Source organism: Massiliimicrobium timonense (assembly GCF_002160865.1).
Taxonomy (GTDB): domain Bacteria; phylum Bacillota_I; class Bacilli_A; order Erysipelotrichales; family Coprobacillaceae; genus Allocoprobacillus.
The window spans coordinates 1-40,500 of the sequence record NZ_NFLJ01000027.1 but is presented as its reverse complement, the minus strand read 5'-3'; the positions used below and the strand labels follow the sequence as shown (position 1 = coordinate 40,500).

Sequence of the window (40,500 nt, the reverse complement as noted above, 5' to 3'; positions counted from 1 at the left end):
CTTTTTTAAACACTTTAGTGCACATACTAATGGACTCATGAGAAATAAAAAAATTTTTTAATAACTCATTTTTATCAACTGAGCATACTTTATCTTTAGTAAATACATTTTCAAAATACGATGATGTATTTATTCCATCCCACAAATTCATGTTATATAAAATTAAATCTGGTTGTTCTTTTTCAATGATTTTTTTCAATATAGTTATTGTATTTATAGCCAAACTATCGTCCGAATCACAATTTATAATATATTTCCCTTGTGCTTTTTTAAAACCATACCTTCTAGATAAAAACAACCCTTGATTTTTGTTGTGAAAGACACGAAATAAATGTGGATGTTCTTTTTTATAATGGTCACAGATAAGTCCACTTCGATCCGTGGAGCCATCATTGATTAATAGAATTTCTACATCATTAGTATTTTCTTCTAGCTGAGGGAGAATACTTCCTATACACGCATTTAAATAATTTTCTACATTATAAACTGGTATTATTATACTGAATAGCATATTAATTATCCTTTCATTATTGTATTTTTAATTAATTGTTTTAATAGATAGTATCTTAGATATAGAAATCCACTTACACCCTTTAAATCCCATTTCTTTACAGTAGTATATAATACAGGGAATTGGTCTTTATAATCTTTTGCTAAGCTAATCAGATCTAAAACATAATTATAATTAAGTGATTTTCCATCTGACATGTGCCATACATTCAATGGAATGACATAGATTTTGTCTCCATGGTTTAATACTTTTAAACAATACTCAACCGCATACAAATGCCAACTTTCTCTCTCAGTAAACATATTTTTATTAAAATAATCTTTTTTGATAATAAACATACATTCGTCCAACGTTTGAACTTCTTCCGGACTATGTATAGGATTTCCTGCCTTTTCTTTCTTGCTTCCATGAACAATGTTAGTTAAGATTTCTCGCTCTCCATTTTTACCTTTTTTTGCTCCTGCAACACCAACAATTCCAAAATCATCTAAATTATTTACATATTCAATAATATTTGATAACGAATGTTTATCTTGAAAACGAATATCCGGATGCATAAATATTAACAAATCACCTTTTGCATTTTTTGCATATTTATTATAAGCATAACTTGCTGAGTTAAATTCTTGATCATAATTATAAATTGGAATTAATTCAATTTTTTTAAAATCTTGATTATTAAGACTATCTAAAAATCCTTTATAAATAGATTCATTATTAATTATCATAATAATCGATATTGTTTCAATCATCATTTAGTTCTCCCTTTTATAACACTTGGTTATTATAATTTATTTAATAGAACTTTTATTCTAAATGTTAAATTTAGACCTTTATCATAAAAGTCAAACTTTTTTTTATCAAAGAAATACTTTTTATTTTTTTTTGCGTTGATTATTTTATTAATAACTTCTAGATATTCAGGTACGATAAACTTTTCATATCCTGCTAACAATTCAGACATTTGAGTTTTTAAATCATAATCAAAAATATAAGTGTTTGCTCTTTTAATTTTAGAAGATAGCGCATTACTTAATCCTACTGTATTATTACCATGTTGACGATAATTCATATGTGGATTTTTATCTACAAAAACCTCACCGCCAAGTGATAAACAAACTTTTAAAATCCACGTATCATGCATCATCATATAGCTTGGTTTATACGCTATTACTTTCAATAGTAAATCTTTATTGAAAACGGCAGTACATCCTGCAATATCTGAAAAAATAAATTTTGTTTTTAAATTTCTTTTTGTATTCAAATAATGTGTATCTAAATAATTAAGGTTTTCATCTACTAATTTTTGTCCACAATAATATAGAGAAGGTTTTAAATTATCTGCTTCTTGTAAGTGTTGCAAGGCAATATATAGTTTGTCACTATCCCATATATCGTCTTGATCAGAAAATGCAAAGTAGTTATAATTATAGTTCTTAGCATGAACCATTAAATCATAAAATCCAAATTGAACGTTTAAGTGTTCACCAGTATACCATTCTAAATTGTTAGTTTTAGACCAATCTTCCAATATTGATATAGTATTATCAGTAGATCCATCATCTCTTACAAGCACCTTAACTAGTACACCAGTTTGATTAAAAATACTTTTTAATTGATCATTTAAATATTTTTCACCATTGTAGGTAGCCATCAAAACTAATACCGATTTTTTCAAAATAGTTCACCTACCATTATACTTAATTTCTCATTAAATTCTTTATTATGACTTAAACTAGAAGTATTTTTCTTAGCTACAGTGTTATTAAATTTAACAATTATATTTTCTAGATTTTTAATATCATATACACCAATAATATTGTTGAATCTTTCTTCAACTAACTTTACAAACTCTACCTGATGATCATTGACGTGTTCATCAAACTGTGCCTGTCTTGGGACAACGATTGGAATTTTCTTTAATTCCAATGCTTTCATAAAACTTGCTGGCCCACCATGTGTAATAATGATATCTGCTTTTTCATACATTTCATTCATCTCATCATAAGATAGCAATTTTTTCCATTGACAATACTGTGGTTCATAAGTTGAAAAACCTGTTTGTATAAAAACATCGTCTTTGATGATTTCATCACGTTTGAGTTCATCTACTTTTTGTATAAGTCTATTAAACTGCTGTTCATGTGTTCCTACGGTTACAAATATCATGATGCTACCTCCTAGAAAATACTTCCAAAGTTCTTAGCCTTTGGATATACTTTAAGCTGTTCTTCCCATTGCACAATAAACTCATCAACTATTGGGTAAACCAAACGACCTGTCAGTGTAGGTTTATCCACTCTATCAAAGACTTCAATATAAATAAGTTTCTTACCCATTAACTTTCCTAAGTAAAAGAATGGAACAGCAACTGCAGCACCAGCTGAAATAATCAAATCTGGTTTTTCTTTTCTAAGCACTTTCCATGCAACAAAAGTATTTTTGATAAGATTCTTAAGATTTCTATTTGTAGGATAATAACAAGGGTACATTTTTTCGTCTTTTAAAATGCTTCTTGCATCTTCTTTATCAAAGGTCACCCAAAAGCGATCATATTTTTCCCATGTAGGTTTCAACATATATAAATGTGTCAAATGACCACCACTAGAACCAACTAAACATATTTTCATGCTATCTCCCTTTCCTAAATGAATATACTTTACGAAATAGATACACTATAATGCACCCTTTCCATAAATTACACTTTTAATCGTCTTATAAATAATAATCATATCTAGACCTAAAGTCCAGTTTCTATAATAATAATCATCTAATTTACATCTGTCAATAAACCCAACATCACTTCTACCATTGGCTTGCCACATTCCTGTAATACCTGGCTTACATCTAACAATAGACTTATAATAAATATCCATATCATCTTTTTCTCTAGGTAAATAGGGTCTAGGCCCAACCAAACTCATATCACCTTTCAAAACATTGATAAATTGTGGGAATTCATCTAATGATGTTCTTCTTAAAAAGTGACCAACTTCAGTAATACGTGGATCATTAACTAATTTCTTATTTGTAAGGTACTCCTCTTTTATAGCTGGATCCTTTGCCATTAATTCTTCAAGCACTTTTTCAGCATTGGGTACCATAGAACGATATTTATAAATATAAATATCGTTCCCATTTTCACCAATTCTTTTTTGTTTAAAGAATATTGGATCTGTATCTCCACTTTTTTTATTTTTATGTGATACATATATTGTCAATGGAATTAATAATAAACATCCACATATTCCTGCCATAATATCAATAATTCTTTTAAAAAACTTACCAATAACCCCTAATCTTCCTCTTGATGTAGAAATCAACAATTCACCATCAAAATCATCAATCTTAGAATTAAAAGTCATTGTAAAATTCAATTGTGGTAAGACTTTTATATATTGAACTCTATCAAACAACTGCCTTGTGATGACATCAACTTCCTCTTTTGATGCATCAGGTAATGCAATAATAACTTGATCTACATGATTATTTAATAATTCATTCAATTCATAATAATCATAAATAGGATATCTCAAATCATCTTTTAATTCCTCATCAATAAAATCATCAATTTTCACAAACCCTAATACTTCAGTCAAAGCAAAACGATTATTATTAGCTATACGTCCAACACGATATGCTTCGCTCCCAGTCCCAATAATTAATGTTTTCCTTGATAACTGTTTTCTAAACACAATGCGTATCATTCTATTCAAAACAATAGCAAATATAGACATAAAAAAACCTACTCCTAATATTTTCCAATAGAAATATGTTTTTGGATATACAAAAACAAAAGCAATTAATACAAAATATATAAAAGCTTTTAAATCACTTCTAATTTCATCCCATACAAGAGTAGATTGAATTTTATAATGTTTACTTACAAACATAATAATTAGCCATAATACGCCAAGTTGAATATATAAAGATAACGGTAAATTGACAAAATAATAAAGTAAATAAAAGAAAGCTATCTCAATACATATTAAACATACTGCAAAAAGATTTTCTTTCATATATTCCCTCTCCCTTTATATGACTAAGATATAATCAGTATATCATTTTTCCCTTTTGTCATCAACATAATATGTCAATATAACCAAAATGTCAACATTTTTATCAAAGATACCATTTCCAATTTTTATCATCAATTGATTATATATCTTATTTATTTATACCCCCCTCCGACACATTTTGTCAATATATAACAAAAAAAGATATATAACTTTTTTGTTATATACCTTATAAAATTTCCTTTAAATATCTTTTCAATGCATTCTGCCATGCAGGTAATCTATTAAAACCATGTTTATCTAATTCTTTTTTAGACATCCTACTGTTTTTTGGTCTTGTTGCTTTAACTGGGAAAGCTGATGAGTCTACAGGATTGACTTTCACATTCATATTAGCCTGTCTAAAGATTTCACAGGCAAATTCATACCATGAACAGATCCCCTCATTTGTTGCATGATATGTTCCATATTCTTGAGTCTGAATCATATCAACACAAAGTTTGGCTAAATCATATGTATAAGTTGGTGATCCAATCTGATCATCAACAACACTGACTTCCCCTTTTTCTTTTCCTAAGCGAAGCATTGTTTTAATAAAGTTGTTTCCATTGACTCCAAACACCCAAGAAATACGAATAATAAAGTGTTTTGGTAACTTTTCAACAGCTAATTCACCTTCATATTTTGTTTGTCCATAAATATTTAATGGTTTTCTTTCATCATATTCATGCCATGGTTTTTCACCTAAGCCATCAAAAACATAATCCGTAGAAAAATACATTAATGGAATATCTAATTGCTGACAGACTCTTGCAATGTTTTCTGTACCATCCTTATTCACTTTTCTACACATTGCTACTTCATCTTCAGCCTTATCAACAGCCGTCCAAGCCGCACAATGAATCACTGCATCATATTCATCAGTAATGACATTTTCAACCTGTTTTGCATCAGTAATATCCATTTCTTCTACATCTACACCAACTGCTTCAATACATCTTTTTTTGCATTCATTAACAATATCATAGCCTAATTGCCCTTTAACTCCTGTTACCAATACCTTCATTATTCTTCCACTCTACCTTTATCAACATACATTTTCTGGAAATAGTTTTTGTACTCACCAGATAAAATGTTTTGCCACCATTCCTTGTTATCAAGATACCATTGAATAGTTTGTTGAATACCTGTATCAAAGTTATATTTTGGTTTCCATCCTAATTCTGTTTCCAATTTTGTTGGATCAATCGCATATCTTAAATCATGACCTTTTCTATCTTCTACATACTTGATTAATGATTCTGGTTTATCTAATGCTTTTAAGATTGTTTTAACAACCTCAAGATTTGTTCTTTCATTATGTCCACCAACATTATAGACTTCTCCAACTCTTCCATTTCTAATGATTAAATCAATGGCGACACAATGATCATAAACATGTAACCAGTCTCTGACATTTTCTCCTGTTCCATAAACAGGTAATGATTCATCAGCTAATGCTCTTGAAATCATTAATGGAATCAGTTTTTCTGGAAAATGATATGGTCCATAGTTATTAGAACATCTACTGATTGTGACTGGTAAACCATATGTTCTATGATATGCTAGTACAAATAAATCAGCAGCTGCTTTAGATGAACTATATGGACTAGATGTATGTAATGGTGTTTCTTCTGTAAAGAACAAGTCTGGTCTATCTAATGGTAAATCACCATAGACTTCATCAGTTGATACCTGATGATATCTTTTGATTCCATATTGATTACATGCATCTAATAATGTTGTTGTACCCATGACATTGGTTCTGACAAAGCTTTCAGGATCTTCAATACTTCTATCAACATGTGATTCTGCTGCAAAGTTCACAACCACATCAAACTTTTCTTTTTCAAATAAATCAAAGATAAACTTTCTATCAGCAATATCACCTTTGACAAATTTATAATTAGGTTTTCCTTCTACTGGTTTACATGTTTCTAGATTTCCAGCATAAGTTAATAAATCTAAATTGACAATCATATCTTCAGGATATTTATTGACCATATAATGAACAAAGTTTCCACCAATAAATCCTGCTCCACCTGTGACTAATATTTTCATTATTTATTCTCTCCTTCATATACAAACTGATTATTTGATTCTTCTAAAGTTGGTCCTGTCTGATCTTTTTCACTTAAGACAGGTTCAATACCATTGAGTAATGCTCCCCAATCTACATTAGCAGTTGGATCATCATAACGCATACCACCTTCAGATTCTTTATTATAAACATTATCCACTTTATATCTGAATTCTACATCATCTGTTAAAGTTAAGAATCCATGTGCAAATCCCTGTGGAATAAAGAACTGTCTATGATTTTCAGCACTTAATTCAACAGATACCCACTCACCATATGTAGGACTACCTTTTCTAATATCCACAGCAACATCGATCACTTTTCCTCTTGTACAAGATACAAGCTTTGATTGTGCATAAGGAGGATTTTGCCAATGTAATCCTCTTAATGTTCCTTTTTGCGCACTAAATGACATATTATCCTGTACAAAATCTACTGTAATTCCTAATTTTTCATATTTTGGTTTAGAATATGTTTCTGTAAAATAACCTCTATGATCACCAAAAACATCTGTTTCAATAATCAAAACTCCTGGTATTTTTGTTTCAATAGCTTTCATTAATCAATATACTTCCCTTCTAATACATCTTTTAAATATTTACCATACTGATTCTTTTTATAAAGCTCACATGCTTTCTCTAATTCATTTTTAGAAATCCAACCATTCAAATAAGCAATTTCTTCTAGACATGCTATCTTTCTATGTGAATGTGTTTCTACAGTTTTCACAAAGTTTGTTGCATCTACTAACGATTCATGTGTCCCTGTATCTAGCCATGTAAATCCTTGACCTAATAAAGTCACTTCTAAATCTCCTTTTTCTAAATAAATCTTATTTAAATCAGTGATTTCCAGTTCACCTCTATCACTAGGTTTAATCTTTTTAGCATACTCTACAACTTTGTTATCATAGAAATATAAACCAGTCACAGCATAATTAGATTTTGGATGTTCAGGCTTTTCTTCAATAGAAATGGCTTTGCCATTGTTATCAAATTCAACGACACCAAATCTTTCTGGATCATCAACATAATAACCAAAAACAGTTGCACCAGTTGTTTTTGCTGCTGCCTGTTTTAAACGTTTTGTCAGTCCATGACCATGGAAGATATTGTCCCCTAAAATCATAGCACAACTATCTCCATCAATGAATTCTTCACCTAATAAGAAAGCTTGAGCCAATCCATCAGGCGATGGTTGTACCTTATATTGTAATTCAATTCCAAATTGATGTCCATCACCTAATAATTCCTGAAATCTTGGTGTATCATCAGGTGTTGAAATAATGAGAATCTCTTTAATCCCTGCATTCATTAAAATGCTTAATGGATAATAAATCATAGGTTTGTCATAAATAGGTAATAATTGTTTACTTGTCACTTGAGTAAGAGGATATAATCTTGTCCCACTTCCTCCTGCCAAAATAATTCCTTTCATATTCATTTTCCTCCATCTTCTACAACCAAAATATAAACCATGACGTAACGTCACGGTCAATACTTATTTTTGACAAATAAACATACCTGCATCTTTTGTAATATAGAATATTGTATGTGATGAAAGTTTACGATCCAAAAAGTTTTTAAATGCCTGATAATCTTTAGAAATATACTCACTTTGATTGCCATGACACGATAAAATATAATTGGCAATATCATCCATATTATCAACTTCCAAATGATCATCATAGCACTTCTTTTCTACCTTAGAAAAATACTTCTCTAAAATATTGAATCCATTATCCAATCCAAAAACATCATATAATTGTCTATTAGATAAAACAATCTTAGGATTATACTCTTTTACTAAATCTGTAATTTCTTTCATATGACAACTCCCATATGTACTACAATATAAATATCCATTTGGTTTTAAAACTCTTTGGATTTCACTTAATGCCTTAGATAAATCCTTTAAATAGAAAAGAACATGGTTGGCAATCACGACATCAAAAGATTCATCTGGATAAGGAATATGAAGACAATCAAAACATTGATATTGCATACAAGAAACTTGACTAAGATTTTCTCTTGCATCATGAACCATTCCTTGTGAAACATCTGATAAAACAATATGCCCTTTGATACATTCCTGATTATCTTTCCATAATTGTCCATTTCCACAACCAATCTCTAAAATCTGACTATTTTCTTCTATTTTATAAAAAGAAAATAACCAGCGAAACCATGACACAGGATTCATTGAATATTTATCATGAAGCCTCATCCTAATATCAATATTCGTTGCATTACGATATTGTTCAACAAGTTCTTTTTCCATTTCATCCATTTGGATATTTTTCATAAACTCGGACCACTCTATTTTTTCATTATGAATTAAAGTATCTTGAGCTTCTTGTAGAAATGATTGCATAGATTGTAATGTTTCTATTTTTTGTTGAATCAATTTCATCTGTAAGTCTAAGGATTGTTTTAAAGACAAGTAACTATCATTAGCTGTCATAGCAAATATATCATCTAAAGAAAATCCTAAATACTTTAATGATAATATTTTTTGGAGTTTTTCAAAGTCTTTATCTGTATATAAACGATAACCATTGGTATCTATGACTGAAGGTTTTAATAATCCTTTTTGATCATAATAGCGTACTGTTCTTATTGATATACTGGCTTTTTTCGCAAACTCACCTGTTTTATAATAGTTCATCTTCTCACATCCTTATTATCATTATAACAGAACTCCTATTTCCTATGTATAAAATTCATTCAAGTTTCATATTTTATCATATGATTCCAATATCATAAAAAATATCCTTCTTTCACGTTTAAACTTGAAAAAGGATATTTTAGTAAACTTATTTAATAAGCATTTTGAATAAGCCCTTTATGTTTTTGATATTTTGTCATAATAGTATACATAATACAGTAAATAATAAGTGCAGCTATAATACCTAATAATGCCCCACTTGTATCGATTAAACAATCTGTAAAACTGGCTCCTCTACCATCTACAAACATTTGATGAAATTCATCTGTCAATGCATAAAGAAAACAAAATAACGCTGATATAAACATTCTTAATGTCATTTTCATATTAAATGTAAATAAAACAATCATAACGTTTATACTTAATATAAAATAGATACTCATATGAGCCAGTTTTCTAAAAAATAATTCTATTAATGCATAGTGTTCAGGTGTAATAGATATTCTTAAATCTTTACCTGTAAAATGATAAACAGCTTTATTAAAGATCTGTACACAAAAATCACTCAATTCATGCGATGAAACACCAGTATCCATTGAAAATCTAAAGATCACAATCATCCATATTAATGTTGTCAGGATTGCTATAATTCTTAATCTCACTTTGACTTTAGGATTCATCAAATCCCTCCTATCTTGATAGCATTATAAATATCTTTATTATAAATATCAAGATATTTATTCTTAAGAATTTCTTAATAAGAAGACTATAAACTCATTAATCAAGTCAACATTTACTATTTACCTAAAATATATAATCATGGTATTTTACTTATACAAATGGTATAATAAGACAAGAAAAGAAAGCAGGTGAAAAGTATGGGTTTATATCTCAATCCAAGAAATGATAGTTTTCAACAAGCAATCAACAATCCTATATATGTAGATAAATCACTACTAATTAACTATACAAATCAATTAATAGGTACCGGTGATAATAAGTTATGTGTATCAAGACCAAGACGTTTTGGAAAGAGTACAGATGCTAATATGCTTGTTGCCTATTATTCTAAGGGTTGTGATTCTCATCATATTTTTGATTCACTCAAAATCAGCCAAACTGCTCATTATTTAGAACATCTTAATCAGCATCATGTCATTCATATTAATATGCAGGATTTTTTAAGCAAGACTCATGATATTAATAAAATGATCTTACTTCTTGCCAAACTGATTTTCAGAGAAATTAAAAAAGTCTTTCCAAATGTAGATTATATTGATTCATCTAATCTTGTTCAAATCATAGAAGATGTTTATGTTGAAGCAGATGCAAGATTTATTTTTATTATAGATGAATGGGATTGTATCTTTAGAGAATATAAACAGGATAAAGAGGCACAGAAGCAATATTTAGATTTCTTAAGAAATCTATTAAAAGATAAACCATATGTAGAACTTGCTTATATGACAGGGATATTGCCTATTAAAAAATATGGCACACACAGTGCTTTGAATATGTTTGAAGAAATCTCTATGATTGATCCGGGATTATTATCTGAATTTATGGGATTTACTGAAACTGAAGTTCAAAATCTTTGTATTCAATATAACATCAGTTATGATGAAATGAAACAATGGTATGATGGCTATCATATGACAGATCATTTATCAACTCTTTCCCCACGTTCTGTTGTTGCATCACTTATAAGAAAACAATTTGGAAACTATTGGACATCCACAGAAACCTATGAAGCCTTGCAGGTTTATATAGATTTAAATAAGGATGGACTCAAAGATAGTGTTATTGAAATGTTGGCTGGTGAAAGTGTACCAGTACAGACATCCTCATTCCAGAATGATATGACAACATTTGATACTAAGGATGATGTCTTAACACTTTTAATACATCTTGGATATTTAGGATATAACAGTTCAGATCATACATGCTATATTCCTAACAAAGAAGTGATAGATTCATTTGTGAACTCAATTAGAAAATCCAATTGGGAAGAAACGACAAAAGCATTGTTGAGTAGTCGTGAATTATTAGAGGCAACATGGAAGCAGGATGAAGAAGCCGTTGCCAGATATATTGAAGAAGCACATCTCAACACATCAATATTAACCTACAACAATGAAAATGCATTAGCCTATACATTATTATTGGCCTATATATCAGCTAGAGATTATTATACAATGATAAGAGAAATGCCTACTGGTAAAGGGTTTGCAGATGTTGTTTTGATTCCATATCGAGATAAACCAGCCATGATTATAGAGTTGAAATGGAATCAGGATGTTGAAACAGCCTTAACTCAAATCAAAGAGAAAAAATATCCAAAAGGATTAGAGAATTATAAAGATAACTTATTGATTGTCGGAATCAGTTATGATAAGAAAACAAAGAAGCATACATGTCATATAGAAAAACACCAATGAGATCATCTCTCATTGATGTTTTTATTTTCCATTGATGACATAATCAATTCTTTCCTTCACTGCCTGTAATTCTCCATCAGCAGGATAGAAATAATATTGATAATAATTTGTTCTGACTTCATCATAATGCCATCGATATTCACCTTCAATAGAATGATTCTCCATTGTCTGTAATTCAGGTAATAAATCTACAACAAGCTGAAAAGCTTTGAAAAAGTCTTCTTTTGGTAGATTCGTTGTAAAATTACTTTCTAAAGAATCAATGACACTCATCGCATGATTATATGTTGGTTCTTGAGCAAACTTTGTAAAAATAGCTTTTATTAATTCCATTTGCTGATATCCACGTGAACGTTCATTTAATGGAAGCATTTTTCTTGCTCTTGCGAACATTAAAGCTTTTTGACCATCCACGTGATTATATCCTTTTTCAAAGTGATACTCTCCTGCATTATATGTATAATGACTATAAACTTCTACACCACCTAATGCATCCACTAAGTCCATCAAACCATTAAAATTAATCTTAGCATAATAATTAATTTGAATATCTAATTTATCTTCTATACTGGCTATAGAGGATTGAATACCACCCCACCAGCCACTATAAGATAGTTTACTACTAGCATCTTTACAAGGAATATAAACAAATAAATCCCTTGGTATAACCTGCATATTCACTTTCTTTGTATGAGGGTTAACAGTCAATAAAATATTCACATCTCCCCTACCTGTTGAATTAATATTATCCCCTGAAGATAAGTCAGCACCTTGAAGATAGATTGTAAATGGTTCTTTAGAGATGTCTACATCTTGTGATGTTACTTTTTCTAATGGATAATCTTTTGATAAAATGACTTGGATATAATCTTCATAATTTTCATCTATGACTGATAAATCACTTTTTCCAATATTTGTCAAAACTAATAGCTCAACTTTATGATTCTTCAACGCCTTATAAGCGAGTTCCATATTTTGATATGGTTTTTCTGTTTTCACTTTTTTATTATTTTCTTTTAAAATTTCTGTAGAATGTTTGTATGATGAATCATCATCTTGACTATAAGCTAAAGTCAAATCATCAAAAGATTGTTCTTTTGTTATATCAGAATCTTTTAAAGCTACAATTGAAACAGTTTCCACTTCATTTGTTTCTGTAATCTTATCAGTAAATGTTGTGACTTTGTTGACTGCAAATACCCCTACTATTAAACATATACACACAACGATTTCTAAAAACAGAGAAACTTTTGGTATTTTATAATGTGCGAAACCTAATAGTGCAACAACAATTGTAAAAATAATGATTGCTATTATAAAAATCATTGTTGGAAGATAAATAAAGATTTGTGAAAAACAATATATTCCTAACATTAAAATCAATATCCATAACACAAGTGTTATTTTCCCTATAATAGATGTTCTAATATATTCCAAATATTTATTCATGATTGACCTCCATCAACTAATGATTTTCCTGAACCTCTTTAATTTGAGCTACACATTGACTCACACTATCTTCATCAGGAATCATATAATATAATCTATTACCTGGCATATAGGCTCCACCTGTTAACATAGCTCCATGTCCTTGTAATTGAATTTGTTGAATATCCCAGCTAGACATATCACTTAATTGCATTTTAATTAAACTTGTAATTTCATCAGAAGTCATATTGGTTTCAAAACAACCGTCAATATGATCTAATATAGATGAATAATTGGTAATAATGGCAGGTGACATCATTTTATTAAGCATAGCTTCCAAGACTTTTTGTTGATTTTGTACACGATGGTTGTCACCACTCTTATAAGAATATCTTTCTCTAGAGAATGATAAAGCTTTTTTTCCATCCATTTGATTAATACCTTCATGAATACCTAATTTAGGAATATCTTGATCAGAATAAACTTCAATACCACCTAATGCATCAACCATTTGAATCAATGATGTAAAATTCACTCTTGCATAATAATTAATATCAATATTTAAAAAGTTTTCTAAAGTCTTGACTGAATTTTCTACACCAGCTAAACCAGCATGTGTTAATTTATCCTTTTTTCCTTTATTAGCCAGAGTTACATAATAATCTCTAGGAATACTTGTCATTAAAATTTTCTTACTTTGAGGATTAACAGTGACAATCATATTGACATCTGATCTTGATACAGTAGATACTGGTCCTGTTGTATCAATGCCACTAATAAAGATATTAAAAGCATTTTGTGTGACACTAACATCTTTAGAAAAGTCTTCTACCTTTTCAGTGATTTCATATGTATATAAGATTCTTGTCTTTTCATGGAAATCTTCATGAATTTCATCAAACAATGCTGATTGTGCTTCATTCATATAAATACCAGCTGTTTTTTGATCATATAAATCATTAGACATCCGAACATAATCTTCTTGACCTTGAATTGAAAGCTTAACTTTTTTATTCAGTGCATCAATTGCATCAGACATGTGTTCATCATTAATATTTGCTTCAATACTTTGATTTTTTAAGTCATCAAGTTCCTGATATGAACTTTCCTCTAATACATATAATGAAATACGATTAGTTTGTGTATGATCACTTGTTAAACCTTGAATAGCATTATTTCCTTTTGAAACAACCATACATCCAACAATCAATACCATACTTATTACCAAACTTATCAAATGACTTATAATTAACCTTACCTTTTGAGCATTTCTCATTAAAAAGAAAATACCTACACCAAGTAGTATTTCAAGCACTATAATCATAATAATATACATCATAGGTAATACATTCAACTGTATTAATAAAACTGCCAATACAATGGATATCAGTGCCTGTATGACAAGCATGACCTTCCATTGAATCAGTTTATTCATTACATTTTTCAACACAACTATTCCCTCCTAATTTAGTCACAAAAAAGTCACATAGACCGTATTTTTGACTTTATGTGACTTTATCATATAATATTTGGTTTTATATTTCAATAAATAGCATATAAATTGGTGCATAAGTTTATATCAAAAATTATTAATCTATACTTTATATTTGCTAAAAGAAATGAAAAAATATATATTATTATATTATTTCTAATTTTATTAAAAAAATATATATAAACTTATTTCAAGATGATATTATACGAATAGTGGAGGAAGTAAAATGAACAAAGAACAATTATTACAAGACTATACAAAACAAATACAATTCATAAAATCTTTAGATTTTTCTCAAAGAAAAAATCGTAAACAATTCTATGTATTATTATCTAATCTTATGTCTATCAACTGGAATCTCACCAAAGAGAAGATATTTCAGCTTTTAAGAGATAGATTAGCACCTTACAACATTTCAACACGTAAGGATTTAGCTGCATATTTCAATGTCAGTGAAATTACAGTTAAGAAATGGTTTCAAAAAAATAACACACAGATTCCTACATCGAGATTATTTGATTTTGCTTTTCTACTCAATATCCCAATTGAAAATACTCTTTTTCACAATATTGATATTTTTGATTTAAATGAAAAACAAAACATAATCAATGATTTTCAAGAAATCATTAGATATACTTCCTTATATGAGAATAACTTAGATATAGAATACGAAGCAACACTTCTATTCTATGGTTATTATCATCATTTACTGAATTATCAACAAAATGTTGATTGTATTCTTTATGCTTTACCTCTAATAGATGAATATGAATTCTATGATATTTTTTCGAGAATTACACTACAGAATGTTAAATATAATGATAGTCAATATATTTCTGATGTTATCTTTTTTCGTTGTTCTTCACAAACTGACAATAAAGCTGTCAATCAATTTTTTAAAATTATTGATAAATACTATAATGGAAATTTACTAACTATCAATGATGATTCCTATATTGAATATTTTACAAAAGTCAATCGATTCAAAACAAAAGAATATTTTCTTTTTACTATGAAATCTAGTTATTTATCAACTCTATTAAAAAAGAGTAAACCAATTGAACCTGATAAACCACATTCATCAAAACCACATACTTCAAAAAAGAAATCATATCCATATCAAAAATCATATGATATTTTATTTAAAATCAATATACCAAAATCAATACACAATATAAAATATATCTTTGATAATGAGTTAATTGCTTTATCAACAGAGCAAGAACATATTTTAAGACATATACTATCTTCAAAGAAAAATCATCAATTTAATAAAAATGATTTATTCAATATTATTCAGATCATAAATATTCCCTCTTCTCAAATAATTGTCTATAATTTCGAGTGTCCTGAATATAAAGATTTACTCGACAATTTTGAATATCATTTTAAAAATAAAACAAATACCCTTAATTATCAAAGATATATCTCTATACATAAATCTCGTTATACTATTAGTGAAATTCTTGGATTCCTACCACTATTAAGTCAACAAGATTTGTTAGAAGTGATACAGTCTTATAATACCAAAGACGCCTTTTTTGCCAATAGTATTCATATTATTGATACAATAGTATCATTAGCAAAAAAATCACATTACTATCAAGCCAAGAAGTTTTATTTTGAAGTCATTCGATATAACCATGAAGATAAAGTCAATCGCTTTAAAAGTGAAGATCCTATGGCTATCGTATCTCAAAGAAATCCTTCTTTAAAATCGGGTAAAGATGCATATTTAAATTTAGCATATAATTTTCAAACTCTAGCAAATTGTCAATTCCCAAAAGAAATTACTGATAGTATCAAAAAATTTTATATGGAAGTCATGATAAAATAATTGCTGTAAGTAACTTACAAGTATACTTATTATTTTCTCATTATGAAGTTATAATGTTAATAAGTCATGACTTAGAAATTAAAAACAGGAAGGATGAATACCCAATGAAAGACTCAATTAACAATATTACAAATGACAAAGAAAGTGAATTAGACTCTGCGATAAAATTCATGGAAAAAGCGTTTGTACTTCTTAATGTAAATTGGATGAAAACAAAAGAACATATTTTTCATTTGTTTCAAAAGGAAACTTCTAATTATCAACTGACACGTAAAGATCTTTCTCAAATTTTCAATGTTTCTGAAGTTTGGATAAAACAAGTACTTAATACAAATAGCGATTCCCCTATTCCATATAAAGAAATCATTAAATTTTCGTATATTCTTAATGTACCTATACAACAATTACTTATTTTAAAAATAAATGAAATTGATGATCAAACAATTAATGACATAATAAAAATTTTAATGGATGATGTTTCTTCTATTCTGGAAAATCAAAATGAAAAACTCATTATTGTGTTTAAGTGTGTTATACAAATGCTGAAGTCTTATAGACATCTAAAAAATAATTACATTTTAAGTACAGATTGTCTTATTTATACATTTCCTTTATTGAATGAAGAGCAAATGTATGATATTTTTTCTAGAATTGCTGGTCATAACAATAGCAAACATTATGAAAGATATATTGCTCATTTTTTACTTCATAATTATGCATATGGAAAAAGAAAAGAAGCTTTAGATTATTTTGAATATTTAACCAAACGATACTACTGTGTTATAGATACACCTCAATTTATGTATGAACAACAAGAAGCATTTTTCAATAAAATAAAAGAATTTCAAAATTCAAATCATTTTAAAAACTTTATTAAGCATATTTCTTTTTCAAAAAAAGTGTTAAATAATCATGATTTTAAGCCACTTATATCTTATCGTAATATAATACAATATTTTGAAAAAGATGATAAACAAATCAATATGATTCATTCATCTGATTATAGTCTTCTTTTTAAAATTCATTGGAGACAAACAAAGAAAAATATTCGATATTTATTAGAAGAATTCGTTGAAGAAATGTCAGGTGATATCAATGAATCATTATTAAGAAAATATCTACAAGTCATCCAAGAATTGCTTGGCATCAAAACAGATCTTTATAATTGGTTATCTTCTGATCAATCCAATAACAATGAAAAAGTACTGTATCATCTGTTAAAATTATTTCCACATTTTTCATCAGAAATCATTTCATATAATTATGAATGTGAGGAATATCAATTACTTTTAGATAAATATAAAAAAGAAATGGCCAAGACAACCTTCAACACAGAATATGACTTCAATTATCAATACTATAAATCTATGATGAAAAAGGAAAATACATATTCCATTGCTGATATATTTATGCTCTTACCACTTCTTTCAAAAAAAGATTTATTTCATCTTAAAGATCAATTCAAAGAAAATAACTTGGGGTTTCAAACATTAAATGCTCAACCTATTGTTGATTATATTGTTACATGTGCACATAATTCTACACATGTTAAAGCAAGAGACTTCGTTTTTGAATTAATCAAATTCTTCCATAGAAATAAATTTCTTCAATTAACCGAAGGTGATCCTACGATAGAACTTATTAAATATAAGCCAGAACTTGCTGATGGTGCAGATGAATTCTTAGAATTATCTGAGAGATTTCAATATATACCTTAATACTACTTTTCTAGTCTGAATTTTTAAATAACGAATTCAGACTTTTTTCTTTAAAATAAGTAGTCTTTTGAAAGGATAATCCGCTATTATCTTTTAGCGAGGGGAGGATATTATTCAGTGAAACCTTTCGAAAAGAAAGTATGGCTGTCTTCACCAACTATGCATGGTGAGGAAATCGAATATGTAAAGGAAGCCTATGAAACCAATTGGATGTCTACTGTAGGAGAAAATATCAATGAAGTAGAAAAGCTTTCAAGAGAATATGTTGGCTGTAAGCATGCGGTTGCCTTGTCTTCTGGAACAGCTGCATTGCATCTGGCAATGAAACTGGCTGGTGTCAAGCGTGGAGATTATGTCTTCTGTTCAGACATGACCTTTGCAGCGACAGTCAATCCAGTTGTCTATGAAGGAGGTATCCCCGTTTTCATAGATACAGAATATGAAACATGGAATATGGATCCTATAGCTTTGGAAAAAGCTTTTCAGATCTATCCAGATGTCAAGGTTGTCGTTGTTGCCAATCTCTATGGAACACCAGCAAAGCTTGATGAAATCAAAAAGATATGTGATCAGCATCATGCCATATTGATTGAAGATGCTGCTGAATCCTTAGGAGCAACATATAAGGGACAGCAGACAGGAACATTTGGAACTTACAATGTCATTTCATTCAATGGTAACAAGATCATTACCGGTTCTTCTGGAGGAATGCTTTTAACTGACAGTGAAGAAGCAGCTAACAAGGCACGCAAATGGTCAACACAGGCAAGAGAAAATGCTCCATGGTATCAGCATGAAGAGATTGGATATAATTATCGCATGTCTAATGTCATTGCTGGAGTTGTCAGAGGTCAGTATAAATATTTAGATGAACATATCAAGCAAAAGAAAGCCATCTATGAAAGATACAAGGAAGGATTGAAAGATCTTCCTGTCACAATGAATCCTATTCCTGATAATTGTGAACCAAACTACTGGCTTTCATGTTTATTGATTGATGAAGATGCTATGTGCAAGACAAATAGATCAGAGAATGAAGCATTATATATCAAGGAACATGGAAAGTCATGTCCAACGGAGATACTGGAAACACTGGCAAGATATAATGCTGAAGGACGTCCTATATGGAAACCAATGCATATGCAGCCCATCTATAGAATGAATCCTTTCATTACACGTCATGGCAACGGGAGAGCCAATACGAATGCATACATAGCAGGAGCATCTCTTGATATAGGAATGGATATCTTCAATAGAGGATTATGCCTTCCAAGTGACAACAAGATGACACCAGAACAGCAGGATAAAATCATAGAGATGATAAGGAGCTGTTTCGAGTAATGTATGCCAGATATATAAAGAGATGGCTAGACTTTATCTTGTCACTTTTCGCAATCATTATATTAAGTCCTATCCTATTGATTATCGCATTGCTAGTAAGAATCAAGTTAGGATCACCTGTTATATTTAAACAGAAACGACCGGGACTTCATGAAAAGATATTTACATTATATAAGTTTAGGACAATGACAGATGAAAAGGATAAAGATGGTAATCTACTACCTGATGATCAGAGATTAACAAAGTTTGGGAAACTATTAAGATCAACAAGTCTTGATGAACTTCCTGAACTTTTTAATATACTCAAAGGAGATATGTCAATAGTAGGGCCTAGACCTTTATTAGTCAAATATCTTCCATTATATAATGATCATCAAAAACATCGTCATGATGTAAGACCTGGATTTACAGGATGGGCACAATGCAATGGCAGAAATGCGATCAGCTGGGAAGAAAAGTTTGATCTGGATATATATTATGTAAAACATGTCAGTTTTAGATTGGATTTGAGTATTATATTCAAGACTATAAAAATTGTATTCTTAAGAGAAGGTATCTCCAGTGATACATCAGCTACAATGGAAGAATTTAAAGGAAGTGCTTAAATGAGACAGAGAAAACATTTGAATAGTTTTATAAGAAATACGGATGATAGTAGGGATAGTTATACACTTATTGATTTTATTGAGGGTATACCTTTGCCGTTTCAAACTCACAATCAGAAAGTTGTAACAGTTTTGGGAGCTAACGGTACCATGGGAAGAAATGTTTCAGCTATTTTTGCATCCTTTGGAGAATGTATAGTTTTCATGGTATGCCGTGATATGGAAAAAGCAAATGAAGCAAAGGAATTAGCAATTCAATCAATAAGATGTGAATCTATAGGTAAAAATTTATTTCCTGGAACTTATGAAAATTTAGATTCATATATAAAACGTTCAAATATAGTATTTGAATCAGTTAGTGAAGATTTTCAAATAAAGAAAAATGTATATCAGAAAATAAAACCTTTTTTAAAAGATGATGCAATCATAGCGACGGGAACTTCCGGTTTAAGTATTAAAGAATTATCTGAAATATTTGATAAACATAAAAATCGATTTTTTGGTATTCATATGTTTAATCCACCATATAATCTTACATTATGTGAGCTTGTTACTCACAGTGATGAACAAAGAGAAACAGCTATTCAATTAAAGGATTATCTTCAGACTAAATTAAACAGAACAGTTGTAGAAGTTAAAGATGAACCATCATTTCTAGGAAATAGAATTGGTTTCTTTTTTATTGGTGAAGCCATGAAATTAGCTGAAAAATATCAAGATCAAGGGGGCATTGATTATATTGATAGTATTTTAGGATGCTTTACTGGTCGAAATATGTCTCCCCTTGTTACGGCAGATTTTGTTGGTTTGGATGTAACAAAAAGCATAGTTGATTATATCTATGAGAATGTCCTTGATGAATACAGAGATTCATTTGCTGCTCCAGATTACCTGAATCAGCTTGTTATGGAAAACAAACTTGGTCGTAAAGTTAATAAAGGGTTTTATTTTAAAGATAGAGATAGACAATTGAATTTTGTATATGATATCAAACAGAATAACTATCGTCTTATGAATAATTACCAATTTTATTTTGCTAATGAGATGATTAAATTATTTAAAAATGGACAATATGAAAAAGGTATAAATTTACTGATTGATGATGAAAGCCAAGAGGCAACTCTGTGCAAGAAAATGCTTCTTTCATATATAGTATATTCATTGAAAATATCTAGTGAAGTTTCCACAGATATTGCTTCATGTGATGATGCAATGGCAACTGGTTTTTCATGGATTCCACCTATTGCTTTAATTGAATTACTAGGTGGAAAAGAAAAAACAAAATACCTCATCAATAAATATCTGGATGCAAGATATCAGCATATTATTAATGATAAAGATTTTTATAAATGCATTCCAGAACATTCTAAATATGACTTTAGACCATTTTTAAAAGCCAAATATTGAGGAGGACATAAATAATGGAAAAAGTATATATATTAGGTGGAGCTCAAACTGATTTTCAAAGAAACTGGAGTAAAGAAGGAAAAAGTGTCATTGCAATGTTAAGAGAAAATATCTTTGATGCAATGAAAGATATCAACTTAACAAGAGAGGATATTATTCAGCTCAATAAAGATAATAAGATTGCCATATTTGTAGGTAATTTTATTGCAGAAAATTATCTTGATCAGGGTCATCTGGGTGCTTTGCTGACAGAAGTTGATTCATGTTTCTATGGTGTACCATCAGCAAGATACGAAGCTGCCTGTGCTTCTGGATCAGTCGCTATTGATGCAGCCTGCAGTAAGATCAGAGATCATACGTATGATATTGCATTGGTCATCGGATTTGAGATGATGAAAACTGTTAATTCTAAGGTAGGAGGAAGCTTCTTAGGAAAGGCAGCATTTTACGAACTAGAAGCAAAAGATATTGATTTTCCATTTCCAAAACTATTTGCAAGATTGGCAGATGAAACTATAAAAAAATACAATTTGGATGAAGAAAGGTATATGAAAGCATTGTCTAGAATTTCATATATTAATTATTCCAATGCTAAAAGAAATCCTCAAGCACAAACGAGAGGATGGTATATGGATAAGAAGCAGACACTTACAAGAAATACTGGCACAAATCCAATTATTGGTGGACGACTTGCACTCACAGATTGTTCACAAGTAACTGATGGTGCAGCAACAATTGTTTTATGTTCTAAAGATTATAAGGAAAAATATTATCAAAATACAAAAAAGCCTATCATAAAAGGGTTTGGTCATAGAGTGGCTCCTATGATTTTTGGCGAAAAGATGAAAGAATCTAAAGATAATGAATACATATTGCCTTGGACAAGACAAGCCTGCATGGATGCATATCAACGAGCATCCTTGACAGTAGAAGATATAGATGTCTTTGAAACACATGATTGTTTTACGTCAAGTGAATATGCAGCAATATCATGCTTTGGAATAACAGATCCTGGAAAAGAATATGAAGCCATTGAAAATGGTACTATTGCAATTGATGGTAATAAGCCTATTAATCCTAGTGGTGGACTAATAGGTTGCGGACATCCTGTAGGAGCAAGTGGTGTAAGAATGATGTTGGATATATATAAACAGGTTACAGATACTGCTGGCAGATATCAAATCAAGGATGCAAGAAATGCCATGATGTTGAATATAGGTGGCTCTGCAACAACAAATTATGTCTTTATTGTTGGAAAGGAGGAATCATGATGAAAGATATTTATATCATTGGTGCCTCTGATTTTGGTAGAGAGGTTGCATGGTTGTTAGAAGAACTCTCAGAATGGAACATTAAAGGATTTATTGATGATAATGAAACAATTCAAGGGGAAAAAATCAATGGTATTACTGTCATAGGTACTGTTGATTTTTTATTAGGAAGAAAAGAAGAAACAAATGTTGTTATTGCAATTGGAAGTCCTAGCGTTAGATCGATGATTTATGAAAAACTCAAATTTAACAATAACATCCTATTTCCAAATATCATTGCAAAAAATGTACGTATTGATAAAACAATAAAAATGGGAATAGGAAATATAATTTGTAGTCATAGTATATTAACAGTTAACATAGAACTAGGAAATTTCAATCATGTTAATCTTGATTGTACAGTTGGTCATGATGTTATAATGAATGATTTTATAACTGTATATCCATCAGTAAATATTTCTGGAAATGTAGAAATTGGAAATTATTGTGAAATTGGAACAGGAACCCAAATCATACAAGGAAAGTCTATAGTTGATAATGTAATTATTGGAGCTGGTGCAGGGGTTGTAAAAAACATCAAGGAAAGTGGGACTTATGTTGGATGTCCAGTAAGGAGAATCAAGTAATGAAAAAGATGTTAATGGTTGCTACTGTACCGTCAATGATAGGTCAATTTAATATGAATAATATTTCTATACTTTTAGATCTTGGATATGAAGTTCATGTTGCTTGCAACTGGAATGATAGAAGTGTTTGGACTCAAGAAAAAGTAGATAATTTAAAGAATAAATTGAATGATTTGAAAGTTAAGTTTTACCAAATTGATTTTTCTCGCTCAATATTTGATTTAAAAAATCATTTCGAATCATATAAACAAATCTTAGAATTAACAAATAAAAATAAATATAATTTTATACATTGTCATACACCTATTGCAAGTGTTATAACAAGATTAGTTTGTAAAAAAAGCAGGATAAAATGTATATATACTGCACATGGATTTCATTTTTATAAAGGTGCGCCGTTGATAAATTGGATGATATTTTATCCAATAGAAAAATATTTGTCAAAATATACTGATATCCTTATTACAATAAATAAAGAAGACTATAATAGAGCAAAAAATAGTTTTAAAATGAAGGCAATAGAATATATACCTGGTGTTGGAGTAGATATTCAAAAGTTTCAATTGGATGATTTTGATAGAGATAGTTATAGAAAACAATTAGGTTTGAATAAAAATGATTTTATGATTTTATCTGTTGGTGAACTAAATACAAATAAGAATCATCAAGTCATATTAAAAGCAATAGCAAAATTAAATAATCCAAATATAAAATACATGATTGCTGGGAAAGGAAATTTAAAATCTTATCTAATAATGTTAAGTAAAAAATTAAGAATTGAAAATCAAGTTACATTATTAGGATTCCGAAAAGATATTGCAGCATTACTTCAATCAAGTGATTTGTTTGCGTTTCCTTCAAAAAGAGAAGGATTAGGATTAGCAGCGATAGAAGCAATGGCATCCGGATTGCCATTAATTACTTCAAATATACAAGGTATTAAAGACTATTTAATCGAGGGAATTACAGGATATTCTTGTAATAGTAATGATGTTAATGCATTTGCATCAAATATTAAATTGCTTTACGAAAATCAAAAAAAAAGAAAAAATATATCAGAATCAAATAAAAAATTCGTAAAAAAATTTGATAAAAAAATTACTGAGAAAATAATGAAAGATATATATTTTAATGCATTATTGAATTGCGGAGGAAGTAGGAAAAAATGATTGGTATTTTTTGCATAATTGATTTAGATTATATACCATATTTAAAAAAATATTGTAACTTTTTAGAAAAAAAAGGTATAGATTATGAAGTTGTTTATTGGAAAAGATTAAGCAAAAAAAGAACATATCCTTTTAAAACAAATGAGTTTGTTTATGAAGCAAATTTGTCTCTTTCAAGAATAAAAAAAATAAGAGGTTTCATAAAATATAGATCATATGTACGAAAAATAATCAATAGTCAAAAATATGAGAAAATTATAATATTATCTACACTTATGGGAATGATTATTGCAAGAGATTTAATAACATCATATAAAGACAAATTTATTTTTGATATCAGAGATTATACTTATGAAAATAGTTTGATATTCAAACATATTGAAAAAAGAATAGTAAATGCATCAAGAGCCGTTATGATTTCATCAAATGGCTTTAAAAAATTTTTGCCACAATCAGATAAATATGTATTGTGTCATAATTTTTTAAAAGAAGAAATGAACGAGTGCTACCATTTTGATAAAAAAGAGATGGGACAAAAATTGCAAATTACATTTTTAGGTGCTGTAAGACATTACACATTGGATAAAAAAATTGTAGACTGTTTAGAAAAAGATCAAAGATTTCAAATTGTGTATCATGGTTATGGAGCCACATATGATAAGTTGAAAGAATATGTACAGAATAAAAATGTGATAATGACAGGAAAATATGATAGAAAAGATAAAGAATTATTACTTGATAAAGCAGATATTATCAATTCTTTTTATGATGATAGTCAAATTGCAAATAAATATGCAATATCGAATAAATTTTATGATTCAATTATTTATAAAATTCCTTTATGGGCAAATCCTAAAACATATATTGGAAAGAAATCTATAGAATTAGGAATAGGCTTGAATTCATATTTAGATGCAGATAAATTATATGATGAATATATGAATTTAGACAAATATGTATTTGAGAAAAATTGTAATAGGGTTTTAAATCAAGTGCTTTTAGATGAAGAAAAGTTTTATGATATTATGGAAAAATTTGTTAATTAAAGGAGCTAAAAATGAACACAATACTATTGAGTATTATTATACCTATTTATAATGTTGAAAAATATATTTCTAGATGTTTAGAAAGTATTATAAGTCAGTATAATAATGACGTCGAGTTAATACTAATTGATGATGGTTCCACAGATAATAGTGAAAAAATATATATGAAATATGTAAAAAAATATAAATTTATAAAGTTTATAAAGCAAAAAAATGCAGGACTTTCAGAGGCTCGTAATATAGGAATGAAAAATTCGAAAGCTGAGTATATATTGTTTCTAGATAGTGATGATTATTTAGAAACAAACTCTCTAAGTAAAGTTTATAAGTATTTATTATTAAGAAAATATGATATAGTTTTGTGTAACGGATATAGAATTGTCAGTGGCAAAAAAAATTTAATTAGAATTAATAAGGACGATGATAAAATATATAGTGGTATTAATTATTTGATTAATTCTATTGAATCTAATTCATATTATCCTGCTGTTTGGTTAAATATATATTCAAGAAAATATGTTATGGAAAATAATTTATTTTTCAAAAAGGGTCGATTACATGAAGATGTAGAGTGGTTCCCAAGAGCATTAAAATATGCAAATAAAGTTATTATTACAAATATTATTTTGTATAATTATGAGATAAGAGAAAATTCTATTACTACAAGAACAGATACATATAAAAATGGATTAGATATAATTCAAAATGTAATGGAGTTAGAAAAAGAATTTATTGATTTACCCAGAAAAAAGAAAAAAATATTTTATGATTATTTATCAAATCAATATTTAAATGGTATATTTATAGGGAAATTGAATGATAATGAATATGATAAATTTTACCCTTTACTTCATTCATATAGATTAAAAACACGATTAAAGTCTATTCTGTTTTTACTAAACAAAAGACTATTTTATATAGTTAGAGACAAGATGGAGCGTAATAATATTTAGATAATATAGATTAGTTATTTATAAAATATAAGTTTAAAAAATTTTTAACGTATAAACTAATATGATAATATTAACAGATTTAGTGTATTAATTTGATTGAATAAATTGATATTTAACATTTCATTTTGAAAAATTTAAAACATATTATATTCTCTGAAAAATATGTATCTATTTTTTACTTTAAAGAATAAATTGTCTATAGGAGTAAATTATTTTCTATAACTATATACTATTAATATATAAGAAGAAAGGAATGTGATATTAGAATGGCAAAAATAGTTTTTGTAATTGGATCATTAGGCAAAGGTGGAGCCGAAAGAGTTATTTCAATTCTTGCTAATAATTTAAATCAACGTGGTTATCATGTCAGCATCATTCTTGTGTATGAAAACAGAATCGATTATCCTATTAATGAAAAAATTAATATTGTTTGTTTAAATAATTATATATCGTCTAACTATATTGTACGTATACCGTCAAGAGTAAGATATCTTAGAAAAATAATAAAAAAAATGAATTGCAATCTAGTTATTAGTTTTTTAACTGAAATTAATATATATTCTATAGTGTCGCTTTTGTTTACGCATATTCCGTTAATTATATCTGAAAGAAATGATCCCTATCATGATCCTCATCAGAAATTGCTAAGATTTTTAAGAAAAGTTTCATATAAATATGCTGATGGAATTGTTTATCAAACTGAAGATGCAAAACGTTTTTTTAAAAGACTCTATATAAAAAATAGAATTATACCTAATCCTATTATTGAAAATTTACCCACACATAATAAATTAAATAAGAGAAATAATAAAATTGTTACTTTTTGTAGATTAACAGAACAAAAAAATTTAAAAATGTTAATAAATGCATATGATAAATTACCTAAACAGCTTAAATTAGAATATCAATTGGAAATATATGGTGAGGGTCCACAAAAAACTCTTTTAAAAAAATATGTTCAAGAAAAAAAATTACAAACACGTGTGATATTTAAACCGTTTTCAAATAATATTCATGAAGAAATAATAAATGCAAGTTTATTTGTATCAACATCTGATTATGAGGGGATATCGAATTCTATGCTTGAAGCTCTAGCAATAGGATTGCCAGTTATATGTACTGATTGCCCAATAGGAGGCGCTAAATTAGCAATTACAAATAACTATAATGGAATCTTAGTAAATATAAGAGACGAAGAAACACTTACAAAAAAAATAAAACTTCTTTTAGAAAATGAAGATATTGCGGATAATATTTCTTCACATTATAAAGAAACAAGGGAAAAGTTTTCAGAATCCACAATTGTTGATAATTGGGAATTATTTTTGAAGGAGATTATATGATAAAGTTTCAAAAATATGCTTCTATTTTTTCAATAATTTTATTTTGTATATTAGGTGTATTTTTAATTTTCTCATTACTTAATATATATAATCTCTTTATTGATTATTCATTAAATATCATGGGTTATGTTTTAGTAATTTGGATTATATATACATGGAAATCATCAACTAAAGAATCCATATTTACTCCGTATATTATATTTATGATATTTATAGTTTTGTTTAACTATGGTCAGCCTTTATTATGGGCTTTTAATATTATTTCAGATACTGATATAACTAATTACTTGTTTTTAGGAACGAATTTGGTTGCTTCCAAAATTGATATTCAAAATTTAAAAATTTTAACATGTATAATGATTTATGCCTTACATTTTGGGGCAATTTTAAGCACATCTTTTAAAAAAACAGAAAAATATAGCAATGTGAATTATGATAGATATATTTTATTAGTAGGATATATTTTTGCAATTATTTCTGTTCCTTTGACCTTATATAGGTATTTAACATTTTTGTCAATAAGTTCTGTACATGGTTATGGAGCAATTTATTACAGTAATGATTTTCAATTAGCATCACTAACATTCATTGTTGAAATGTTTTTTTTTCCATCATTATTATGTATTTTACTTGGAGGAAAATTTAAAAAAAAATATCAAATTATTGTATGGAGTATTATGCTTTTTTATACAATAATCAACTTATCTATGGGAGATAGAGGAACATGGTTATATAAAATTATTATATTGATATGGTTAGAGTTCTATTATTATCAACCAAAGATTGATTTTAAAAAAATAATGCTTTATATTTTATTATTGCTTCCTTTCTTATATATAGTTTATGCAATTGTTGAGTTAAGAGATTATGGAAAAATTGAAATTACTTCAATAATTAAAGAATTAGGAAATATAGAGTTCCCTCTAATAAGTGCTTTACGTGAGATGGGAGGTAGTATGAATATTTTGGCATACATATATATATATGGCGCGTCTTTTTGGAATTATGGTAATACATATATTCCAGCAATCTTAGGAGTGATTTCAAGTAGATATTTTCCTATGTTGGGATTACAAGTAATTTTAATTGATGATTATTTTTCTCAATATTTAAATTTATCTTATGGTACAGGATTTTCATTATTTGGAGAATGTTATTTGAATTTTGGTATTTTTAGTGTTTTGTTTTTATTGATTTTAGGGTATGTCTTAGGTTTATTATTTAGAAATAATAGTAATCATTTTTCAAACATTAGACTATTTATTATTGCATCTTCATTATCAACATTAATAGGGTGGATAAGAGGATCTTCATTTTTATATTTTAAATCATTTTTCTATGGAGTAATAGTATTTTACTTACTAATAGTACTACTTAGTCGTATCAAAATAAATGGGAGGCGCTTATGAAAAAGGTAATGTTAGTATTTGGTACACGTCCTGAAGCAATTAAGATGTGTCCATTAGTAAACGAGTTAAAAAAACATGAAGATATAAAAACAATTGTAACGGTAACAGGGCAACATAGACAGATGCTTGATCAAGTTTTACAAGCTTTTAATGTTGTGCCTGACTATGATTTATCTATTATGAAAGAGAAACAAACATTGTTTGATGTTACAACAAATATATTAAATAATATCAAAGAAGTATTAGAAGAAGTTAGACCTGATGTTGTATTGGTACATGGTGATACATCAACAACTTTTGCGACTGCTTTGGCATGCTTCTATTTGCAGATTCCTGTAGGACATGTAGAGGCTGGGTTAAGAACATATGATATATATTCTCCATATCCAGAAGAATTTAATAGACAAGCAGTAGGAATTATTGCAAAATATCATTTCACCCCTACTGAAATGAGCAAGCAAAATCTATTAAATGAAGGTAAAAAAGGGGAAAATATCTATGTTACTGGTAATACAGGAATAGATGCATTAAAAACAACTGTAAAAGATGATTATAATCATCCAGAACTTGAATGGGCAAAGGATTCAAAATTAATTATGTTAACCGCTCATAGGAGAGAGAATATAGGAAGACCTATGCATAATATGTTCAGAGCTATTAAACGCATAGTTGACGAGCATGATAAAGTGAAGGTTATCTATCCAATACACATGAATCCAGTTGTAAGACAAATAGCAAAAGAAGAACTAGGAGACTGTGATAGAGTTCATATCATTGAACCATTAGAGGTACTAGATTTCCATAATTTTTTGGCAAGAAGTTACATGATTTTGACTGATAGTGGTGGAATACAAGAAGAAGCACCATCATTAGGAAAACCAGTGCTAGTCATGAGAGATACAACAGAAAGGCCTGAAGGGATAAAAGCAGGGACATTAAAGTTAGTGGGGACTGATGAAAAAACAATTTATAAAAACTTTAAATTATTATTAGAAGATCAAGAAGAATATAATAAGATGTCACATGCATCTAACCCATATGGAGACGGAACTGCATGCGAAAAAATAATAAAGTTTTTATTCAAGTAATATTCTTTAAGTTTTATAAAAATGGATTACATGCAATTTGTTAAGTACAGATTATATGCAATTTGTTAATAAGTATCTAGTGATTTTGTAATTGATAACTTCCAAATTTATAATTGCTACTTAATAATCCTATATTTATAAATGAACAAATTAATATATTCACTAAAAATATGGAAAAATTAAAAACAAGGACTCAAAATACTAAAAATTAAATTCATAGTTTATTTTGTAAACATACAAATAAATTCTATATAGATGTATTAGTCGAATGATATTCTTTTTGATTCATTAAAGTTTAAATGCAATTTATCTATATTACATAGTAATCCACTTCAGTTTTGAAAAATATTTAATATGAATTATTAAATGTAGAAAAATTTAAGAGGTATTATATAAATGAGAAATATACTAATAAAGCTAAAATATATATTCTTTTCATTAAACAATTATAGTAATGAATTAAGAAAAATAGGTGTTCGTATTGGCGAAAATTGCGAAATATATCCAGATGTTTTTTTTGGAAGCGAACCATACCTAATAACTATAGGGAATCATGTTAGAATAACATCAGGATGTAAATTTATTACTCATGATGGGGGAGTATGGGTTTTAAGAGAAAAATATAATAATGAAAAAATTGATTTATTTGGTCAAATTCAAATTGGAAATAATGTACATATTGGTATGAATACTATTATTATGCCTGGAGTTACAATTGGTAATAATGTAATAGTAGGTTGTGGTGCTGTTGTTACCAAAGATATACCGGATGGGCAAATATGGGCGGGGGTACCTGCTAAATTTATTAAAAATATAGATGATTATTACAGTGATCATATTGATGAATTTGATTATACAAAAAAATTTAGTAGTCAAAATAAAAAAGAATATTTAAAAAGGAAATATAATATAAAATGAAGTACAAATTAATCTTAAATAATTTAATTACTCTTATATACCAAATAGTAAGTATACTGATAGGTCTATTTTTACCACGTTTCTTTTTAAATGCATATGGCTCTGATGTAAACGGATTAGTATCTTCTATCACACAGATGCTAAGTATAATTTCATTATTGGATTTTGGTATAGGTGCAGTAGTTCAAAGTTCATTATACAAGCCATTATCTAAAAAAAATTTTGAGAGTATTTCAAATATCTATTGTGCTGCTCAAAAGTATTTTAAACTTATTGCTAGAATATTAATATTTTATATTATTGCTTTAGTTATATATTTTGGATTTATAAAAGATACTGGTTTTTCAAACATGTACACAATAACTTTAATTTTATCTATCTCTTTAAGTTCTTTTGCGCAATACTATTTTGGAATATGCAATTCATTGCTTTTAAACGCTGATCAAAAACTTTATATAACAAATATAACTAATTTAATTACTATTATTCTAAATGCAATTTTTACAATTATTTTGATTAAACTTGGGGCTAACATTCAATGTGTTAAACTTTTTTCATCTATTATTTTTATTCTTAGGCCATTGATATATACTATTTATGTAAAAAAACATTATCATATAAAAAATGTAAAGAATCCATCAAAGGATTGTATACAACAAAAATGGCATGGATTAGCACAACATATTTCATCAGTAGTAACAAATTCTACAGATTATGTAGTCCTTACTATATTTTCAACATTAAAAAATGTTTCAATATACAATATATATGTAATGCCATTGAACAGCATAAAAACTCTAATGGAAAGTTTATCAGCTAGTTATAAAAGTTTTTTTGGAAAACTTTATGCTGAAAATAAGATTAATGCTTTAAAAAAAGAATTTAGAAATTATGAGCTAGTTACTCATTATATTTCTGTAATATTATTTTCATGTATTTGTAAAGTTCTTGTGCCATTTGTACTGCTATACACAAGCGGAATAAAAGATGCAAATTATGCAAATTATATATTTTCTTATCTCATTACTTTAGCATATGCAATTTATTCATTAAGAATTCCATATACAACTATTATTTTCGCAGCTGGCCATTTCAAAGAGACACAGTTGTATTGTGTAATTGAGTCTCTATTAAATATCATTTTATCAGTGATTTTTGTTATAAAATATGGTTTAGTAGGAGTTGCTATTGGTACTTGTGTTGGAGTTGGTTATAGGCTTTGTGCATCTGCTTTTTATCTAAAAAAATCAATTATTAATAGAAGATATTCTGTGTTTTTAAAAAATATTTTTATTGATTTTTTAGCTTTTATTTTGATATTAATAGCTACTTCATTTTTAAAATTAGAAGAAATAACTATCATAGGTTGGATTATTTATTCTGTTTTAAACTTTATAATATGTATTGTTGTTACTAGTATAATTTATATGATTTTTTATCCATCATTTATAACAAAATTTATCAGAAGGAGAAATTAAAATGAAAATCGCAGTAGCAGGAACGGGCTATGTAGGACTTAGCATAGCAACTTTATTAGCACAGCATCACGAAGTGACTGCTGTGGATATTATCGAAGAAAAAGTGAATATGATCAACAATAGAAAGTCTCCAATTCAGGATAATGAAATTGAAGACTTTTTAAGTACAAAAAATTTAAATCTAAAGGCAACATTAGATGCTAAATCAGCTTACAAGAATGCTGAATTTGTTGTCATTGCAGCACCGACAAATTATGATTCTAAGAAAAATTTCTTTGATACAAGTGCTGTAGAGAATGTCATTGAACTTGTGATGAGCGTCAATAAAGATGCTATCATGGTTATCAAGAGTACTATTCCAGTAGGATATACACAAAGTGTTAGAGAAAAATATCATACAGAAAATATTATTTTCTCTCCTGAGTTTTTAAGAGAATCTAAAGCTTTGTATGATAATCTCTATCCTTCAAGAATCATTGTTGGTACAGATATGAATAATCCATATCTTGTTGAAAAGGCAAAAGTCTTTGCTTCATTATTACAAGAAGGAGCAATCAAAGAAAACATTGATACGTTATTCATGGGATTTACTGAAGCAGAGGCTGTTAAATTGTTTGCTAATACATATCTTGCTTTAAGAGTTTCTTATTTCAATGAGCTTGATACCTATGCAGAAATGAAAGGATTAAATACTAAACAAATTATTGAGGGTGTATGTCTAGATCCAAGAATTGGTAATCATTACAACAATCCATCATTTGGATATGGAGGATATTGTTTACCAAAAGACACAAAACAATTATTAGCAAACTATGAAGATGTACCTGAAAATTTAATTAGTGCTATTGTTGAAAGCAATAGAACAAGAAAAGATTTCATAGCCAATAGAGTCTTGCAGATTGCTGGTGGATATGAAGAAAACAGTGATTATGATTCATCTAAAGAAAAAGAAGTTATTATTGGTGTCTATAGATTAACAATGAAATCAAACAGTGATAACTTTAGACAATCATCAATACAAGGAGTTATGAAAAGAATCAAGGCTAAAGGTGCTACAGTTATTATCTATGAACCAACACTAGAAGATGGAACAACATTCTTTGGAAGTGTAGTCGTGAATGATTTGAATAAGTTCAAAGAACAAAGCCAGGCTATTCTAGCCAATAGATATGATAACTGTTTGGATGATGTGGAAGATAAGGTCTATACAAGAGACTTATTCAGAAGGGACTAATGAATATGGAAAACATTGATTTGAATGAAAAAACAATACTCATTACTGGAGCTGCTGGTTTTATTGGCTCTAACTTATGTAAAAGATTATTAAAAGAATATGACAATGTCAAAGTGATTGGTATTGACAATATGAATCATTATTATGATGTATCTATTAAGGAGTATCGTCTCGATACTCTTTTCAAATACGATCATTTTGTATTCATTAAAGAAAACATTGCGAATAAGGAAGCAATAAACAAGATATTTGATGAATATAAACCTCATATTGTTGTGAATCTTGCTGCACAGGCTGGAGTTAGATATTCTATAGAAAATCCTGATGCTTATATCGAATCAAATATGCTAGGATTCTATAACATACTGGAAGCATGTAGACATTATCCTGTAGAACATCTTGTTTATGCTTCATCATCTAGTGTTTATGGTTCTAATAAAAAGGTGCCATATAGTACTGATGATAAAGTAGATAATCCAGTCAGTCTTTATGCTGCAACAAAAAAAAGCAATGAGTTAATGGCACATGCCTATGCCAAGCTATACAATATTCCTTCTACAGGGCTAAGATTCTTTACTGTCTATGGTCCTGCAGGAAGACCGGATATGGCTTACTTTGGATTTACAAACAAACTTGTCAATAATGAAACCATCCAAATATTTAACTACGGTAACTGTAAAAGAGATTTTACATATATTGATGATATTGTTGAAGGCGTTATGCGTGTCATGCAAAGACCACCAGAAAAGAGAAATGGTGAAGATGGATTACCAATACCACCGTATAAGATTTATAACATAGGAAATAATCAACCAGAAAACTTACTTGACTTTGTACAGATTTTAAGTGAAGAGTTAATCAATGCAGAAGTACTGCCAAGTGATTATGATTTTGAAGCACATAAGGAACTTGTGCCAATGCAGCCAGGTGATGTGCCAGTGACATATGCTGATACAGCACCACTGGAAAGAGACTTTGGATTCAAGCCAAGCACACCATTACGTGATGGATTAAGAAAGTTCGCCAAGTGGTATAAAGAATTTTATAATTGAGATTAATGTAAAAGAGTTAGAATGAAGATTATTGATCTTAGTTCTAACTCTTTTTGCATTTATAAATTGTTTTCTTCTATTCTAAATAACTTACTTGTCTGTGATAATCTTAAAATAATGTTACCATCATTATTAAGAATATCAGGTACCTTATCAGCAAGCATAGAAAAAACTAATTGAATATTGTTTTCTTTAGCATATCTGGCCACTTTTAATAATTGGTGATTATCCATTAACTCCTTTTTATCGTTCAATAAAAACGATAAATGAGCCAAGTTCAAATGACGTGAAAATTGGATAAGTGCAATATCAAAACATAAGATTTCTCCTTGTTTCTTTCCAGAACTTAAGTTTTCATTAAAAGTACTAAATACATAATAAGACTGATTATTTTTATTTGTTTTTAAATCATAAGACAATAAGTATTTTTCATCATATAAATACTCTGAAACTTCTTCAAAATATTTATTAAACTCTGTGACTTGTGTTTTAACATCTTCTTGATACTCATTCGACATAATTTCATGATTGATTGTATCTAAGCGATCTTTTAACTCTTTTGCCTGTTTTTCTGATTCTTCAATTTTAGCAATAATTCCTTCATATTCACCTTTCTTTTGATGTTGAAAGTTTAATTCATGAATAATCTGTTCTAAATCTTCAAAAGTATCACTTTTCTTTAAAAGAACAGAGTATTTCTTTTCATCTTCTAATATTTTTGTTAATTATTCATTATAAGAATTGATTTCACTTTCTAATGAAGGAAGTTCTTTTGTAATATAATTCACTTTATTTTGAATCATAGTATTATGATGATTCACTAAATCAGAAAAAGTTTTATTGAGAGGTCCTAGCTTTTCTGATACTTCTTCATAGATAGTTTTTAACTCAAACAAATCAATATCAATATTATTCTTTTCTAATTCTTGTTTAGATTCTATAATTAAATCTTTTCTCATTTTTAATAATGAGATAGCTTCAGTCATCTGATTAATATCATATTTAATATGATTTAATGTTTTTAAACCATTTTCAAAATTTTCATTAATATTAAGACTATCTTTCTTTTGATTTAATTTCTTAATTTCATTATTAATAGCAACCAACATAACAATATAATTATTTTTTGAAACATTGGATTCTAAACGACTTTTATATTTCTTTTCTTGCTGTAACTGTGTTGTGAGTGTTTCTTTGAGTTGTCCCTTTGAATGAGCACAACCCAATAAATATAAATATAATGTTTCATATTCAACATCTTTTGTAAAAGAATCAAGATATTTAATAGTATTAGAAATTGCTTTATCTTTATATCTGATGTTATGTCCTACAAGCTGTTTTAATGTTGGTTTTTTTGCAGTTAAGCCATTAAACAACATTTCTTTTAACACTTGGTTGAATTCATCTTTTGAATATTTTTGACCATTAATCTTTCTATAAGATCTTCTATTTTTTAAATGATGAGCTGTTTTAAATACTTTTGCTCCCTCTTTTTATTTATCTAAGGTATCAATAAACTCATATCCAAACTTAGTTACCATAAATAAGTCGCTCCAAACTTTAATAAAGCACAAATTTATAAATTCTCACAAACTGCTTTCCTATTTTGCCACTTCCCGGAGACCTTAGGATGTAACAAAATTGATATTGTTTGTTGTAATATATGTACCTGATAAATCAGTGTTTTTTAGAATTACACCATCTTCTGCTTTGCTAGCAGCTTGTAGTAATTTTCAGGCTTCATTACTAATTTTGATAGATTAGTCTTTGAGTTTCGCAATCGAACTAATGAAAGCATCTCGTTTGCATTCCCATCTAACACTAGGTAGGTCAGACAGATGAAATTCTTGTACTAAAGCATCCTTTAATTGACCTAACTTTTCTTTTACTTCTATCTCATTGCCGTCTAGCTTCAAAGCAATTTTCCGTGGATTAATAGCTCCCTGTATTTCTTTAAACTCAAAATCAGGAAGTAGTATTGTTGTATATTTGGTCTGTAATATCCATGCTGCCCCCATTTCGTTCATACTGGCAACGCTCTGATAATAGTTGTCCGATAAAATGAAAAATACATGAAGATTATGCTCGTCAAATTGCTTTTTTAAGTAATCGTAAATATCTTCATCCAAAGGTATTCCGTAACCTGGAACAGAAGAACAAAACAGTTGTTCCTGCGATAAACCAATATCTTCAAGTAACTCAACTATAGACAAAACATAGTCTTTGTCTTTGCTACAATGACTTATAAAAACCTTAGGGCTCTTTTCCGGCATCAATTTGGCCTCCTTTATAATTATTTTGCTGTCAACTTCTTCGGGATAATATTTTGCAATATTTTTTTGTATGGCTAAAAGACTACCACATAATTCATTAAACGATTTTTCATCATGCCAACCATTAAACCCTTGCTTTATAGTTACAAGTGTACTCCAAATAAATTTGTCATGGGTTCTATCATGGATAGCTTCAAGTTCTAACTGAAGTTCCTGTTTCCATGCAGAAAATTCTGCATTATCAGATATGGTCTTAAATTGGGGCATACCTTTTACACTCGGTAAATGAAACAAAGAACGGATATAGTCGATCTGATTTATTAACTCTAGTAGATTATCTTTCATAATTTAATGCCTCTATCTCCTTTATGACAATAGTATATCAAAAATAGACGTTTTCATAAAGATTTTTTTGGATTATGAAAAGAACCCCAAAAAAACGAGAACAAATATATTTTTGTCTATGAGTTAATACGTGTATTAAATTTTCAATTTTATATATTAAAATACCTATGCATAATCAATTACTTCTTAACATAGTCATTACATAACTTATTGAATTGGATGCGATGATAATGAGTATTTCACTAAAAAAATGACACCGTTTCACTCATTTGATGACGTCATCACACTAGTGTAATGATAAAAATAGTCACTATAGATTTGACCATAGTGACATTTTTATTAATCCTTTTTTCGCGTTCTCATTGATTTGTCGCCCTTTATATGAATGGTATACTATTCTATCAAGTATGGCATCTGCTATTGCTCCTTCTCCTAGATTTTTATGCCACCCATCTGGTGTGAATTGTGAAGCAATAATTGTTGTATGACTATCATATCTTAATTCAAACAGTTCAAGGATATCGCCCTGTTGTTCCTGAGTTGTTGGATTAAGTAGAAATTCATCAATAATAAGAACTACAGCTCTTGCATATAATCTTAATTGTGGCTTATATTTTCCATTTCATCTTGCCTGATCCAATTCAAACAATAAATCCAACAATTTTATATACTTTACAACTTTTGCTTTCTTGCATGCGGCATTTCCTAATGGCGAAACAATATATGTCTTTCCATAATGTAAAGTTTAACATTATGGAAAAACATTTTTATCAAACTGTCTAGGTAAAGCAGCTTGTCGTGATGGAATAACTACACGCTATATAAGAATACCTGATTTGGTTGTTCAGTTAGAAGAAGCAGAACTAAAAAGAGGACGAAATAAGCTCATTAATAAATATGCGAAGTGCCCTTTGCTTATCTTAGATGAATGACTCATAAACTCTATGAATGAACAAGAAATAGAATTTATTTTTGAACTTGTGGAAAGAAGATATCAAAATAAATCAACTATATTTTGTACACAATTCAAAATAGAATCTTGGCATACATGATTAGGTGGAGGAGTACATGCAGACGCAATAATGGATCGAATTATTCATAACTCTATTACGATTAATGCAGGTGACATCAATATGAGAGAAGTTACTTCAAATATGAACAGAGAATAAAAACGGGCACTGCCTTTGAGCGGTGCTATTCATTTACACAGGTGATCCTACAATTATCTACTACTGGTGCTGATGTTGTGAATTAAATGGTTGAAGAACGTGAAATAATCACTTTTCTTATTACTAATAATCTTATTAAATATAATACAGTTTTTATTCACTAAAACTGAATGATTGACTCTATAGAAATTATGTGTTTTTATTTTCCTTTGAAATTCTTTTAAGGATTTCATATGTAACATATATTGTTATCAGTGCAACTATTGTTTTACAAGTCATGTCATCACTTATTCCTAATTATAAAGAAATTAATCTTTCAGATCCTGTACTAAGTTAGTTTGCAACAATAATTGGAACAAGAGTTCAATAAAAAGAAAAGGCTATAAATGGTAATTTCCATCTATAGCCTTCATTTATCATATAATTTTATAAAAATATTAAAGGAAAAGTGTTCATGATGTTTACTAAATAATAATAGTGGCAGCATGTTTTAGAATTATATTTCATTAAATAGAATTGGTTTTTCTTATAGCTTTATTAGTCCCATATTCTAACTTCTGTTACTATTTTTTTATGAAAAAAATGATGAATCTTTTGTGTACGATTTATTCTTTTTAAAGCTTCTTTGTATTGTCCATTTCCTTTATTAATTAACCAATTCTTTGACTTCTTAGAAAATTGTACTTTATCATTATTAAACATAAAGGTTATCCTAGAAATATTTAACAATTTACTATTACAAGTAGAAAATACAGTTCCAAAATTAGGATACTGAATATCTTGCATTTCTTTTGAATAGTTTACTCGCTCTAATCGTTCTTTTTTAGATATATTTTTGTCTTTTTTCTCAAATCTAAATCTTGCTTCTAATATAATATATTCATCATTTTGAAAAATGGATGACCTGTAAGAAAAACAACATTCCTCTACAGTTAAAATTTGAACTTTTTTCTTATATAATACTTTCACATCTAAAAGATAATCAGAAATTGACTTATGATAGTTTTTTCCACGTCCAGCATTCATATATATAGCTCCACCAACATATCCAGGCACAGAATACAAATATTCTATTCCCCCAAAATTATAATCATTAATATAAGAAATCAATTTTTTTAGACTTACTGATGCTCCACAAGTAGTAACATCCCCATCAATTGATATTTTGTTATTGAAATTTTTGGTATAAATAACATGTTCAAAAGTCGACTGATCATTAATTAATAAATTTGAACCTCCTCCAAGAATTTTGAAATTGTCTAATTTTTTAACTAAATCAATCAATTCTTCTTGACTTTCAGGAATATAAAAATTTTTAGCAATACCTCCTATTTTGATTGTTGTGTATTTTGCTAAATCTTCATCATGTATTACTTTCACTCTCATTCACCAATCTTTCTCTGTCATTAATCATGCCCATTAATAAGTCTGATATGATAACCTCCTAGTAGACAGTGTAAATAATTAAACACTGATACGGGAGGTTTTTATATTGGGAAGAAAAAGCAAATATTCTAAAGAACTAAAAATAGAAATATGTAAACGTT

37 protein-coding genes and 2 pseudogenes are annotated in these 40,500 nt (G+C 28.4%); 19 read left to right on the top strand and 20 right to left on the bottom strand.

Annotation, left to right across the window (positions count from 1 at the left end; genetic code table 11):
* From B5E75_RS09575 to B5E75_RS09520, 12 genes are all read right to left on the bottom strand, one after another.
* The coding region (locus B5E75_RS09575; protein ID WP_143746956.1) for a glycosyltransferase family 2 protein at positions 1-511 on the bottom strand (511 nt) is incomplete at its 3' end.
* A gap of 5 nt (positions 512-516) precedes the next feature.
* Positions 517-1,263, bottom strand: a complete 747-nt coding sequence (locus B5E75_RS09570) for a glycosyltransferase (protein WP_162607674.1) — start codon at positions 1,261-1,263, stop codon at positions 517-519.
* Between the two features lie 32 nt (positions 1,264-1,295).
* Complete coding sequence (locus B5E75_RS09565; RefSeq protein WP_206413980.1) at positions 1,296-2,189, bottom strand: glycosyltransferase; 894 nt, start codon at positions 2,187-2,189, stop codon at positions 1,296-1,298.
* On the bottom strand, positions 2,186-2,680 hold the full coding sequence (gene pssE, locus B5E75_RS09560; protein WP_087358715.1) for a PssE/Cps14G family polysaccharide biosynthesis glycosyltransferase: 495 nt from the start codon (positions 2,678-2,680) through the stop codon (positions 2,186-2,188). The genes B5E75_RS09565 and pssE overlap by 4 nt, the downstream gene beginning before the upstream one ends.
* Positions 2,681-2,691: 11 nt before the next feature.
* Complete coding sequence (pssD, locus tag B5E75_RS09555) at positions 2,692-3,141, bottom strand: PssD/Cps14F family polysaccharide biosynthesis glycosyltransferase (RefSeq protein ID WP_087358713.1); 450 nt, start codon at positions 3,139-3,141, stop codon at positions 2,692-2,694.
* A 45-nt stretch (positions 3,142-3,186) separates the two neighbouring features.
* Positions 3,187-4,530, bottom strand: a complete 1,344-nt coding sequence (locus B5E75_RS09550; RefSeq protein ID WP_087358711.1) for an exopolysaccharide biosynthesis polyprenyl glycosylphosphotransferase — start codon at positions 4,528-4,530, stop codon at positions 3,187-3,189.
* Between the two features lie 226 nt (positions 4,531-4,756).
* On the bottom strand, positions 4,757-5,593 hold the full coding sequence (gene rfbD / locus B5E75_RS09545) for a dTDP-4-dehydrorhamnose reductase (RefSeq protein ID WP_087358709.1): 837 nt from the start codon (positions 5,591-5,593) through the stop codon (positions 4,757-4,759).
* Entirely contained in the window at positions 5,593-6,627 is a 1,035-nt protein-coding gene (rfbB, locus tag B5E75_RS09540) for a dTDP-glucose 4,6-dehydratase (RefSeq protein ID WP_087358706.1), read from the bottom strand. Before rfbB ends, rfbD begins: the two co-directional genes overlap by 1 nt.
* On the bottom strand, positions 6,627-7,205 hold the full coding sequence (gene rfbC / locus B5E75_RS09535; RefSeq protein WP_087358704.1) for a dTDP-4-dehydrorhamnose 3,5-epimerase: 579 nt from the start codon (positions 7,203-7,205) through the stop codon (positions 6,627-6,629). Before rfbC ends, rfbB begins: the two co-directional genes overlap by 1 nt.
* The gene (gene rfbA / locus B5E75_RS09530) at positions 7,205-8,083 is read right to left on the bottom strand and encodes a glucose-1-phosphate thymidylyltransferase RfbA (protein WP_087358703.1); all 879 of its coding nucleotides are present in this window, start codon (positions 8,081-8,083) and stop codon (positions 7,205-7,207) included. Before rfbA ends, rfbC begins: the two co-directional genes overlap by 1 nt.
* 63 nt (positions 8,084-8,146) lie before the next feature.
* Positions 8,147-9,313 carry a methyltransferase domain-containing protein gene (locus B5E75_RS09525; protein ID WP_087358702.1) on the bottom strand — a complete coding sequence of 389 codons (1,167 nt, stop codon included), beginning with the start codon at positions 9,311-9,313 and terminating at the stop codon, positions 8,147-8,149.
* A gap of 152 nt (positions 9,314-9,465) precedes the next feature.
* On the bottom strand, positions 9,466-9,993 hold the full coding sequence (locus B5E75_RS09520; protein ID WP_087358701.1) for a VanZ family protein: 528 nt from the start codon (positions 9,991-9,993) through the stop codon (positions 9,466-9,468).
* A 198-nt stretch (positions 9,994-10,191) separates the two neighbouring features.
* Between B5E75_RS09520 and B5E75_RS09515 the strand changes: the two genes are divergently transcribed.
* Complete coding sequence (locus B5E75_RS09515) at positions 10,192-11,751, top strand: AAA family ATPase (RefSeq protein ID WP_087358699.1); 1,560 nt, start codon at positions 10,192-10,194, stop codon at positions 11,749-11,751.
* 21 nt (positions 11,752-11,772) lie between these two features.
* Here B5E75_RS09515 and B5E75_RS09510 read toward each other — a convergent pair whose 3' ends face one another.
* Both B5E75_RS09510 and B5E75_RS09505 read right to left on the bottom strand, forming a co-directional pair.
* Positions 11,773-13,200: an LCP family protein gene (locus tag B5E75_RS09510; RefSeq protein ID WP_087358697.1), complete on the bottom strand. Its 1,428-nt coding sequence runs from the start codon at positions 13,198-13,200 to the stop codon at positions 11,773-11,775.
* 16 nt (positions 13,201-13,216) lie between these two features.
* A complete protein-coding gene (locus B5E75_RS09505; RefSeq protein ID WP_241146655.1) occupies positions 13,217-14,629 on the bottom strand; it encodes an LCP family protein in 1,413 nt (470 codons plus the stop codon).
* 268 nt (positions 14,630-14,897) lie between these two features.
* Here B5E75_RS09505 and B5E75_RS09500 point away from each other — a divergent pair, with 268 nt between their 5' ends.
* The 17 genes from B5E75_RS09500 (at position 14,898) to B5E75_RS09420 (ending at position 35,166) form a co-directional block, all read left to right on the top strand.
* Entirely contained in the window at positions 14,898-16,508 is a 1,611-nt protein-coding gene (locus B5E75_RS09500; protein WP_087358693.1) for a hypothetical protein, read from the top strand.
* Between the two features lie 104 nt (positions 16,509-16,612).
* Complete coding sequence (locus B5E75_RS09495) at positions 16,613-18,226, top strand: hypothetical protein (RefSeq protein WP_087358692.1); 1,614 nt, start codon at positions 16,613-16,615, stop codon at positions 18,224-18,226.
* A gap of 117 nt (positions 18,227-18,343) precedes the next feature.
* Positions 18,344-19,567, top strand: coding sequence for a DegT/DnrJ/EryC1/StrS family aminotransferase (locus tag B5E75_RS09490; protein ID WP_206413979.1), 1,224 nt, complete (start codon positions 18,344-18,346; stop codon positions 19,565-19,567).
* On the top strand, positions 19,567-20,172 hold the full coding sequence (locus B5E75_RS09485; RefSeq protein ID WP_087358691.1) for a sugar transferase: 606 nt from the start codon (positions 19,567-19,569) through the stop codon (positions 20,170-20,172). The genes B5E75_RS09490 and B5E75_RS09485 overlap by 1 nt, the downstream gene beginning before the upstream one ends.
* Positions 20,173-21,579, top strand: coding sequence for a 3-hydroxyacyl-CoA dehydrogenase family protein (locus tag B5E75_RS09480; RefSeq protein WP_087358689.1), 1,407 nt, complete (start codon positions 20,173-20,175; stop codon positions 21,577-21,579).
* 14 nt (positions 21,580-21,593) lie between these two features.
* Entirely contained in the window at positions 21,594-22,850 is a 1,257-nt protein-coding gene (locus B5E75_RS09475) for an acetyl-CoA acetyltransferase (protein ID WP_206413978.1), read from the top strand.
* The gene (locus B5E75_RS09470) at positions 22,850-23,476 is read left to right on the top strand and encodes an acetyltransferase (protein ID WP_087358685.1); all 627 of its coding nucleotides are present in this window, start codon (positions 22,850-22,852) and stop codon (positions 23,474-23,476) included. Before B5E75_RS09475 ends, B5E75_RS09470 begins: the two co-directional genes overlap by 1 nt.
* Positions 23,476-24,645: a glycosyltransferase family 4 protein gene (locus B5E75_RS09465; protein WP_087358684.1), complete on the top strand. Its 1,170-nt coding sequence runs from the start codon at positions 23,476-23,478 to the stop codon at positions 24,643-24,645. Before B5E75_RS09470 ends, B5E75_RS09465 begins: the two co-directional genes overlap by 1 nt.
* A 281-nt stretch (positions 24,646-24,926) precedes the next feature.
* A complete protein-coding gene (locus B5E75_RS09460) occupies positions 24,927-25,691 on the top strand; it encodes a glycosyltransferase family 4 protein (RefSeq protein WP_162607673.1) in 765 nt (254 codons plus the stop codon).
* An 11-nt stretch (positions 25,692-25,702) separates the two neighbouring features.
* The gene (locus B5E75_RS09455; RefSeq protein ID WP_087358680.1) at positions 25,703-26,644 is read left to right on the top strand and encodes a glycosyltransferase; all 942 of its coding nucleotides are present in this window, start codon (positions 25,703-25,705) and stop codon (positions 26,642-26,644) included.
* Positions 26,645-26,910: 266 nt separating this feature from the next.
* Positions 26,911-27,987, top strand: coding sequence for a glycosyltransferase (locus tag B5E75_RS09450; protein WP_087358678.1), 1,077 nt, complete (start codon positions 26,911-26,913; stop codon positions 27,985-27,987).
* Positions 27,984-29,396, top strand: a complete 1,413-nt coding sequence (wzy, locus tag B5E75_RS09445) for an O-antigen polysaccharide polymerase Wzy (protein WP_087358676.1) — start codon at positions 27,984-27,986, stop codon at positions 29,394-29,396. The genes B5E75_RS09450 and wzy overlap by 4 nt, the downstream gene beginning before the upstream one ends.
* Positions 29,393-30,484, top strand: a complete 1,092-nt coding sequence (wecB, locus tag B5E75_RS09440; protein WP_087358674.1) for a non-hydrolyzing UDP-N-acetylglucosamine 2-epimerase — start codon at positions 29,393-29,395, stop codon at positions 30,482-30,484. Before wzy ends, wecB begins: the two co-directional genes overlap by 4 nt.
* Positions 30,485-30,880: 396 nt before the next feature.
* Complete coding sequence (locus B5E75_RS09435; RefSeq protein WP_087358672.1) at positions 30,881-31,402, top strand: acyltransferase; 522 nt, start codon at positions 30,881-30,883, stop codon at positions 31,400-31,402.
* Positions 31,399-32,880 carry a polysaccharide biosynthesis C-terminal domain-containing protein gene (locus tag B5E75_RS09430; RefSeq protein WP_087358670.1) on the top strand — a complete coding sequence of 494 codons (1,482 nt, stop codon included), beginning with the start codon at positions 31,399-31,401 and terminating at the stop codon, positions 32,878-32,880. The genes B5E75_RS09435 and B5E75_RS09430 overlap by 4 nt, the downstream gene beginning before the upstream one ends.
* Before the next feature lies 1 nt (position 32,881).
* Positions 32,882-34,114: a nucleotide sugar dehydrogenase gene (locus B5E75_RS09425; protein WP_087358668.1), complete on the top strand. Its 1,233-nt coding sequence runs from the start codon at positions 32,882-32,884 to the stop codon at positions 34,112-34,114.
* Positions 34,114-35,166 carry an NAD-dependent epimerase/dehydratase family protein gene (locus tag B5E75_RS09420; protein WP_275086211.1) on the top strand — a complete coding sequence of 351 codons (1,053 nt, stop codon included), beginning with the start codon at positions 34,114-34,116 and terminating at the stop codon, positions 35,164-35,166. Before B5E75_RS09425 ends, B5E75_RS09420 begins: the two co-directional genes overlap by 1 nt.
* 59 nt (positions 35,167-35,225) lie before the next feature.
* On the opposite strand, the gene B5E75_RS09415 is transcribed toward B5E75_RS09420, so the two are convergent.
* The 4 genes and pseudogenes from B5E75_RS09415 to B5E75_RS15080 form a co-directional block, all read right to left on the bottom strand.
* Positions 35,226-35,684, bottom strand: coding sequence for a DUF2326 domain-containing protein (locus B5E75_RS09415; RefSeq protein ID WP_087358666.1), 459 nt, complete (start codon positions 35,682-35,684; stop codon positions 35,226-35,228).
* A 207-nt stretch (positions 35,685-35,891) separates the two neighbouring features.
* Positions 35,892-36,557 carry a hypothetical protein gene (locus B5E75_RS09410; RefSeq protein WP_143746955.1) on the bottom strand — a complete coding sequence of 222 codons (666 nt, stop codon included), beginning with the start codon at positions 36,555-36,557 and terminating at the stop codon, positions 35,892-35,894.
* A 369-nt stretch (positions 36,558-36,926) separates the two neighbouring features.
* Entirely contained in the window at positions 36,927-37,784 is an 858-nt protein-coding gene (locus tag B5E75_RS09405; protein ID WP_087358662.1) for a toll/interleukin-1 receptor domain-containing protein, read from the bottom strand.
* Positions 37,785-38,094: 310 nt separating this feature from the next.
* Positions 38,095-38,394 (bottom strand): annotated as a pseudogene (locus tag B5E75_RS15080) (ATP-binding protein); the annotation flags it as partial.
* Between the two features lie 157 nt (positions 38,395-38,551).
* Between B5E75_RS15080 and B5E75_RS15075 the strand changes: the two are divergent.
* Positions 38,552-38,716: pseudogene (locus B5E75_RS15075) on the top strand (ATP-binding protein); the annotation flags it as partial.
* 290 nt (positions 38,717-39,006) lie between these two features.
* On the opposite strand, the gene B5E75_RS15070 reads toward B5E75_RS15075, so the two are convergent.
* Both B5E75_RS15070 and B5E75_RS09390 read right to left on the bottom strand, forming a co-directional pair.
* Positions 39,007-39,186 (bottom strand): hypothetical protein, encoded by a 180-nt coding sequence (locus tag B5E75_RS15070; RefSeq protein ID WP_420866396.1) that lies wholly within the window; start codon positions 39,184-39,186, stop codon positions 39,007-39,009.
* Positions 39,187-39,490: 304 nt separating this feature from the next.
* The gene (locus B5E75_RS09390; RefSeq protein WP_162607672.1) at positions 39,491-40,333 is read right to left on the bottom strand and encodes a UDP-N-acetylmuramate dehydrogenase; all 843 of its coding nucleotides are present in this window, start codon (positions 40,331-40,333) and stop codon (positions 39,491-39,493) included.
* Positions 40,334-40,500 lie beyond the last annotated feature (167 nt).

Bases quoted from the DNA above. Each gene is read 5' to 3' on its own strand.
- rfbB (WP_087358706.1), bottom strand. From the start codon at position 6,627: ATGAAAATATTAGTCACAGGTGGAGCAGGATTTATTGGTGGAAACTTT.
- B5E75_RS09510 (WP_087358697.1), bottom strand. From the start codon at position 13,200: ATGAATAAATATTTGGAATATATTAGAACATCTATTATAGGGAAAATA.
- B5E75_RS09465 (WP_087358684.1), top strand. From the start codon at position 23,476: ATGAAAAAGATGTTAATGGTTGCTACTGTACCGTCAATGATAGGTCAA.
- rfbD (WP_087358709.1), bottom strand. From the start codon at position 5,593: ATGAAGGTATTGGTAACAGGAGTTAAAGGGCAATTAGGCTATGATATT.
- B5E75_RS09485 (WP_087358691.1), top strand. From the start codon at position 19,567: ATGTATGCCAGATATATAAAGAGATGGCTAGACTTTATCTTGTCACTT.
- B5E75_RS09405 (WP_087358662.1), bottom strand. From the start codon at position 37,784: ATGAAAGATAATCTACTAGAGTTAATAAATCAGATCGACTATATCCGT.
- B5E75_RS09525 (WP_087358702.1), bottom strand. From the start codon at position 9,313: ATGAACTATTATAAAACAGGTGAGTTTGCGAAAAAAGCCAGTATATCA.
- wecB (WP_087358674.1), top strand. From the start codon at position 29,393: ATGAAAAAGGTAATGTTAGTATTTGGTACACGTCCTGAAGCAATTAAG.
- B5E75_RS09420 (WP_275086211.1), top strand. From the start codon at position 34,114: ATGAATATGGAAAACATTGATTTGAATGAAAAAACAATACTCATTACT.
- B5E75_RS09480 (WP_087358689.1), top strand. From the start codon at position 20,173: ATGAGACAGAGAAAACATTTGAATAGTTTTATAAGAAATACGGATGAT.
- B5E75_RS09425 (WP_087358668.1), top strand. From the start codon at position 32,882: ATGAAAATCGCAGTAGCAGGAACGGGCTATGTAGGACTTAGCATAGCA.
- B5E75_RS09570 (WP_162607674.1), bottom strand. From the start codon at position 1,263: ATGATTGAAACAATATCGATTATTATGATAATTAATAATGAATCTATT.
- B5E75_RS09495 (WP_087358692.1), top strand. From the start codon at position 16,613: ATGAAAGACTCAATTAACAATATTACAAATGACAAAGAAAGTGAATTA.
- B5E75_RS09475 (WP_206413978.1), top strand. From the start codon at position 21,594: ATGGAAAAAGTATATATATTAGGTGGAGCTCAAACTGATTTTCAAAGA.
- B5E75_RS09515 (WP_087358699.1), top strand. From the start codon at position 10,192: ATGGGTTTATATCTCAATCCAAGAAATGATAGTTTTCAACAAGCAATC.
- B5E75_RS09460 (WP_162607673.1), top strand. From the start codon at position 24,927: ATGATTATTGCAAGAGATTTAATAACATCATATAAAGACAAATTTATT.
- B5E75_RS15070 (WP_420866396.1), bottom strand. From the start codon at position 39,186: ATGAAATCCTTAAAAGAATTTCAAAGGAAAATAAAAACACATAATTTC.
- rfbA (WP_087358703.1), bottom strand. From the start codon at position 8,083: ATGAAAGGAATTATTTTGGCAGGAGGAAGTGGGACAAGATTATATCCT.
- B5E75_RS09435 (WP_087358672.1), top strand. From the start codon at position 30,881: ATGAGAAATATACTAATAAAGCTAAAATATATATTCTTTTCATTAAAC.
- B5E75_RS09455 (WP_087358680.1), top strand. From the start codon at position 25,703: ATGAACACAATACTATTGAGTATTATTATACCTATTTATAATGTTGAA.
- B5E75_RS09520 (WP_087358701.1), bottom strand. From the start codon at position 9,993: ATGAATCCTAAAGTCAAAGTGAGATTAAGAATTATAGCAATCCTGACA.
- wzy (WP_087358676.1), top strand. From the start codon at position 27,984: ATGATAAAGTTTCAAAAATATGCTTCTATTTTTTCAATAATTTTATTT.
- pssD (WP_087358713.1), bottom strand. From the start codon at position 3,141: ATGAAAATATGTTTAGTTGGTTCTAGTGGTGGTCATTTGACACATTTA.
- B5E75_RS09450 (WP_087358678.1), top strand. From the start codon at position 26,911: ATGGCAAAAATAGTTTTTGTAATTGGATCATTAGGCAAAGGTGGAGCC.
- B5E75_RS09550 (WP_087358711.1), bottom strand. From the start codon at position 4,530: ATGAAAGAAAATCTTTTTGCAGTATGTTTAATATGTATTGAGATAGCT.
- B5E75_RS09500 (WP_087358693.1), top strand. From the start codon at position 14,898: ATGAACAAAGAACAATTATTACAAGACTATACAAAACAAATACAATTC.
- rfbC (WP_087358704.1), bottom strand. From the start codon at position 7,205: ATGAAAGCTATTGAAACAAAAATACCAGGAGTTTTGATTATTGAAACA.
- B5E75_RS09415 (WP_087358666.1), bottom strand. From the start codon at position 35,684: ATGTCGAATGAGTATCAAGAAGATGTTAAAACACAAGTCACAGAGTTT.
- B5E75_RS09430 (WP_087358670.1), top strand. From the start codon at position 31,399: ATGAAGTACAAATTAATCTTAAATAATTTAATTACTCTTATATACCAA.
- B5E75_RS09470 (WP_087358685.1), top strand. From the start codon at position 22,850: ATGAAAGATATTTATATCATTGGTGCCTCTGATTTTGGTAGAGAGGTT.
- pssE (WP_087358715.1), bottom strand. From the start codon at position 2,680: ATGATATTTGTAACCGTAGGAACACATGAACAGCAGTTTAATAGACTT.